This window comes from Massilia sp. ST3 (assembly GCF_018119405.1).
GTDB lineage: Bacteria > Pseudomonadota > Gammaproteobacteria > Burkholderiales > Burkholderiaceae_D > Telluria.
The window spans coordinates 1-47,052 of record NZ_JAGPWC010000037.1; the positions used below are offsets into that span (position 1 = coordinate 1).

The following is a 47,052-nucleotide window of genomic DNA, read 5'->3' on the forward strand; positions in this document are numbered from 1 at the left end:
GGCATCGGCAATCCGGGCCGCTTCTTCGCCATGCTGCGCGGCCATGGGCTGGACTTCGCCGAGCTGCCACTGCCCGACCACCACGACTTCCTCGACCGCCCCTTCGACGGCCTCGACGCCGATGTCATCCTGATCACGGAGAAGGATGCAGTAAAATGTCGGCAACTTGATAACCTGAAGGACGACCCGCGGCTGTGGGTCGTGCCGGTGACGGCGCAGCTCGATGCTGCGCTGGCCGAACAAATCGTGGAGAAATGTCGTGGACGCTCGACTGCTTGATATCCTGGTCTGCCCGCTGTGCAAGGGCCCGCTCGAATACGATAAGAAGGCGCAGGAACTGACCTGCCGCCCCGACCGCCTGGCTTACCCGATCCGCGACGGCATTCCCATCATGTGGGCCGACCAGGCCCGCCGGATTGAACCCACCTGAGCGGCGCGCCATGGGCTTCACCGTCATCATCCCGGCGCGCCTGGCCTCGACCCGCCTGCCGAACAAGCCGCTGGCCGACCTCGGCGGCAAGCCGATGGTGGTGCGCGTGGCCGAGCGCGCGCGCGAATCCGGCGCCACCCGCATCATCGTCGCCACCGACCACGAGGACATCGCCGCCGCCTGCGCGGCCCACGGCGTGCATGCGGTCCTGACCCGCGCCGACCATCCGTCCGGCACCGACCGCATCGCCGAAGTGGCGCAGGTGCTCGGCCTGCCCGACGATGAAGTGGTGGTCAACCTGCAGGGCGACGAGCCGCTGATCGACCCCAGCCTGCTGGCCGACTGCGCCGCGCGCATCCAGCCGGGCGTGCCGATGGCCACCTGCGCCCACCCGATCGACCGGGCCGACGACGCCTTCAACCCGAACGTGGTGAAGGTGGTGCTCGACAAGCAGGGCAGGGCGCTGTACTTCTCGCGCGCCACGATTCCCTGGCACCGCGACGCCTTCGCCCAGTCGCGCGACGGGCTGCCGGCCGGCTACACGCCGCTGCGCCACATCGGCCTTTATGCCTACAGCAACGCCTTCCTTCAGGCCTATCCCAAACTGGAGAGTTCGCCGCTCGAGCACATCGAGGCGCTGGAGCAGTTGCGCGTGCTGTGGCACGGCTATCCGATCGCGGTGCACGTGACCGCCAGCGCCCCGCACGCGGGTGTCGACACGCCTGAAGACCTGGCGCGCGTACGCCAGCATTTCGCGTCTTGATCCAGCCCGCAGAACGCCCTCGCGGCGTCTGCGCTGCGTCAACTTTTGTTGCCGGCGGAAGCTCCCCAAGGTGGCGTTAAGGCTGACTTTTGTGGTAACTTTCGTGTCAAGCTAGTCAGATATGCATCAAAGGCGGCATCAAAGGCGGCACCAAGCGCCATCGCTCGCCACCCACAAAATTCCAATCCATCCTTCGAACTCTAGGAAACACATGCGTCTCATTCTGTTAGGAGCACCCGGCGCCGGCAAAGGCACCCAGGCCAACTTCATCAAGGAGAAGTTCAACATCCCGCAAATCTCGACCGGCGACATGCTGCGCGCCGCGATCAAGGCGGGCACCGAACTGGGCCTGGCTGCCAAGAAGGTGATGGACGCGGGCCAGCTGGTCTCGGACGACATCATCATCGGCCTGGTCAAGGAGCGCCTGAAGGAAGCGGATTGCGCCAACGGCTACCTGTTCGACGGCTTCCCGCGCACCATCGCGCAGGCCGACGCCATGAAGGACAGCGGCGTGAACATCGACTACGTGCTGGAAATCGACGTGCCGGACGAGATGATCGTCGAGCGCATGTCGGGCCGCCGCTCGCACCCGGGCTCGGGCCGCGTCTACCACGTCAAGTTCAACCCGCCGAAGACCGAGGGCATCGACGACGTCAGCGGCGAGCCGCTGGTCCAGCGCGACGACGACAAGGAAGAAACCGTCAAGAAGCGCCTCGAGGTCTACCACAACCAGACCGAAGTGCTGCTGGGCTACTACAACAAGTGGGCGCAATCGGGCCTGCCGGGCGCGCCGAAGTACCGCAAGATCTCGGGCGTCGGCCCGGTCGAGCAGGTGCGCGAAGCGGCGTTTGCGGCGCTGGCGGAATAAGCGCGTTCGCATGACAACGGAAGCGGCCCTGCGGGGCCGCTTTTTGTTTGTAGGGTTGGCGGCTTTGCCGCCCACGCGTCGATTGTTGGCGGGTGCAGGTCGTAGCGGATGATGTGGTGCTGATCGACGAACTTGGCCGGAACAATGCCGGTGGCATTGTTCCGGCTTTCGCCGGAACGACGTACATGGGGTGCGGATTGGCGGAACCGGACGTGGCGCTCAACGCCCGCCTAACGCTGCCTCGATCGCCGCCGTCAACGACGCGCGGTCCGAATCCCCGTGATACCTGCGGCCGTTGAAGAAGAAGGTCGGCGTCCCCGTCGCCCCCACCCGCGCCGCATCGTCCGCATGCGCACGCACCTTGTCCCGGTAACGACGGCTCTCGAGCTCCTGCCGGAACCGACCCACATCCAGCCCCAGCGTCTGCGCCAGCAGCGGCAGGTTGGCGGCGTTCAGCTGCTTCTGGTGCTCGAACAGCGCGTCATGCATGCCCCAGAACTGCCCCTGCGCCGCCGCTGCCTCCGCCGCTTCCGCGGCCAGCCCGGCCAGCGGATGCAGGTGCTCCAGCGGCAGGTGCCGGTACACCAGCGCCAGGCGTGCACCGTGGCGTTCCTGCAGCGCCGCCAGGGTCGGCCGCGCGCGCCCGCAATAGGGACACTGGAAGTCGCCGTATTCGATCACCACCAGCTCCGCGTCGCGCGCCCCGCGCACATGGTCGTCTGCCGCCGCACCAATCGCCTGCTCGCCCATCGCCGCTCCCCGCGGCATGTCGCCGCGCAATCATGTGAGAATGTGTTTCGTGTGCGCCATGCCCGCCGGCGCAGGCCGATAATGGGTTCACGGTCATCAAGCCCACGAGGTGAACCATGAACCCATTTAGCCACATCCTGGCGCTGCTCGTCGCACTCTCGGCGGCAGGCGCCGTCCAGGCCCAGGCCACGGCCGCGCCGCCCAAGCCCCAGGAAAAAGCGCGCGAAGCCGGGCCGGTCTACGGCCCGGTACTGCACCCGCAAGCCGCGCAGGCCAGCCCGGCGGCCCCGGCGCCCGCCGCCGACGCCAGCCCGCAGGCCCAGGAAGAGCGCGCCGCCCCCGCCCAGCAGGCCCAGCAGCGCCAGGACGAGCCCGACCCCTCGGCCCGTCCCGCTCCCCAGCCGCCCCAGCCTGAGCCGGGCCAGAAGGCTCAGCCGCCGAAGAAGGATCCCAAGGCCAAGCCCGCGCCGCGCCGGGCCGGCGCCCAGCAGCGCATCGAGCCGACCCAGCGTATCGCCGCGCCCTCGGCCCAGCCCTACGGCCGCGTGACCGCGCCGCCCAGCGCCGCGCCCACGCCCACCGCGCCCAGCGGCGTGCAGATCGGCACCTGCCAGGGCAATGTCTGCACCGACAGCAGCGGCACGTCCTACGCGACCGGCGTCGGTAATGCCGCCGTCAACAGCGGCGGCCGGCTGTGCACGCGCAACGGAACCACGATGCAATGCTTTTGATGAAACATGGTTTTTTCCGGCAAAAGTTCGCTACAATGCCGCTGCTTGACGTTTACGTAAAGGTCAATCAAGTACCGACCTGGCGTCCATGCAGCGTCATATGAACTTCTACAAGGGAAAACCATGCAAATTCAGAACAATGTGTTCATCGTCACCGGTGGCGCGTCGGGCTTGGGAGCGGCCACTGCGCGCATGATCACGGAAGCCGGCGGCAAGGTCGTCATCGCCGACGTGCAGGCCGAAGCGGGCGCCGCCCTGGCGGCCGAACTCGGTGGCCAGTTCGTCAAGTGCGACGTCACTTCGGAAGCCGACGGCCTGGCCGTGGTCGCCGCGGCGACCGCGATGGGCACGCTGCGCGGCCTGGTCAACTGCGCGGGCGTCGCCCCGGCGGTCAAGACCGTGGGCAAGGATGGCCCGCACCCGCTGGACGCCTTCCAGCGCGCGGTGAACATCAACCTGGTGGGTACCTTCAACATGGCGCGCCTGGCCGCCGATGCGATGGGCAAGACCGAGGCGGGCGAATACGGCGAGCGCGGCATCATCATCAACACCGCCTCGGTCGCGGCCTTCGACGGCCAGATCGGCCAGGCCGCCTACGGCTCGTCCAAGGCCGCCGTTGCCGGCATGACCCTGCCGATGGCGCGCGACCTGGCGCGCAGCGGCATCCGCGTGATGACCATCGCCCCGGGCATCTTCGAGACCCCGATGCTGATGGGCATGCCGCAGGAAGTGCGCGACTCGCTGGGCAAGATGGTCCCGTTCCCGCCGCGCCTCGGCATGCCGAAGGAATACGCGCACCTGGCCAAGGCCATCATCGAAAACGTGATGCTCAACGGCGAAACGATCCGCCTGGACGGCGCGATCCGCATGCAGCCGAAATAAGCTCTTGTACTGAAAGCAACCCGCAGATGCTGTAGGATGCGGGGAAATGCGGGCGCGTCTCATGGTGTGTTCCATGCTGCGCGCCCGCCTTGCTTTTGGAGAGCCGATTTGAACCGATTCAAGCTTCTTGCCCTCGGCCTGGCGCTCGCCAGTGCCTTCCAGTTCCCCGTCCACGCCCAGGACACCCGCCAGGCCGCGCCCGAAGCGGCAACCGGCTACCGCGACAAGGCCGGCTGGCCCGCCAGGAAATACATGGTGGCGGCGGCCAATCCGCTGGCGGTCGATGCCGGCTACCAGATCCTCAGGAAGGGCGGCAGCGCCATCGACGCCGCCATCGCCACCCAGCTGGTCCTGACCCTGGTCGAGCCGCAATCCTCGGGCATCGGCGGCGGCGCCTTCCTGGTGCACTACGACGGCAAGCAGACCCAGGCCTTCGACGGCCGCGAAACCGCCCCCGCCAAGGCCGACGAGCGCCTGTTCCAGCGCCCCGACGGCAAGCCGCTCTCGCGCGTCGAGGGCATCGTCGGCGGACGCTCGGTGGGCGCGCCGGGCGTGCTGCGCATGCTGGAGCTGGCGCACCGCCAGCATGGCAAGCTGCCCTGGAAGACGCTGTTCGAGCCGGCCATCCGCATGGCGGAGCAGGGCTTCGCGGTCAGCCAGCGCCTGAACGCGCTGCTCGGCCACGACGCCCACCTGCGCAAGGACCCGGCGGCGGCGGCCTATTTCTACGATGCGGACGGCAAGCCCTGGCCGGTCGGCCACGTGCTGAAGAACCCGCAGCTGGCCAGGACCCTGCGCGAGATCGCCGAGGGCGGGGCGGACGTGTTCTACACCGGCCGCATCGCGCGCGAGATCGCCGCCAAGGTGGCCGCCCACCCGACCAACCCGGGCCTGCTGACGGCCGCCGACATCGCCAACTACCGGCCGAAGGTCCGTACCCCGGTCTGCAGCGATTACCGCGTATATACCGTGTGCGGCATGCCGCCCCCGTCCTCCGGCGGCATCGCCGTGGCCCAGATGCTGGGCATGTTCGAGACCATGGACATGAAATCGCTCGCACCAAGCGACGGCGTGCCGGGCCCGCAGGCCGTGCACGTGTTCTCGGAAGTGGGCCGCCTGGCCTACGCCGACCGCAACCGCTACGCCGCCGACACCGATTTCGTGCCGCTGCCGGGCCGCGGCGTGGCGAGCCTGATCGACAAGTCCTACCTGGCCAGGCGCGCCGCGCTGGTGGGCCAGCGCTCGATGGGCGAGGCGCCGGCCGGCACCCCGCCGGGTCTGGAAGCAGCCTGGCGCTGGGGCAAGGACAACGCCATCGAGACCCCGTCCACCTCGCACGTGTCGGTGGTCGACGGCTACGGCATGGGCCTGGCCATGACCACCACCATCGAGGACGCCTTCGGCTCGCGCCAGATGGTCGGCGGCTTCATCCTCAACAACCAGCTCACCGATTTCTCCTTCGATTCGGTTGATGCCAACGGCCCGGTGGCCAACCGCGTCGAGGCCGGCAAGCGTCCCCGCAGCGCGATGTCGCCGACCGTGGTGTTCGACAAGAAGACCGGCAAGCTGGTGCTGGCGGTCGGCTCGCCCGGCGGCCCGGCCATCATCAACTACGTGGCCAAGGTACTGGTCGGCACCCTCGACTGGGGCCTCAACGTGCAGCAGGCGATCTCGCTGCCGAACTTTGGCAGCCGCAACGGGCCGACCGAGCTGGAAGCAGGGCGCTTCCCGCTGTCCACGGTCGAGGCGCTGCAGGCGCGCGGCCACCGGGTGCGCCAGGGCGAGCAGACCTCGGGCCTGCACGGCATCCAGCGCATGGACATCCATGGGGTGCCGCTGTGGTTCGGTGGTGCGGATCCGCGACGCGAGGGCGTGGCAAAAGGTGATTAATGGTTAAGTAAACAGGACTTATTTCCCTAAAGCTAGTCCAGGTTTGCTAAGCTTGCACAGTGGATAGTAAAGAAAAAACCGGGCTGATCCTGACTGGAGGCGGCGCCCGGGCTGCCTACCAGGCGGGCGTGCTGCATGCGGTGCAGCAGATCCTGGTGGATGCCGGCCGCAGCGCACCCCAAACCCCGTTCGACATCATTTGCGGCACCTCGGCCGGCGCGCTCAACGCGACCGCCCTGGCGTGCCGCGCCGACGATTTCGCGAGCGGGGTGCGCGGCCTGCTGGCGGTGTGGGAAGACGTGGCCGCGCACCAGGTCTACCGGGCCGACTCGCTGGCCGTGCTGCGCTCGGGCGCGCGCTGGCTCTCGCTGCTGTCCTTCGGCTGGCTGCTGCGCAAGTGGCATGCCTCACCGCCCCAGTCCCTGCTCGACAACACGCCCCTGGCCGGCCTGCTGCACCATGCGCTAGACCTGCCGCGCCTGGACGCGGCCCTCGCCGACGGGGTGCTGCACGCGCTGGCGATCACCGCCTCGTCCTACAGCAGCGGCCACCACCTGACCTTCTACCAGAGCGCCGCGCCGATCGAGCCCTGGGTGCGCCACCAGCGCATGGCGCTGGCGACCCAGATCGGGGTCGAGCACCTGCTGGCCTCAAGCGCGATCCCCTTCATCTTCCCGGCCGTGCCCCTGTACCTGGCCGGCCGCCGCGAGTATTGCGGCGACGGCTCGATGCGCCAGCTGGCGCCGATCGCGCCCGCCATCCACCTGGGCGCCACCCGCGTGCTGGTGATCGGCGCCGGCCGCATGACCGAGCCGGCGCGCGACGACGTCAACAGCGGCGGCTATCCCAGCCTGGCCCAGGTGGCCGGCCATGCGCTGTCCTCGATCTTCCTCGACAGCCTGGCGGTGGACGTCGAGCGCCTGCAGCGCGTCAACCACACCCTCGGCCGCATTCCGCAGGACGTCCGCGCCGGGATGGCGCTCAGGCCGGTCAAGCTCCTGGTGATCGCGCCCAGCGAGCGCCTGGACGATATCGCCGCGCGCCACGTGCTCAGCCTGCCGCCGCCGGTGCGCACCCTGCTGGGCGGGATCGGCGCGCTCGAGTCGCGCGGTTCCGCGCTCGCCTCCTACCTGCTGTTCGAGGCCAGCTACACGCGCGAACTGATCCGCCTGGGCGAGCGCGACACGCTGGCGCGCCGCCAGGACGTCCTGTCCTTCTTCGCATCATGACGGCCTTCCTGCGCCTGCTCCTCCTGGCCCTGGTGATGGCCATGGCGCCCCTGGCGACGGCGGCGCCCGAGCCCACCCTGCGCTTCGACCACCTGTCGGTGCAGCACGGGCTGCCCCAGGAGTCGGTGCTGTCAATCGCCCAGGACCGCGACGGCTTCATGTGGTTCGGCACCCAGTCCGGCGTCTCGCGCTTCGACGGCTACCGCTTCATCACCTACCGCAACGAGCTGGGCAACCCGAAGAGCCTGGCCAACAACTGGGTGCGCGCGCTGCACGTCGACCGCCACGGCCAGCTGTGGCTGGGCACCGACGGCGGCCTGAACCGCTTCGACCCGGCCACGCGCAGCTTCACCCTGTTCCTGCCGAACGAGACCTCGCGGCGCGGCAACGGCAACCGCCACATCAAGACCATGATCAGCGACGGCCGCGACGGCCTGTGGATCGGCACCGGCGACGGCCTCCAGCACTTCGACATGGTGAGCAAGCGCTTCACCAGCTGGCACCGCGAACCCGGCGAACCTGGCACCCTGAGCGACGACGGCATCAATGCGCTGGCGCTGGACGCCGGCGGGCGCCTGTGGATCGGCACCGCGGCGGGCCTGGACAGCTTCGGTCCGGCGCGCCGCCGTTTCGACCACCATCCCGCCGGGCTGGCCAGGCGCGATACCCCGGTGCACGCGCTCCTGGTGGACGATGGGCAGCGCCTGTGGGTAGGGCGCTTCGGCGGCCTCGAACGCCACGCCCTGGAAGGCGCGGAGCGCGGCCGTGTGCGCCGCTACCGCACGCAGGACGGCATGGGTCCGTACTGGATCACCGCCCTCTACCAGGACCAGGACGGCACCCTGTGGGCCGGCTCGCACGACGACGGCCTGTACCGCTGGCGCGTGGGCGGCGACCGCTTCGACGCCTACCGCAACACCGTCACCGACCGCCGCAGCCTGGCCGACAACTACGTCTCCGCCCTGTACCGCGACAGCGTCGGCACCTTCTGGGTCGGCACCTGGTACAGCGGAGTGTCGCGCGCGGACCTGGACAGCGGCGGCTTCGCCCGCATCGTCGCCCGTCCCGGCGCGCCCGACTCGCTGGCCGACAGCAAGGTGCGCGTGCTGCTGGAAGAGGGCAACCGCCTGTGGGCCGGCAGCACGACCGGCCTGAGCCTGCTCGACCCGGCCACCGGCAAGGCCGTCGTGTACCGCCACGATCCGGCCAACCCGAACAGCCTGATCGACACGCCGGCGACCGCGCTGGCGCGCGACCGCGACGGCGTACTGTGGATCGGCAGCCGCAGCGGCATGACCGGCTTCGATCCGCGCAGCGGGCGCTTCCGCCGCAAGCAGCTGCCGGGCGACGCCGAAGCGAACAACGTGCGCGGCATGCTGGCCGCGCGCGACGGCTATGTGTGGATCACCTCGCTCGGCGGCCTGCACCGCTTCGACCCCGTGACCCAGGAAGTGGTCAGCTACCGCCACGACGCGGCCCGCATGGCCAGCCTGGCCGACGACATCACCCGTCCGCTGCTGGAGGATTCGCGTGGCCGCTTCTGGGTCGGCACCTTCGACGGCCTCGACCTGCTCGACCGCAAGAGTGGACGCTTCCGCCACTTCCGCCACGACCCCTACGAGAAGAACACGCTCAGCAACGACGAGATCCACTACCTGATGGAAGACAGCCGCGGCGACGTCTGGGTCGGCACCGCGGGCGGTTTGAACCGCATGATCACGGCGGCCGACGGCTCGGTGCGTTTCGTGCGCTACACCACCCGCGACGGCCTGGTGGACGACGCCGTCGCCGCCATGCTGGAAGACGCCGACGGGCGCATCTGGGTCTCGACCTCGAGCGGCCTGTCCTGCTTCGACCCGAAGTCCGGGCGCTGGCGCAGCTACACCTCGGCCGACGGCATCACCGACGGCGCCTTCTTCGACGCCTCGGCCCTGCGCGCTTCGGACGGCACCCTGTACTACGGCGGCTTCAACGGCATCACCGCCTTCGATCCGCGCGCCATCCGCGACAACCACACCGCGCCGCGCGCCGTGATCACCGGCCTGCAGGTGTTCAACCGTCCGATCGAGCAGGCCATGCCGGGCGTCCTGAGCGGACCGGTGGAGCATGCCGACCAGATCACTTTGCCGGTCGACGCGGCGGTGCTGACCCTGGAATTCGCGGCCCTGCACTTCGCAGCGCCGGAGCGTAACCGCTTCGCCTACCGGCTCGACGGCTTCGACCAGGGCTGGGTCCAGACCGGCGCCGACAAGCGCTTCGCCACCTACACCAACCTGGAGCCGGGCACCTATGTGTTCCGGGTACGCGCCGCCAACAAGGACGGGGTCTGGAGCGAGGATGTGGCGGCGCTGGCGATCACGATCGAGCCGCCGCCCTGGGGCACGCCCTGGTTCCGCATCGGCGCGGCGGCGCTGTTCTGCACTGTGGTCTACGTCGCCCTGCGCATGCGCCTGGCCGGCCTGCGCCACCAGAAGGAGCGCCTGGAGCGCCAGGTGGGGGCGCGCACCGAGCAGGTCGAGCACCAGAACCGCGTGCTGGAACGCCAGACCCAGGAGCTGCGCGAGCAGGAGCGGCGCGTGCGCGCCCAGACCAACGAACTGCAGAACGCCTACCGCGCGCTGCAGGAGAACGAGGAATTCCTGCGCCAGGCCAAGCAGCGCGCCGAGGACGCGACGCGCCAGAAATCCGAGTTCCTGGCCAACATGAGCCACGAGATGCGCACCCCGCTGGCCGGCGTGATCGGCATGCTCGGCTTCGCGCTGCGCGACGGCGCCATCAAGGAGGCCACGCGCGACCAGATCCTGCGCGGCCAGGCCAATGCCCAGGCCCTGCTGGCGATCATCAACGACCTGCTCGACTTCTCCAAGATCGAGGCCGGCAAGCTGAGTATCGAGAGCATCGACTTCGACCTGCACACGGCCATCACCAACGTGGCCAGCCTGTTCCAGGAACAGGCGGCGGCGCACAGCCTGGACTTCTCGGTGACCCTGGGCGAGGACCTGCCGCGCTTCGTGGTGGGCGACCCGACGCGCCTGCGCCAGGTGCTGGTCAACCTGGTCGGGAACGCCTTCAAGTTCACCCGCTCGGGCGGGGTGCGGGTCGAGGTCGAGCGCCGTCCCGATGACCAGCCCAAGGACGACGTGGCGGCGGAGGGCGAGCGCGGCCACATGATCCGCTTCACGGTGCGCGATACCGGCATCGGCATCCCGGCCGCGGCGCTGCCGCGCCTGTTCCAGAAATTCGAGCAGGCCGACACCACCACCACCCGCCGCTACGGCGGCACCGGCCTGGGACTGGCGATCTGCCGCCAGCTGGTGGAGCTGATGGGCGGCACCATCGGCGTCAACAGCACCGAGGGCAAGGGCAGCGTGTTCAGCGTGCTGCTGCCGCTGCGCGATGGCGTCGAGCCGCCCCAGGCCGAGCTGCTGGCGCGCGCGCCGCACAGCCACCGCCTGCGCATCCTGTGCGCCGAGGACTTCCCGACCAACCAGATCATCGCGCGCCTGATGATCGAGGAGATGGGCCACCAGGTCGACGTGGTCGCCAACGGCGCCGAGGCGGTCCAGGCCTGCTCGCGCACGCGCTACGACCTGGTCCTGATGGACGGCCGCATGCCCGAGATGGACGGCGCCACGGCGACCCGCCTGATCCGCGCCGGCGGCACCATGGAAGCGCCGGTCATCGACCAGCACGTGATGATCGTGGCGCTCACCGCCAACGCCACCGGCGAGGACCGCGCGCGCTACCTGGCCTGCGGCATGGACGCCTTCCTGACCAAGCCGATCGACGAAGAGGCGCTGCACTACCAGATCGGGCGCGCGATCGAGCGCCAGCAGCAGCGCGGCGTGACGCTGTCGCCGATGCCCGCGGGCGCCGTGGTGCGCGATGCCGCTGCTCCGGTGAATGCGCCGGTCGCGGCGCTGGCCGAGCTGGATGCGATGTTCGGCGTGACCGCGCCCGACGCCGCCCCGGCCCCGGCCGCCACCAACCCGGGCCGGCGCGCCAACGATCTCGCGCTTCGCCTGCGCGCGGCCTTCGCGGCCGACCTGCCGCGCCGGCGCGCCGAACTCGACGCCGCGGTGCAGGGCGGCGACTTCGATACCGCCGGGCGCGTGCTGCACGGCCTGCGCGGCAGCGCCAGCCACCTGGGCGAGGGCGCCATCGAGCAGCTGTGCGCGGAACTGGAGGCCGCGGCGGACGCCAGGGACGGCGCCCGCCTGCGCGCCGGCCTGGCGCACCTGGCCGTCCTGCTGGCCGCGGCCGCAGCCGCGACCGGACCAGGAACCGGAACCCGGCATTCCTGACGGCGTGGCTATAATGCTCGCTCTTGAGCCGAGGGAGAGGGAATGAAGGTGCTGGTGGTCGACGACGACGTCGTCTCGCGCATGATGCTGATGCACCTGGTGGACAGCTGCGGCAGCCACGAGATCTGCGAGGCCGAGGACGGCGAGGACGCCTGGCGCCAGCTGGAAGAAGGCCTGGCCCCCGCCATCGTCTTCTGCGACCTGCGCATGCCGCGCCTGTCCGGCCTGGAACTGCTGGCGCGCCTGCGCGCCGATCCCGGCCACGCCGGGCGGCGCTTCGTGCTGGTCTCGGCCTCCGCAGACGCGGCCACCATGGCCGAAGCGGACAGCCTGGGCGCCGACGGCTACATCGTCAAGCCCTTCCGCGCCGAGGACGTGCGCGCCCAGTTCGAGCGCCTGGCGGGCGGGCCGGCCGCGGCGGGCATGGAGCCGCCGGGGGAGGTGGCGCGCCGCCTCGGCATCGACGGCGCGCGCCTGCAGCTCTACCTGGACGGCCTGCGGCGCCAGCTGGACGCCGCCGGGCCCGAACTGGCGGCCCTGCTGGCCGCCGGCGACGCCGACACCGTGTTCGGGCGCCTCAAGCGCCTGCGCGAAGGCTGCGCCACCCTCGGCCTGCACGCGGCGGCGGATGCGTTGGCCGAACTCGAACGCATGGACGAGGGAACGCTCGACGCCGGCCGCCTGGGCCAGGCGCTGGGAAAGGCCGGGGCGGCCGTGTTGCGCCAGGCCGAGCGGACGCGCAACGCATAAGCCGCGCCTCGTCTAGACAAATCCGCTTGCTGATGGGTTACTTTAGATTTAAAGTACTTGCGGAGTGCCTGGTCAATCACAGAGGGCTGACATGAACGATGCCGCATCCGCAGGAATAGCAGCAACTGCAGCAGTCTCTTCCCCGGAACTGAGCCGTTCCGGCTATGCCGACGGCTTCGCCCGCGCCAACCTGCCGCCGCGCGAACTCTGGCCCGATTTCCTGTTCGACCTTCCCGAACTGCGCTACCCGGAGCGCCTCAATTGCGTGGCCGAGCTGCTGGACAAGAGCGTGCAGCGCGGCTGGGGCGAGCGCACCGCGCTGACCGGCGCGCGCGAGACCCTGAGCTACGCGGCGCTGCTGGCGCGGGTCGACCGCATCGCCCACGTGCTGCGCCAGGACCTGGGTCTGCCCACCGGCAGCCGCGTGCTGCTGCGCGGCGCCAATTGCCCGATGATGGCGGCCTGCATCCTGGCCGTGATCAAGGCCGGCTGCATCGCCGTTCCCACCATGCCGCTGCTGCGCGCCAGGGAGCTCGGCGCCATCGCCGCCAAGGCGCGCGTGAACGCCGTGCTGTGCGCGGCCTCGCTGTGCGGCGAGGTCGAGGCGATGGAACTGGGTGGCGCGCCGCTGGTCTGCTTCGACAGCGAACAGCCCGATGGACTGGAAGCGCGCATGGCGCGGCACGACGCGCCCTTCGAGGCCTGCGACAGCGCGGCCGACGACGTCTGCCTGATCAGCTTTACCTCGGGCACCACCGGCGTCCCCAAGGGCACCATGCACTTCCACCGCGACGTGCTGGCGATCTGCGACTGCTTCCCGCGCCATACCCTGGGCGCGACGATGAACGACGTGTTCATCGGCACGCCGCCGCTGGCCTTTACCTTCGGCCTGGGCGGCCTGCTGCTGTTCCCGCTGCGCGTGGGCGCGCGCGCCGTCCTGATCGAGAAGCTGACCCCCGAAACCCTGCTGGCCGCGATCGAGCAGCACCGCGCCACCGTGTGCTTCACCGCGCCCACCTTCTACCGCCAGATGGCGGCGCTGGCGGCGCAGTTCGACCTGTCCAGCCTGAGCCGCACGGTGTCGGCCGGCGAGGCGCTGCCGGTGGCCACGCGCGAGGCCTGGCAGGCCGCGACCGGCCTGGCCATGATCGACGGCATCGGCGCCACCGAGATGCTGCACATCTTCATCTCGGCCGCCGGCGAGGCCATCCGCGCCGGCGCCACCGGCAAGCCGGTGCCTGGCTATGTCGCCTGCATCCTCGACGAGGCGGGCAGGCAGGTGGGGCCGGGCGTGATCGGACGGCTGGCCGTGAAGGGACCGACCGGCTGCCGCTACCTGGACGACCCGCGCCAGCGCGATTACGTGCGCGACGGCTGGAACCTGACCGGCGACGCCTACGAGATGGATGCCGACGGCTATTTCCACTACCGCTCGCGCCTGGACGACATGATCATCTCGGCCGGCTACAACATCGCCGGGGCCGAGGTCGAGGAAGCGCTGCTGCGCCATCCGGCGGTGGCTGAATGCGGCGTGGTCGGGCGCGCGGACCCTGAACGCGGCCAGGTGGTCGAGGCCCATGTGGTGCTGCGGCCCGGCCATGCGGCCTCGAACGAGCTGGTGCAGGCGCTGCAGGAGTTCGTCAAGCAGCAGATCGCGCCCTACAAATATCCGCGCGCTGTGCGGTTTCGCGAACAGTTGCCGCGCACCGAAACCGGTAAGCTGCAACGGTTCAAACTACGCGCCGAGTCGGCTTGAGGAGCAGCATGCAGGATTTTGACGGGCGGGAAGGCCGGGATGGAGCGGATGAGCCGGAGAGCCTCGACCTGGAGAGCCGGCTGACCCAGGAGCATCACCAGTCGCTGCGGCTGTGGCTGCGCATGCTCTCGTGCACCTTGCGCATCGAGAACGAGATCCGCAGCCGCCTGCGCGCCAGTTTCGACATCACCTTGCCGCGCTTCGACCTGATGGCCCAGCTGGAACGCCATCCGGACGGCTTGCGCATGGGCGAGCTGTCCAAGCGCATGATGGTCACCGGCGGCAATATCACCGGCATCACCGACCAGCTCGAGCGCGAACAGCTGGTGGTGCGCGTGCCCGACACCAAGGACCGCCGCGCCTTCGCCGTCAAGCTCACCCCCGCCGGCCGCCGCGCCTTCGACGAAATGGCGGCGGTGCACGAGCGCTGGATCGACGAGCTGCTGGCCGACATCCCCGCCGAGGACAAGGACAGCCTGATCGCCCTGCTGTCGACCATGAAGCGCCGCCTGCGTATCGGCGACAGCCGCTGAACCTTCGCCTCCATCGCCGTAGGGTTGGCGGCTCCGCCGCCGACGCGTTCAACCGAGGCTCCCGTAGGGTGGACGGCTCTGCCGTCCACGCGGTGATAGGCAAAGCCAGCATTCGCGCGCACGATCCGGCGAACATTGCGACGAGCAATGCGAAACCGCCTCGCTGTTAGCGCCCACAATCAACAGTTCCGCAATCGTGCGACCCACCTATACAGGCAGCGGATAATTAACAGCCAGACTCGACAGGAGGCGCACCATGCTGATCCAGCCCGACGTGCCACCGGAATTCCGCACCTGCGGCCGCTGCCGGCGCACCCAGGGTCCTGGCTTCCAGCTCAGTTTCGCCTACCAGCCCATCGTCGACGTCGCGAGCCGCAGCGTCTATGCCTACGAAGCCCTGGTCCGCGGGCCGAAAGGGGAGAGCGCCTGGTCCGTCCTGTCCCGGGTCAACGAAGAAAACCGCTACGAATTCGACCAGGCCTGCCGCATCCAGGCCATCCGCACCGCGGCCGAGCTCGGCATCCACGAGCGCCTGTCGATCAACTTCCTGCCGAATGCCGTCTACCACCCGGCCACCTGCATCCAGCACACCTTCAACGCCGCGCGCGAAGTCGGCTACCCGCTCGAGAACCTGATCTTCGAAGTCCCGGAAGGCCAGCGCGTGCCGGACCGCCCGCACCTGGTGCATATCTTCCGCGAATACCGCCGCTACGGCTTCGGCACCGCCATCGACGACTTCGGCGCCGGCTTCGCGGGCCTGGAGCTGCTGTCGGAATTCCAGCCGAACTTCCTCAAGCTTGGCATGGGCCTGGTGCGCGGCATCGACCGCAACCCGGCGCGCCAGGCGATCGTGCACGGCGTGCTGACCATGTGCGCCGAATTGGGTGTGCAGGTGCTGGCGGAGGGCGTGGAGACGCGCGAGGAACGCGACTGGCTGGCGGCGGCGGGTGTCGGCCTGATGCAGGGCTACCTGTTTGGCAAGCCGCGCCTGCGCAGGGTCGAGGACGTCGAGCAGGCGGCCTGGCATTGAACGGACCGGGGCCGGAAATGCCGGTCAGTACCGTTGCAAAACGTTAACCAGCGAGGCGATCGGTATTTATTCGCTTTCTACCGGAATTGTTTGTCACTAGAATAACGGCATTCTGTTCGGGCGCCGCATGACAAAAAATATTCCCTACCTCGACGGTTGGCGAGGACTCGCCATCGTTTGCCTGTTGATCGGGCACTTTTTCCCGGTACCGGCCATCAATCTAGGCGTCGTCGGGGTCGCGTTGTTCTTCGTCCTCTCCGGTTTGCTGATGGCGCGCGTCCTGTTCGTGCAGCGGACCGATTTCGGCACCTTCTACCGGCGCCGCATCGCGCGCGTGTTTCCCTCGGTCGCGGTCTACCTGGCTGTGATGACCGCGATCTGGAGCTTGTCCGGGCAAGGCTTTTCGGAAGTCGAACTGCTTGCCGCGATGAGCTTCACGAACAACTATATCGGCGTCGAGCTGGGCGCCATGCCGTTTGGCCACATCTGGTCCCTGAGCGTCGAAGAACATTCCTACGTGATCCTTTCGCTGGCCGCCTACTGGTGCCGCGCGCGCGGGCATCGGGGCCTGTCCGCCCTGGCCATCATCCTGACGGTCATCCTCGCCGCCATCGCGATCTACTCCTTCGTGCCGGCCACGCACAATTCGCGCTTCTCCCTGCGCACCGAGGTGGCGTCCTTCGGCATCTTCGCCTCCGGCTTCGTGTTCCTGGCGCTGGCCGGCAAACCCGTCCGCTGGAACACCGCGTGGATCGCACCGGCCGCGCTGCTGGTCGGCGTCGCCGCCCACTGGTGGAGCGTGCCAACCGGCCTACGCATCATCGTGGGATGGGGCGCGTTCGCCCTGGCGGTGAATTTCATGGCGGCGGCGCCGCGCTGGTTCATCGCCCTGTTCGAATCGTCCTGGCTGCGCCAGCTGGGCGTCTATTCGTTCTCGCTCTACCTGTGGCAGCAGCCGTTCTATTTGCTGTCGCGGCATAGCGGGCTGCCGCCGGTGCTGGGACTCGCTGGCTCCTTGCTGGTGGGCTGGGCTGCCTTCCATTTAGTCGAAAACCCGGCGCGCGTCTACCTGAACAAGCGGTGGGGAGCACGGCCTCGGCCCGTGCTCGACAGCGAAGCCGAGTCGGAGTGCGTGCGTTCCTAGGGTGTCGATGGGCGAGTAGGGACAGGAAGCCACAGGAGTGGTTCCTCCGACAGGGATCGACGAAGCTCCGGAATTGCGCATGAGCGCCGGGTCAGGGCTGGGCATCGCCGCTCAGGTACCAACAACAGTACCAACAGTTTCAGCACGTGGCTGAGATGTTCCGATCTGTTGTTGATTGTTCGTTTGACTACGAGCGGCACCAGGCCTTAAGTGAAGCTCAAGCATGAGATTGTTCAGCATCAAGGATGTCGCCGTTTCAGGTACATATCATTAATTTTTGGAATGTGCCAGAAACAGATATCACAGGTGAACGCTCTGCTGAGGAAGTTCTAATGAACCTTAAGGATCTGCTCACGGGGGCGGCCGGCTTGACGGAGGCGAATCGCCCCATTCGTCTACGACTATTCCGAGAGAAGGATGTGCTCGACGACGCCGTGCTGGTCAAGCGAGTCACAGGCAGCGAAGCCTTGTGCGGCGGACTGGAATACCGGCTTCTGTGCGTATCGGGGCGCGCAGACCTCCCTTTGAAGGAGCTCATCGCCTTACCCGTTGAGCTGCAGTTCGTAACGGATTGCGGCAACATGCGCGCGGTGCGCGGCATCGTCGCGCAAGCGGCTGCCGGCCAGAGCGATGGTGGCCTGGCGACCTATGAACTGGTGCTCCGCGATGCACTGGCACTGATGGAGCAGCGTACCAGTACGCGGATCTTCCGCAACATGAACGAACTGGACATTACTCAGGTCATTGTGGACGAGTGGCGCCGGAACAATCCGGTGCTGGCCAGGGCATTCGACATGGACTGGTCGCATGTGAAAGGCAGCTTCCCGGCTCGTGAATTCAACATGCAGCACAATGAGTCCGACGCCGACTTCTTGCGCCGCTTGTGGAAACGACGCGGCATCGCGTGGTTCATGCGCGCAGGGCTTGCCAGCGCATCGCAGGGCAAGGATATGCCGGCACACACCTTGGTGCTTTTCAATGACGGACTCACGCTGCCGCAAAATGCCGCAGGCGTGGTGCGCTACCACAGGGATGACGGTACCGAGCAAAGCGATACCATCTTCGCGTGGAGTCCGGTACGCAAGCTCGTCCCAGGCAATCTCAACCGTCTCAGCTGGGACTACCTGAAGGGCCGGCCGATGACAGCCAATTCGCCGTCATGTATCGACCAGGGCGCGACCGGTAACCGTTTTGCACTCGGTCTCGATGACTACCTGATCGACGTGCCGCATGCCGGGGAGGACGGCGAAGATTACCGTAAGCTTGGCGAACTGCGCATGAAGCGCCATGAGTACGAATCCAAGTGCTTTCATGGCGAAGGAAGTGTGCGCGCGCTCTGTATCGGGGAATGGTTCGCCTTAAGTGGCCACCCGGATATCGACACCCACTCGCCGCAGGAACGGGAATTTGTCATCACGCGCCTGGAGGTCGATGCGGAGAACAACCTGCCGAAGACGTTCGACGATCGGATCCAGCGCCTGTTTGCGCTCAACCGGTGGCATGAAGCCCATGTCTACAGCGGTCTGCGCCAGGCCAGCGCTGAACGCGGCATGCGCTACACGAACCGCTTTGCCTGCGTTCGCCGCAGCATTCCGATCGTGCCGGCATTCGATCCGCGTACCGATCTGCCGCGTCCGCAGCTGCAAAGTGCAATCGTCGTCGGCCCGCCTGGTGAAGAAGTGCATTGCGACGAACACGGGCGGGTCAAGGTACGCTTTCCCGGCACCAGGGCCGAAGACCATGAGCACGCGCAAGGCGCCGGTGCCAGCGGCAGCGACCGGGACTCCGCCTGGATACGGGTCGCCAGCACCTGGGCCAGCAATCAGTGGGGAACGATCACGCTGCCGCGCGTCGGTGACGAGGTGCTGGTTGACTTCCTCGGTGGCGATCCGGATAAGCCGATCATCGTCGGCCAAGTTTATGGGCGCATGGCGCCGCCGCCTGCGTTCACTCATGCCGGAGCGCTGCCCGGAAACAGATATGTGGCCGGCATCAAGAGCAAGGAGGTTGGTGGCAACCGCTACAACCAGTTGCGGCTGGATGACACGTCTGGCCAGATCAATGCACAGCTGGCGTCCCAGCACGGTCACAGCGAGTTGAACCTGGGGTGGCTGACTCACCCGCGCAAGGACGGCAAGGGCGAAGCGCGCGGCGAAGGCGCTGAGCTGCGCAGCGACCATGCCGTCGCGCTCCGGGGCGCGCAAGGCGTCTTGATCAGCGCCGCTGCGCGCCAGAATGCAAGCGGAAAACAACTGGATCGAAGCGAGCTTCTTGACCTGGCCGAGGCCTTGCAGGGGCTGCAGAAGCAACTGGCTGAACTGGCGTCGACGCATCACGCGGACAGTACCGACGACAGGGAACTCGAACAACTGGTCGGCTACCTGAAGCAGTGGGAAGGCGGCAGCAATACTGACAAGGACGGCGCCGGCGGCCAGCCCGTGGTGGCGTTGTCCGCGCCGGCCGGCGTCGCCATGGCCAGCCAGGACAACGTTGCGATTGGCGCCCAGACGCATATCGATGTGCTCAGCATCGGCAATACCCAGCTGTCGGTTGGCAGGAAACTGCTGGCGCGCGTGTCGGAAAGCATCAGCCTGTTTGCACACCGACTCGGTATCAAGCTGATTGCCGCCAGCGGCAAGCTCGAATTGCAGACGCACGGCGACGATATCGAGCTCACTTCCTCCAAACGCATCGTCCTGACTGCCACCGACGAGATCGTGCTGCAGGCGCCCAAGGTCCGCATCGTGGCGCAGGGGGCGCAGGTGGATATCGGCGGCGGCGCCATCACTCAGCAGAGCAGCGGCGACCACACCATCAAATCCTCGAAATTCGCCCATGTTGGGCCGGGAGGAGGCAGCCCGGCCGCCGTGACCTTGCCGAAGAGCGAAGCGCAGCACGACCAGCAGACCGTGTTGCGCTGGATTGGGACCGATGAGCCAATGAAGAACCAGCGCTATCGCATCACCACCGAAGACGGCCGCAGCTTCGAGGGACGAACAGATGCGAACGGGCTGACCGAGCGTTTCAGCAGCGCCATTTCGTTTGGACGCTACAGCATCGAGGCGCTGGACGACTGAGACATCATAGGGAGCATGTGATGACGACTGCCGAACATCCTTTGCCCGCGCAACATCATGCCGGCGCGGCCCGCAAAGCCGAAGGGTTTGCAACACCGAAACAGGACAAGAAGCCGCAGTGTGCGCGGATGCTGCCGAAGCGGGTATTGCCCGTTATTTTTCTGCCGGGCATCATGGGGTCGAACTTGCGGATGAGTGCGGAGCGGCAGAAAGAGTTGAAGCAGGAGGACAATATCGCATGGCGGCCCGACGCGCTTGGGGCGTCGAACATCAGCAAGAACGCGAACAGCCCGCCACGTGAACGGCAACTGCGGCTGGATCCGCTGCACACCACGGTCGATATCTACGATCCTTCCGGGCCGTCTGACGTCACGGGCGATGGACGGCATGGCAATGTCACCTTGGGGGAGAACTTCCATTCTCCCCTGCTGACGAGCGACCCGGCGACCATGCCCAACGGGCGTACCGCGGTCGAAAAGGCGCGGGCGCGCGGCTGGGGCGAAGTATTCTTCAAGAGTTATGGCGTTTTGCTGCAGCACCTGGAATCTCGCCTGAACAACACGTTTGCCAACGGCAAACTGCGGCCGGAGTGGCGCGACGTCGTTGGCGTTGATCCACAGGTATGGAGCGCGGACCCGAAGCTACCCCAGCAAGCCGTCACCGAGCAGGATCTCAAGAAGGCGGTCACCGGCTGCTGGTTTCCTGTGTACGCGTTCGGCTATAACTGGCTGCAATCGAACGGTGACAGCGCGCAAATTGTCGCCGAGCGAATTAATCAGGTTATCAATGATCTGAACGGATCCGGCTATGAATGCAACCAGGTGATTGTCGTGACCCATTCCATGGGCGGACTGGTCGGCCGGGCGCTGGTTCATCCCAAGATTGGTAACCTTCAGGACAAGGTGCTGGGCATTGTCCATGGCGTCATGCCGGCTATCGGGGCCCCGGCCGCCTACAAGCGCATGCGGGCGGGATTCGAGGACCCCGGGTTGATGCACGCCAGTCTCAGCCTTATCGAAGCTGGCGTTGTTGCGAAGGTGCTTGGCAATTTTGGCGATGAGGTGACCGCAGTGCTGGCGAATGCGCCCGGCGGGTTGGAATTGCTGCCAACCGAATCCTACGGTAATGGTTGGCTGCGTGTGCGGCACAATGGGCGCGACCTGGAGTCGTGGCCGAAACAGGGAGACCCCTACAATGAAATCTACAAGGTGAGCGGGAAATGGTTCGCACTGTTCCGGGAAAACTGGATCAATCCTTCCAACTATCCTGAGAAGAAGGGCGGGGGTACATTCAAACGGACATGTGAATATCTCGACATGGTCCAAGGTTTTCATCGACAGATCTCCGGCACTTATCACCCCAGCAGTTATGCGCACTACGGTGCCGATCCTCGGCGTCAGAGCTTTGGTGAAGTTGTCTGGGAAATCGACAAGAACTGTGCCGATCCTAGCGGATGGCAGGACTGGCCCATTATCAGCGATACCAAACAAGGCAAGCTCGAACTGGTCCGTTGGGATGTGAACTGTCGTGGCAAGACATTTGCAAAAAGCCCTCCCGTTTCCAGTCCAAATCTCAGCAAGGCTTTTGCTACACCGATTTCAAACCCCAATAGCAATAAATCAATTCACGCGACGATTCTGCCAGCAAGCGCACCTGGCGATCAGACGGTGCCTATGGCCTCAGCCGACCATCAACTTCAAAGCGGCATGTTTAGGGGAATTTTCCGTCAAACTGGTTATGAACATCAGTCCAGTTATAAGGACCCCCTGGCCATCGCTTCAGCCTTGTACAGCATCGTGCGCATCGCCCAGCAAGCAAGCTGGAAATGCTGAAAGGATTATTCATGCATGTAACCGCTTTCAAGCGCATGTACTTTGTCGCTCTTATAACCACGCTGGTGCTGATTACAGCCTGTGGCCGTCATCCCAGCCAATGGAAGACCCCAAACATGACCACACTCACGCCCCGTCTGCAACCGATGTTCGAGAAAACCAAGCCGGTCTGCTTTGGCCGCTTTATCGTCGATGTGCCGGCATCGGCCACCGTCGCATGGGGCGGTACCGATGTTCCGCTAGGCGTGACCATTTACCGTGACGGTGTGGATGAGGTAAAGGCCTTGGCGCAGAAGTTCATCAACGAACTCAACAGCAAAAAGGCTATCAACCATGATGATGTCCCATTGCTGTTATCAGTAGAAGAGATGATCGAGCCTGAAGGTAAGATCGTGACCGGTTATGAGAGTTTCCAATCCATCAACGGGCTAAAGATTAATGGTTACTTCAAGCTGAACAGCGACGGCGCTATTGTCGATGCACGGCCTTTGCGAGACGATAGGGATGAAACGGTAGCAGACATAAAAAGTATTGTACGCCGCCTACGCCAGCGTTCCGAAAACGAAATCCCCACCGAGCCTGGAAACTGTATCGCACACTTTTTTTTGCCAGATAAGCAGAGTCCGACACAGGATGATCTGATGGAGCACATCCGTATTGGGTTTCGTTTGAAAGAGTTCCCCGACGCCCATTTCTCAATTTATGTAGCACCATCGAATCCACACGACCCCGAGGGCGACTCACTCCAGACCCAGTGGAAGCGGATCAAGGAAGACCCAGCCACGCTTGAGGAGAAGGCAGCGCTCGCCAAAATTGAATTCCTCCGCGAAAGCCCGCGCCAGATACATGATTGGACAACCGGCTACGAGGTCCTCGTGCGTAATCCCGACGAAGAACACGTCCATTCTTATCACGATTTCCAGGCTAAATTCACGGGCGTTCCCCATGACCAATTCCGACCGTACGCCGACATCCAGTTCCAAACCGGCGTCGGCGGCAACGCAGCCGGCTCCGCGAAGGCCAGCCTGACCGACGAAGAAGCCATCGCAGTCTGGGACAAAATCACCAGCACCATCCGCGTGCGCCCGACCAGCGCCAAGCCCATGCAATCCGCCGGCACCGGCCCGCGCCTGCCGCTGGGCGAGCTCGCCGCAACCGGGCGCATCTGCCCGCAGACTGGTTGGTGGGAGCACGATGCGCCGGGGCCAGCGGGTGACAGCCGCCGTCAACACATCCGGGCCGGCGACCATATGCCGCATGCGGTCGCGACTGGTGAGCCGTCGATCTGGCAAAAACTCAAGGGGGAACGGCCTTCCTACCGAACGGCGACGGTCTGGAAGCTGGTGAGCTACGACGATGCGCCTTCTCGTGTAGACGGGGTGGCGCAGTCAAGCTCAATCGCGCAAATCTCTCTCCCTGATGATCTTTCAAACGACGCTACCGATACCAGGCACGAAGGTGGCCGTGGCGAAGGGGCCGCGCCCAATAAGAAAGGCTGAGCGATGCCGAATGTGATTCGATTAGGCGACGCAACGTCTCATGGCGGCAAGGTCGAAAGTGCGAGCGCCACGTATTTCACGGTCGACGGAATAGCGGTCGCCTGCGTCGGTGACGCATGCAGTTGCCCCATCAAGGGACACGACAAATGCACGATTGCCGAAGGCGATCCGAGTCACATTATCAATGGCGTTGCCGTTGCCTACGATGGGCACAAGACGACTTGTGGCGCAAGCCTGATTGCGTCGATCGGAAACTTTAGCGGGCAATAGGCCGTCGTTCTGATATCCCAGGCGGTTGTGCTGAAGCATATCGGGGGTTTAGGTGGTCCCTCCGACTGGAATCGAACCAGTATCCCACGCTTAGGAGGCATGTGCACTATCCATTGTGCTACGGAGAGGACGCTAGCACCGCCATGAAGCCGAGGCGGGCGCAGTGGCAGGGCAGGGCCTGCAGTCCGGCGGGCGGGCCCCGCGAACGGGCCGGTACCGTGAACCGAGCGCAATTATAGCCGAGGATGGCGGGATTGTTGGAAGACCATGGCCCCAAGTCGGTACAATGTGGGCCTCATTCAATCAATTCATGCTTTTCCACCGCGAGCCCCCTTTCGCACAGGGCGCGGCGCGGCGGACGGAACCCCACTATGGCTGTCATCTCCCTTTCTTCCGCCCAACTGGCCTTCGGCCACGTGGCGCTGCTCGACCATGCCGACTTTTCGCTGGAGGCGGGCGAGCGTGTCGGCCTGATCGGCCGCAACGGCACCGGCAAGTCCTCGTTGCTCAAGATTATCTCGGGCCGCTTCAAGCTCGACGACGGCCTGCTCGTCATGCAGCAGGGCCTGAATATCGCCTATGTCGAGCAGGAACCGGTGTTCGATCCCGAGCTCACCGTGTTCGAGGCCGTCGCCGCCGGCATGGGCGAGCAGCAGGCCATGCTGACCGAGTACGAGGACATCACCGGCAAGTTCGGCCAGGGCGACGACGAGGCGCTGATGGACCGCATGCACGAGCTGCAGTCGAAACTCGACGCCGTCGACGGCTGGAACTTGGCCAACAAAGTCGACACCACCCTCGACCGCCTGAACCTCGCGCGCGACGCCCGCATGGGCAGCCTGTCGGGCGGGATGCAAAAGCGCGTGGCCCTGGCGGTGGCGCTGGTTTCCAGCCCGGACGTGCTGCTGCTCGATGAACCGACCAACCACCTCGACTTTACCTCCATCAAGTGGCTGGAAAGTCTGCTGCGCGAGTTCCGCGGCTCGGTGCTGTTCATCACCCACGATCGCAGCTTCCTCGACAACGTCGCCACCCGCATCGTCGAACTCGACCGCGGCCGCCTGTTGTCCTTCCCTGGCAATTTCTCGACCTACCAGGAACGCAAGCGCGAGCTGCTGGCCAACGAGGAAGTCGAGAACGCCAAGTTCGACAAGTTCCTGGCCCAGGAAGAAGTGTGGATCCGCAAGGGCGTGCAGGCGCGCCGAACCCGCGACGAAGGCCGCGTGCGGCGCCTGGAAGCGCTGCGCTTGCAGCGCGCCGCGCGCCGCGAGCAACAGGGCCAGATCAGGCTCGACGTAGGCACCGGCGAGCGCTCCGGCAAGATCGTGGCGGAACTCGAGAACGTGTCCAAGCGCTATGGCGACAAGCAGGTCATCCAGGGGTTCAGCGCCACCATCCTGCGCGGAGACAAGGTCGGCCTGATCGGCCCCAACGGGGCCGGCAAGACCACGCTGCTGAAGATCATCCTGGGCGAGGAAACCGCCGACAGCGGCAGCGTCAAGCTGGGCACGCGCCTGAACGTGGCCTACTTCGACCAGATGCGCGCCCAGCTCAACGAGGAGGCGAGCCTGGCCGACACGATTTCGCCGGGCAGCGACTGGGTCGAGGTGAACGGCCAGCGCAAGCACGTGATGACCTACCTGGGCGACTTCCTGTTCGCGCCGGAACGCGCGCGCTCGCCCGTCAAGTCGCTCTCGGGCGGCGAACGCAACCGCCTGCTGCTGGCGCGCCTGTTCGCCAAGCCGGCCAACTGCCTGGTGCTGGACGAACCGACCAACGATCTCGACATCGATACCCTCGAGCTGCTCGAGGAATTGCTCGAAGACTATAACGGCACCGTGTTTCTCGTCAGCCACGACCGTACCTTTCTGGACAATGTCGTGACCCAGGTGATCGTGGCCGAAGGCGAAGGCCTGTGGCGCGAATACGTCGGCGGCTATACCGATTGGGAGCGCGTGAAGGCGGCCGGCCCGGTAGCCCAGCCGGTCAAGGCGCCGGAGGCGCCGAAGCCCGGCTCGACAAAAAATGATGGTATGTCATCTACCGCACAGAGCTCTTCCGGCAAGAAGGTAAAGTTGAGCTACAAGGAACAGCGCGAACTGGAGGAGCTTCCTCAGCTGATCGCGACTCTTGAAGATGAGCAGTCGGCGATTACGGCACAGCTGAATTCGCCGGACTTCTACAAGCAGAATCCCGGCGACGCGAAACGCATCAACGCGCGCTACGCCGAGATCGACGAACTGCTGCTCGACGCCTTGGAGCGCTGGGAGCGCATCGAAGCTCGCGCCAGGGGAGAGCAGCAATAACGAACCAGGCAAGCAGGCCAGGCGCCTGCCATTGAATACATGACCGAGAACAACGAACCCCATGTCGTTTCACAGCCGCCCGCGGCGCTCTCGGTCGATGCTCCCGCAGTGGACGTTCCATTCCTCAGCCGCGCCGCCTGGGCGCGGATCCTGCCTTTCGGCACCTATATCTTCTTCATCGTCCTCGGCGACATGCTCGAGCGCGCCGGCTTCGCCCGCGCCGAGCTGCGCTGGCTGTATCCGGTCCAGATCGGGGCCGTCGCCATCCTGCTGGCCGTGTTCTGGAAGCAGTACACGGAGCTGCGCCGCCCCTTCGTTCCCTTGGCGCAAGCGCTGCTTGCGGTCGCCGTCGGCGTGCTCGTGCTGGTGCTCTGGATTAATCTCGACAAGCCCTGGATGGTGGTCGGCTCCAGCCCCGGCTACGACCCGCGCACGGCGGGCGAGATCGACTGGCTCTTGGTGACGATCCGCATCGCCGGCGCCGCCCTGGTGGTGCCGGTCATGGAAGAACTGTTCTGGCGCGCCTTCCTGATGCGCTGGGTCGAAGCCGCCGATTTCGAGCGCGTCGATCCCGCCCGCGTCGGCCTCAAGGCGTTTCTAGTTCCCGTCGTGCTGTTCGGCTTCGAACACAACCTCTGGCTGGCCGGCATCGTCGCCGGCGTCGCCTACAGCCTGCTCTACATGCGGCACCGCAACCTGTGGTCGCCCGTGCTGGCCCACGCCGTCACCAATGGATTGCTGGGGATCTGGGTGGTGGCCACCGGCAGCTGGGCGTTCTGGTAATCCGACTGGCGTCACTTTCGAGAAGACAAACAATATGCTGAGTATCCGCTACCGTCCCCTGGCCGTCATGATCGGCGCCCTGTTCACCCTGCCCGCGGCGAGCGCGCTGGCGGCCCCGCCGGAAGAAGGCATGCGCCTCTACGGCGGCATCGGCTGGGCCTACGACGACAACCTGCTGCGCATCCCCGACAACGCGCGCCCGTTCCAGGGCAAGCGCGGCGATTCCTACCGCACCGCCGAGGCGGGCGTGGTCTACAACAAGCGCATCAGCCGCCAGCGCATCGCCGCCGTGGCCAAGGTGTCGAAGGTCAAGTTCGACCACTTCGACCAGCTCGACTACGACGGACGCGACCTCAGCGCCACATGGAACTGGGAGATCGGCAACAAGCTCGAGGGCAAGGCGGAGGCCAGCTACGCCCAGGTGCTGGCGCCCTATACCGATTTCTTCAGCAACGAGCGCAACCTGCGCCAGCAGCGCCGCCAGTTCTTCGATGCCGGCTACAAAATGCACCCGAGCTGGAAGCTGCGCGCCGGCGTGGCCCGCGACAAGTTCACCTACGAACTGCAGGCCCAGCGCTTCAACAACCGCACCGAAAAGGCGGCCGAGGTCGAACTGATCTACCAGCCCAAGAGCGGCAGCTCGGTCGGCCTGGTGGCGCGCCGCGTGGAAGGCGACTACCCCTTCCGCCGTCCCAACCGCATCAACCCGCTGCTGACCGACGACTTCACCCAGGACGAGCTGAAGGCGCGCGTGAACTGGCTCGCCACCGGCTCGACCACCCTGCAGGCCCTGGTCGGCTATGTCCGGCGCGAGCAGCCGTCCTTCGGCGAAGGCAAGACCAGCGGCGTCAACGGCCGCGTCACGGCCTTGTACCAGCCGCGTGGCAAGGTCACCTACAGCGCCTCGGTGTGGCGCGAGTTCGCCCCGATCGAGAGCACCATCGTCAGCTACACCCTGAACAAGGGCGCGATGCTGGGCGCGACCTGGGCGGCCACCGGCAAGATCAAGGTCGACGCCAGCGCCATCTACGAAAAGCGCGACTACGCCGCGCGCCGCGAATTCCTCGGTTCGAACGACCTGAGCGATGCGATCCGCTCGGCCAACCTGCGCGCCACCTGGCAGGTCAAGCGCAAGATCCAGGTCCAGGCCGGCTACTCGCACCAGGCGCGCAGCGGCTCGGCCGTGCTCGGCACCAGCCGCTTCGACGCCAACGTGGTGCAGGTCAGCGCCAACGTGCTGTTCTAACAGGTACTTGTGGATACCAAGAGAAAAGACGTGAAACATGACGGTCAACGACATTCCGATTATCTCGTTCTTCCAGCGCGTGCTCGATCCCCTGATCGTCATGGGAACCCTGTATCTCGCCACGCTGGTCTACGGCGAGCCGTTCTCGGGATATTCGCTGGTGCTGATGATCCTCGCGTTCTTCATCTCGTCCTCGGTCTACCAGCACATCGACCCCTACCGCACCTGGCGCAGCGGACGCATGCTGGCCTATGCGCGCGACACCGTGTTCGGCTGGTGCGTGACGATCGCGGTGCTGTACTTCCTCGGCTCGGCGAGCGGCCTCAAGTACTACTATGACGAGCGCGTGCTGCTGGCCTGGTTCATCGCCACGCCGGTCACGATCCTGGTCAGCCACATCGCGGTGCGCCGCGCCACCGGCAGCCGCGACCGCGCCGACGAGGTGCGCTCGATCGTGGTGGTGGGCGCCAACGACGTCGGCATCAAGTTCGCCGGCGTGTGCGACCGCCACCCGAACCTGTTCATGCAGGTGCGCGGCTTCTTCGACGACCGCGCCGACGAACGCCACCCCAGCACCCTGGTGCATCCGATGCTGGGCAAGATGGCCGACGTGGCCGCCTACGTGCGCCAGCACAACATCAAGATGATCTTCATCAGCCAGCCGATCTCGGCCCAGCCGCGCATCCGCAAGCTGATCGACGAACTGAAGGACACCACGGCCTCGGTCTACTTCCTGCCCGACGTGTATGTGTTCGACCTGATGCAGGCGCGCTTCGATACCGTCGGCGGCATGCCGGTGATCGCCATCAGCGAGACGCCCTTCATGGGCTTTAACAGCGTGCTCAAGCGCGGCAGCGACATCGTGGTGTCCCTGGTTGCCCTGGTCCTGCTGGCGCCCCTGATGCTGGTGATCGCGCTTGCCGTCAAGCTCAGTTCTCCCGGCCCCGTGATCTTCAAGCAGCGCCGCTACGGCTTGTATGGCGAAGAGATCTATGTCTACAAGTTCCGCTCCATGACCGTGACCGACGACGGTCCGGTGGTGGTGCAGGCCAAGAAGGACGACCAGCGCGTGACCCGGGTCGGCGGCTTCCTGCGCCGCACCTCGCTCGACGAGCTGCCCCAGTTCATCAACGCCCTGCAGGGCCGCATGAGCATCGTCGGCCCGCGGCCGCACGCAGTGGCCCACAACGAGCAGTACCGCAAGCTGATCAAGGGCTACATGCTGCGCCACAAGGTGCGGCCCGGCATCACTGGCTGGGCCCAGGTGAACGGCTTGCGCGGCGAGACCGCCACTCTCGACAAGATGGAAGCGCGCATCCAGTACGACCTGGACTACCTGCGCAACTGGTCGCTGTGGCTGGACCTGTGGATCATCCTGAAGACGGTGAAGGTGGTGTTTACCCGGGAAAACGCGCATTGAGCGGGTCTTGATGCGGAGCGCATCGGTTCATTGGTCAATTGCTAAAAGTAATTAATTTGCGCTAAAGCACGCGCATTTTCATGTGAACACACGCGAAAGTACGGAGGGGCAACGTTTTACTTAAATCCTACTTAAATGAGGTGCGCACGATTGGCCGCTTGCTTGCATGACCATGCGTGCTGCGTAAAATCGTTGATGAGTTTGCAAGTTTCCGGCGGGCCGCCTGCCTCTCGGTACAACAAGAACGAGGACACAAGAACATGAAGAAGGCACTGATCACCGGTGTGACGGGGCAGGATGGCTCCTATCTTGCGGAACTGCTGCTTGCGAAAGGTTACGAGGTCCACGGCATCAAGCGGCGCGCCTCGCTGTTCAATACCGATCGCATCGACCACATCTACCAGGACCCGCATGCGGACAACCCGCGCCTGCTCCTGCACTACGGCGACCTGACCGACACCTCGAACCTGACGCGCATCATCGCCCAGGTCCAGCCGGACGAGGTGTACAACCTGGGCGCCATGAGCCATGTGGCGGTGTCCTTCGAGTCGCCCGAGTACACGGCCGACGTCGACGCCATCGGCACCCTGCGCCTGCTGGAGGCGATCCGTTTCCTGGGCCTGGAAAAGAAGACCCGCTTCTACCAGGCCTCCACCTCCGAACTCTACGGCCTGGTGCAGGAAACCCCGCAGCGCGAGAGCACGCCTTTCTATCCGCGCAGCCCCTATGCGGTGGCCAAGCTCTACGCCTACTGGATCACTGTCAATTACCGCGAAGCCTATGGGATGTATGCCTGCAACGGCATCCTGTTCAACCACGAATCCCCGCGCCGCGGCGAGACTTTCGTCACCCGCAAGATCACGCGCGCGCTGGCCAATATCGCCCAGGGCCTGGAGCGCGAGCTCTACCTGGGCAACCTGGACGCGCTGCGCGACTGGGGCCATGCGCGCGACTACGTCCACATGCAGTGGCTGATGCTGCAGCAGGACAAGCCCGAGGACTTCGTGATCGCCACCGGCCGCCAGTATTCGGTGCGCCATTTCGTCGAGGCGGCCGCCGGCGAGCTCGGCATCGAGATCGCCTGGCAAGGCGAGGGCCTGCACGAGCGCGGCCTGGTAGCGCGCGTGCATGGCGACAAGGCGCCGGGCGTGGCGCCCGGCCAGCCGATCGTGGCGATCGATCCGCAATATTTCCGTCCCACCGAGGTGGACACCCTGCTGGGCGACCCCAGCCGGGCGCGCGAGCGCCTGGGCTGGGAGCCGACGACCAGTTTCGAAGCGATGGTGCAGGAGATGGTGGCGCACGACCTGGAAACGGCGCGCCGCCACAAGCTGCTCGCATCGCATGGCTACAACGTTGCACTTTCACTGGAGTAAACGTGTCGAATTCTTCGCAGCCCCGTATCTACGTCGCCGGCCATCGCGGCCTGGTCGGCTCGGCCATCGTGCGCGTCCTGCGCGCCCAGGGCCATACCAACATCGTCACCCGCACCCACGCCGAACTGGAACTCACCGACCAGGCCCAGGTGCGCGAGTTCTTCCGTACCGAAGGCATCGACCAGGTCTACCTGGCGGCGGCCAAGGTGGGCGGCATCCACGCCAACAACACCTATCCGGCCGAGTTCATCTACGACAACATGATGGTGCAGGCCAATGTCGTGCACGAGGCATGGCGCGCCGGCGTGCGGAAGCTGCTCTTCCTCGGCTCCTCGTGCATCTATCCGCGCCTGGCGGCCCAGCCGATCCGCGAGGAATACCTGATGAACGGCATCCTCGAGCCGACCAACGAACCCTATGCGATGGCCAAGATCGCCGGCATCAAGCTGTGCGAGAGCTACAACCGCCAGTACGGCACCGACTACCGCAGCGTGATGCCGACCAACCTGTATGGCCCGGGCGACAACTACCACCCGGAAAACAGCCACGTGATTCCGGCCCTGCTGCGCCGCTTCCACGAAGCCAAGACGGGCGGGGCGCAGGAAGTCGTGATCTGGGGCAGCGGCAAGCCGATGCGCGAATTCCTCTACGTCGACGACATGGCCGCCGCCAGCGTCTACGTGATGAACCTGCCGCACGAGGTGTACGCGGCGAATACCGACCCGATGCACTCGCACATCAATGTCGGCACCGGCCAGGACGTCACCATCGCCGAGCTGGCGCGCCTGGTGGGCGAGACCGTCGGCTACCACGGCCGCATCGTGTTCGACGCCGGCAAGCCGGACGGTACGCCGCGCAAGCTGCTCGACGTGTCCAAGCTCGAGGCGCTGGGCTGGCGCGCCAGCACGCCGCTGGCGGAGGGCCTGCGCCGCGCCTACGACGCCTACCTGGCCCAGCAGGAGGAAAACGCGCCGGAGCCGGCGATGGCCGCGGCCTGACTGTTCGGCAGAGTGTTAATTGACGTACAGAGGGCCAATCGTGCGCTCCCCAGAATGGATGAGTCCAGCGCGCTCAGGCTCAATGAGGGACCAACGAGGGGCAAAACGGGGTTCTTGAACCACGGATACGAATAAAAACAGGGCGGCGAGGCCGCCCATTACGCGAGGAGTCATCTTGAAAACCTTCCACTTGGCAGCCATGCACACCACCATCCCATCCACTCCCAAGCGCGCGCTGTGTGCGGCGCTGATCCTGGCCACCGCCGCGCTGGCCGGTTGCGGCGACAAGGAAAAGGCGGCGAAACCGGGCCAGGCCCTGGCCAGCGTCAACGGCGAGGAAATCACGGTGCTGCAGCTGAACGAGGAAATGCAGCGCGCCGGCGTGCCCGCCGCCCAGCAGCAGGTCGCCAGCAAGCAGCTGCTGCAGGCCCTGATCGACCGCCAGCTGCTCGAGAGCGAAGCCGCCAAGGAAAAGCTGGACCGCGATCCCAAGGTGATGCAGGCGATCGAGCGCGCACGTTCCCTGATCATCGCCCAGGCCTACATGCAGAAGCGCCTCGGCGAGCCGGCCCGTCCGACCCCGGCCGAGGTCGAGGCCTACTTCAACAAGAACCCGCAGTTCTTCGCCAACCGCAAGCAGTTCGCCATGAACCAGCTGGTGGTCCCGGCCGCCGCCCTCACGCCCGAGCTGCGCAGCGCCGTCGACAGCGCCAAGTCGCTGGAGGAAGTGGCCGTACTGCTGGATGCGCGCAAGGTCCAGTACGGCCGCGCCCAGGTCACCCGCAGCACCGCCGACCTGAATCCGCAAGTCGCTTCCAAGCTGCTGTCGATGCCGAAAGGCCAGATCTTCGTCGTCAAGGAAGGCGAGCGCGCCCTGATGATCTCGATCGCCGACGTGCGCGACGCGCCCGTCACCCTGGCCATCGCCGCGCCCCAGATCACCAAGTACCTGACGAACCAGAAGAACAAGGAACTGGCCCAGGCCGAGATCCAGCGCCTGCGTTCGACCGCCAAGATCGAGTACCTGAACAAGGACATGGCCCCGACCGGCAAGGAGCCGGGCCTGCCCACCACCGCGCCTGGCGTAGGTGGTCCGGCGGCCGCGCCGGAACCGGCCGCGCTGGCCCACGACGCCGCACCGGCGCCGGCAGCCGACGCTGCGGCAGCGGGTGCAGCCAACACGACCGACGAAGCCGCGGTGAGCCGCGGCGTGGCCGGTCTCAAGTAAATCAACGATCCGGACGACACAAACTGAACAACAAGGAGCAATCATGAAACGACTCGTGAAGTGGATGATGGCCGCCGCACTCGTGCTGAGCTTTGGCATGGCGGGCGCCCAGGAAGTCAAGCTGGGCGCAGGCGACGTGGTCAAGATGTCGGTCTACGGCAGCCCCGACCTGTCGGTCGAGACCCGCGTCAGCGAAACCGGCAACATCACCTTCCCGCTGCTGGGCCAGGTGGCGGTGGGCGGCCTGTCGGTCGCCGAAGCGGAGAAGAAGATCGGCAACCTGCTCGAGAAGGGCGGCTACCTCAAGAAGGCCCAGGTCAACATGCTGGTGACCACCCTGGCCAGCCAGCAGGTCTCGGTGCTGGGCTATGTCAACCGCCCGGGCCGCTATCCGGTCGAAGGCCGGCGCAAGGTGCTCGACCTGCTGGCCATGGCCGGCGGCATGCACGGCGAGGGTGGCGACCAGATCAGCCTGGTGCGTACCCGCGACGGCAAGACCACCCGCGAGACCATCGACGTGGTCGAGATGGTGCGCAAGGGCGAACTCGACAAGGACTACGAGGTGGCCGGCGGCGACATCATCTACGTCGAGCGCGCCCCGCGCGCCTACGTCACCGGGGAAGTCCAGCGTCCGGGTCCGTTCCGCCTCGAGCGCGGCATGACCGTCCAGCAGGCCGTCTCGGCCGGCGGCGGCCTGAGCCCGCGCGGCAGCAACAACGGCATGAAGATCACCCGCCGCGACGCCAGCGGCAACCCGGTGACCATCAATGTCAAGGCCAGCGATCCGGTCCAGGTGGACGACGTGATCACCGTGCGCGAGAGCTGGTTCTAAGGTTCCGGCTCGTCGGTTTGTCCATCTCTGTCGTAAAGGTTTAAGCCATGAACGTACAACAATTCCTCCTGATTCTTCTTGCCAGGAAGAAGATTATTCTGTCGACCCTGTTGGTCACGGTGCTGCTCGCGCTGGGCTGGAGCCTGGTGCAGCAAAAGACCTATAAGGCGACCGCGTCCGTTCTGCTGAACTACAAGGGGGTGGACCCGCTGACCGGCCTGACCATGCCGGGCCAGCTGCTGCCGGGCTACATGGCCACGCAGATCGACATCATCAGCAGCAAGAACGTGGCGCTGCGCGTGGTCGACACCCTGCGCCTGGCTTCCAGCCCGGCGGTGCAGAAGCAGTGGCAGGAATCCAGCGAAGGCAAGGGCAGCGTGCGCGACTGGCTGGCCGACCTGCTGCTCAAGAAGCTCGAGATCATGCCCTCGCGCGAGTCGAGCGTGGTCGAGATCAGCTTCAAGGGCGCCGACCCGGCCTTCGCGGCCGCGGTCGCCAACGCCTTCGCGGAGGAATACCAGAAGATCAGCGTGCAGCTCAAGACCGAGCCGGCGAAGAAGGCCTCGTCCTACTTCAACGAACAGACCAAGCAGCTGCGCGACAACCTCGAGGCGGCCCAGGCGCGCCTCTCGAAATACCAGCAGGAGAAGGGCATCGTCAGCCTCGACAACAACCGCGTCGACGTCGAGCTGTCGCGCCTGAACGACTTGTCGGCCCAGCTGGTCGTGGCCCAGACCGCCGCCATGGAAGCCAACTCGCGCGAGCGCATGGCCGGCGGCGGCGTGAACTCGGCCGACGTCGCCAACAACGCCCTGATCCAGAACCTGCGCGTGCAGATGTCGGGCGCCGAGGCCAAGCTGGCCGAGGCCGGTTCGCGCTACGGCCGCAACCACCCCCAATACCAGGCCGCGGCGGCCGAGGTCGGCAAGCTGCGCGCCGAACTCAACGGCGCCCTCGGCACCGTCTCGCGCAGCGTGGGCGCCAACGCCCAGGTGCTGCGCCAGCGCGAGGCCGAACTGCGTTCCGAGCTCGCCTCGCAGAAAGCGCGCGTGCTCGAACTGAACCGCGCCCGCGACGAGCTGGGCGTGCTGCTCAAGGACCTCGACAGCGCCCAGCGCGCCTTCGACTCGGCCAGCCAGCGCTTCTCGCAGACCCGCATCGAGGCCCAGTCCGAACAGTCGGACATCTCGATCCTGAACCCGGCGGTGGCGCCAACCGAGCCGTCCGGCCCGCGCATCCTGCTCAACACCCTGGCCTCGATCCTGCTGGGCACCATCCTGGGTGTCGGCCTGGCCCTGCTGCTGGAACTGCTGAACCGCCCGGTGCGCTCGACCGGCGACGTCAAGGACATGCTGGGCATCCCGGTGCTCGGCACCATCGAATGGCGCCCGGCGCGCCCGCGCAGCACCGGCATCCGGTCGCTGATGACGCCGCGCCGCCTGCTGCGCCTGAACTAAGGAGTGGACACGACCATGAACCCATCTGTGCTATCCGCGCTGCCCACGGGCCACGCCGCCGACTCGAGCATGGGCGCGCTGCTGCTCGACTCGGGCAAGCTCACCCCCGAAAGCGCCGAACGCGTGCTGCGCATGCAGAAGGATCTCGGGATCCGCTTCGGCGAGGCCGCGGTGCGCCTCGGCCTGGTGAGCGAGGACGACATCCAGCAAGTGCTGGCGCGCCAGTTCTCCTATCCCTACCTGCAGAAGGGCCAGGCCAACCTGTCGCCCAAGCTGGTGGCCGCCTACGAACCCTTCTCGCCGCAGGTGGAGGCGCTGCGCGCCATCCGCAGCCAGCTGATGCTGCGCTGGTTCGCCCGCGGCCGCCGCGCGCTGGCCATCGCCGGGGTCAACCCGGACGACGGCTCCAGCCTGTTCGCGGCCAACCTGGCGGTGGTGTTCTCGCAGCTGGGTGAACAGACCCTGCTGGTGGACGCCAACCTGCGCAACCCGCGCCAGCAGGAGATGTTCGGGATCAAGCCGCGCCAGGGCCTGTCCGACCTGCTGGCCGGGCGCGCCGACCTGGACGTGATCTCGCGCGTGCCGGCCTTCGTCGACTTGTCGGTGATGCCGGCCGGGACCCTGCCGCCGAATCCGCAGGAACTGCTGGCGCGCGAAGGCTTCCGCAACCTGAACACCCAGCTCGAATCGCGCTACGACGTGGTGCTGTACGACCTGCCGCCCTTCGCGGCGGGCGCCGATGCGCTGGCGGTGGCCGGACGCGCCGGCGGCGTGCTGCTGGTGGCCTGCAAGCACCGTACCCGCATCGCCAACATCAGCCGCATGGCGGAACAGATGACCGAGGCCGGCGCCGAAGTGATCGGCTCGGTGGTGGTGGAGTTCTGAGATGGCGACCCAGGTGCATGCGAACGCCCCGCTGGACGCGGGAGCTCGGAAGGGCAACCTGCAAGCCGATCTTCGTGGCGCGCTCCCCGAATGGTGGCCCGTGATCGCCGGCCTGGCGATCCTGTTCGGACCCACTTTCTACAGCCTGTTCACCGGCGCCTGGATCGGCGAGGAACAGGGACATGGCCCCATCATCTTCTTCCTGGCCATGTGGCTGGTCTGGCGCAAGTGGCCCGAGGTGCTGGCGGCCACCACGCCGCCCGTGTCGAGCTGGCTCGGCTGGCCGCTGCTGGCCTTCGGCCTGGCAATCCACCTGCTGGGGCGCTCGCAGAACATCCTGATGTTCGAGGTCGGCTCGATCCTGGCGGTGCTGGCCGCGGTCCTGCTGCTCAAGCGGGGAGGGCGCGCCTTGCGCATCCTGTGGTTCCCCTTCTTCTTCATGCTGTTCATGGTGCCGCTGCCGAGCGAATTCGTGGCCGCCGTGACCATGCCCATGAAGATGGCCGTGTCCTGGGCCACCGAGCACATCCTGTTCGGCCTGGGCTACCCGATCTCGCGTTCGGGCGTGGTGCTGCAGATCGGCCAGTACCAGCTGCTGGTGGCCGACGCCTGCGCAGGCCTGCAGACCCTGCTCACCCTGGAAGCCCTGGGCCTGTTCTACCTGAACCTGATGCGCCACCCCTCGGCCGTGCGCAACATCGGCCTGGCGATCCTGATCGTGCCGATTTCCTTCGCGGCCAACGTGATCCGCGTGATCACGCTGACCCTGATCACCTATTACTTCGGCGACGCCGCCGGCCAGGGCTTCCTGCACGGCTTCGCGGGCATGGTGCTGTTCGTCACGGCGCTGGTGCTGATCCTGGCGGTCGACTCCGGCCTGCAGTGGTGGATCAAGCGCAGGGAAGACAGCCATGGGAGCGGCCGCGGCAAGGGCCCGGGCGCGCCCACCGTCATGAAGGAGGCCACATGAACCGCCGTTTCGCCATCAGCCTGATCCTGGGCGCGGCCATGGCCGGCACCTCGGCCCTGACCGGGGCCCTGACGCCCAAGGCGCGCGCGCCCCAGGCCCACGAGCAGTTCAGCCTGGAGCAGATGATCCCGGCCCGCTTCGGCGACTGGGTGCTGGACCCGACCGTGGTCCCGCTGACCCCCGATCCGGAGCAGCAGAGCGTGCTCGAGAAGATCTACGACCAGACCCTGTCGCGCACCTACATCAACCCGCAGGGCCAGCGCGTGATGCTCTCGATCGCCTACGGCGGCGACCAGAGCGAATCGCTGCAGCTGCACCTGCCCGAGGTCTGCTACGTGGCCCAGGGCTTCGAGATGCTCAAGGAAGGCGACGCCGTGCTGCCGACCCGCTTCGGCGAGGTGCCGGTCAAGCGCCTGGTGGCGCGCCTGCACGAGCGCAATGAGCCGATCACCTACTGGATCACGATCGGCGACCAGACCACCCGGGCCGGCATCCAGCAGAAGCTGCGCCGCCTGGCCTATGGCCTGTCGGGCAAGATCCCGGACGGCATGCTGGTGCGGGTCTCGACCATCGGCGCCAACGACGCCGCCGCCTATACCGTCCAGGACCGCTTCGTGGGCGACATGCTGGCGGTGCTGGCGCCGCGCGACCGCGCGCGCCTGCTGGGCGCGGGCGCAGGCCAGGCCCAGGCGGCGGCTCCGGCCCCGGCGCGCGGCTGACGAGTAAGGAAGGACCGCCACCTTGAACGAGATCCTGCCCTATATCTATTATTCGCTGCCCTGGCTGTTCGTGATCGGCCTCTCGATCGCGATCGTGGTCGGCTTCGGGGTGGGGATGGTGTGGCCGCGCTTCCTGGTCTACCCCTACCTGTGCGTCTTCTTCTGGGTCAATTCGACCAGCTACGGCAACCTCGCCGTGTTCGCCTCGCGCAGCATCTACAGCCGCGGCTCGGGCATGCTGTATTTCGGCGTCATCCTCTGGTATGTGCTGGGCGCCTGGTGCTGCGCGCGCGTGTCCGCCACCTTCCAGCGCTATCCGACCCCGGCCTGCAACCTGCGGCCCTGGTTCCTGGGCTGGTTCGTGCTGCTGGCCGGCCACGTGGGCGTGGCGGTGGTGTCCGGCGTCAAGCTGTCCGAGGCCCTGGCGCCTTCCGGCTTTTCCAACATCGTCTGGATGGCGCCCCTGGTCTCGCTGATCCTGCTGTCCTTCCGTACCCGCGAGCAGGTGATCGAGCTGTCCCACTTCATCATGCTGGCGGGCCTGGGGCGCGCCCTATTCGGGCTGGGACGCTGGGCGGCCTTTGGCGGCGACCCGAACAATGTCTACGCCAACATGAACGCGATCAAGATCCGGCTGACTTTCTTCGACATCAACGATAGCCTGCTGTGCACGGTCGCCTTCGCCATCGCCGCGGTCCACCTGTTCCAGGTGCACAAGACCGACCGGCCCAAGTTCTGGCGCAACATCGAGTGGATGACCCTGGTGTGCACGGCCCTGTGCGTGGTGCTGTCCTACCGCCGTTCGGCCTGGATCGGCTTCATGCTGGCCTTCGTGGTGGTGATGTTCCGCTTCCCGGTCAAGCGCCGCCTGCACGTGACCATGGCCGCCTTGCCGCTGATGGGCGCTGCCCTGGCCTACGTGGCCGTGCGCCGCCTGACCCAGACCAAGGGGGCGGGGGAGGGCTTGTCCGGCCTGATCTACGACATGCAGTCGAACCGCTTCGGCCCGGAAAGCTACCGGGTGCTCGAGCTCAAGCTGGCCCTGGCCGATTTCCTCTCCAGGCCGCTGACCGGCATCGGCTCCTGGGGCCGCTACAACGGCTACCAGGTCATCCCCTGGCAAAACAATCCGGACGGCGGCTTGTTCCTGCACAGCGGCGTGCTGCACATCGCCCTCAAGAGCGGGCTGCTGGGCACCGTCCTGCTGGTCGGCACCATCGCGGCCTTCGTGCTGTTCGCGCGGCGCGCCCTGCGCAAGCTGCCGCCGGAACTGCTCGGGGTCGGCACGGCGGGCGTGGCCGGGATCGCCTTCATGATTCCCGACTTCCTGATCGGCACGCCCTTCCCGCAAGTGCGCACCACCCAGATGCTGGCCTTCTGCCTGGCGTTGCCCTACCTGGCGATGGCGGTGGCCAAGCTCGCGCCCGCTCCGGTGCGGGCCGCCCCCAAGTCCTTCGTGCCGCGACCTCACCTGGTGCCCGCCTGATGAACCTGCGTCTTGCCAGCAACGCCTGGGCCAACCTGCTCGGGGCCGCGATCCCCGCGCTGGTGATGCTGGGCACCGTGCCGCTGGTGGTGCGCGGCCTGGGCGAGGCCAACTACGGCGTCTATTCCCTGGTCACCGCCATCGTCGGCTATTTCGCGGTGATCGACATCAACGTCACGGCCGGCTCGGTCAAGTACATCGCCGAGCACAATGCGCGCCGCGACGATGGCAAGATCGCCGAGACCTTCAGCTTCGGCCTGGCCACCTACGCCTGCATTGGCCTGCTGGGCGCCTGCGGCCTGTACCTGGGCGCGCGCTGGTTCGTCACCGGCGTGTTCTCGGTGCCGCCGCGCCTTGTCCAGGAGGCGGTGGCGACCCTGGAACTGGCCGCCCTCGGCTTCCTGCTGGGCCAGCTGCAGAACTATTTGAACAGCGTGCCGCAATCGCTGATGCGCTACGACATCTCAAGCCGGGTCGAGATGGCCTTCGGCACCCTGGTGCCGCTGGCCACGGTCGGCATCCTGATGCTGGGCTACGGCCTGTTCGAGGTGATCCTGCTGCGCGTCGTGGCCAGCAGCCTGCATTGCGCGATCCTGTGGCGCGCCATCCGCGGCCTGCTGCCCGGCCTGGCCTGGCGCTGGCCGGGCGCGCGCATCCGAAGCGAACTGCTGGGCTTTTCGGCCTATTCCTTCCTGGCCCGCTTCGCCTCGCTGTCCTACGCCTATGCCGACAAGCTGATCATCGGCGCCCTGGTCGGGGTCACGGGCCTGGCCTATTTCACGGTGGCGGCCACGCTCGCCAACCGCGTGCTGAGCCTGACCTTCCGCCTGTCAGGCGTGTTCTTCCCGGCCGCCAGCGCCCTGGCCGCGCGCGGCGAGCTGGCGCGCCTGGACCAGGTGTATGTGAAAGCCACGCGCTACGTGGTCTACCTGAACGCGGCGATCCTGGTGCTGGTGGCGGTGTTCGCCCACCAGATCCTGGGCTACTGGATGAACGAAGACTTCGCCCGTCATGGCGCCGTGGTGCTGGCCGTGATGGCGCTCTCGCAATTCATCGATTCGCTCACCAGCCTGCCGTCCCTGGTCAACGACGGCATGGGCCATCCGCGCGTGTCGGGCATGTTCGCACTGGCGCGCGCCGGCGCCGGCCTGGCCATCGTCTGGGCCGGGGTGGCGGGCTGGGGCATCGATGGCGCGGCCTGGGGCCACCTGGCCGGCTCGCTGCTGTTCACCACCGCCTTCGTGCTCTACGTGCACGGCCGCACGGTGCCGACCGGCCTGGGACGCCTGCTGGCCCAGGGCTATGCGCCGGGCCTGGCTGGCGTGGCCCTGGTGGCGATCGCCGCCACCGCCGCCGAACAATTGTTCGACAACGGTCCGCTCGATTTCGTGTTCATCCTGGGTGTCACGGTGATGCTGCTGGCGGCCCACGGATTCCTGTTTGTGGTCGAGCGCGACGACCGCATGCTGGCCTGGTCGCGCGCGAAGGCCATCGTCAAGGCGCGCTGGCAGCCCGCGGGAAGTTGAAAGGTATTGAATGAGGGAGTGGCAATGCGGATTTTGATGGTGTCGGAGGATTTGCCGGGCGAACAAATCGGCGGACTGGGCAAGCACGTGGTGACGCTCGCCAACCGCATGCTGGCGGACGGCCACGAGGTCGAGATCCTCGGACGCGACGACCGCGGGCGCGACGACTGCGCCGGGCAGATCGGCTTCAAGGGACGCTTCCGTCCCGGCTTCGACCAGGCACGGCCGGGCTGGAAGGAATTGCAGCTGGGCGTGTTCAACCCGCTCAAGCGGCCTTACTTCGCGCGCAAGATCGGGCGCGCCATCAACGAGCATGCGCACGGCTTCGACGTGGTGCATTACCACGGCCACCTGCCCATGGTCGGCCTGCACGTCGAGCCGGACATCAACTACGTCCAGACCCGCCACGACCAGGGCAGCGAGTGCCTGACCCATTTGCGCTTCCGCGACGGAGAAGTGTGCGACAACCTGGTGCCGGGCGACTGCTCGGCCTGCATCGCGCGCCAGGCCGGCCCGATGCGCAAGACCGTCACGGCGATCGCCGTCAACGGCTACCGCGAGCAGACCGCGCGCGCCTTCGCCCGTCACAAGACGGTGTTCGTGTCGGACTTCCTGCGCCGCCAGTTCCTGCGCGCGGTGCCTGGCGCCGACCTGTCGCGCTGCCGCGTGATCCACAACTTCGTCGATTACCCGCGCCTGAAGGCGGTGGCCGAGGCCGCGCCGGCGCCACGGCCAGGCGACGTGGTACTGGTGGGGCGGGTCGACAAGGGCAAGGGCTTCGCCGAATTCCTGGCCGCGGCCGAGGGCCGGCTGCCGCCGCATGCGCGCCTGCACATCGTCGGCGACGGCCCGCAGCGGGCCGAGCTCGAGGCGCGCCATGGGGGAGAGCGGGTGCGCTTCCTCGGCTGGCAGGACTATCCCGCCACCCTGGCCCTGAGCGCGCGCGCCCACCTGTGCGTGGTGCCTTCGCTGTGCGAGGAAGCCTGCAGCACCACGGTGCTGGAAGCGCTGGCCCTGGGCCGCCAGTGCGTGGCCCTGGCGCGCGGCGGCACGCCGGAACTGGCGCAATACCAGCTGTACGAGGGCCAGCTGCAGCTGGCCGATTCCATGGACGAGCTGGTCGGGCGCCTGTGCGCCGAGCTCGCCGAACCACCGCGCCGCGCGGAGCCGGCCCCCTTGTTCGGGGCCGACGCCGGGCGGCTGCTACCGCGACTACTGGAGCTGTATGCCGAACAAACCAACCTTCTCGATCGTTACGTGCACCTGGAACAGCGCCGCCACGCTGGCTGACACCCTGGCCTCGGTCCAGTCCCAGACCTGCCAGGACATCGAGCACATCTTCGTGGACGGCGGCTCGACCGACGGCACCCTGGACATGATCGCCGCCTATCCCGGCAACAAGCGGGTGCTGCGCGACGTCGGCGGCGGCATCAGCCGCGCCATGAACCAGGGCATCGAAGCGGCCCAGGGCGAGTACGTCGCCCACCTGCACTCGGACGACTACTACACCGGTCCCGACGTGCTGGCGACCGTCGCGCGCCGCTTCGACGAGGCGCGCGCGGCCGGCCATCCGGTCGACTGGCTGTACGGGAACATCCAGGTGCTGAAGGACGGCCAGCTGGTACCGCCTTACGCCATGCCGCCGTTCTCCTACCGCTCCTTCGTGGCCGGGCGGGCCTCGATCCCGCATCCGGCGGTGTTCGTTCGCCGCGCCGCCTTCGAACGGGTCGGCATGTTCGACGAGAAACTGAAATACGCAATGGACATCGACCTCTGGCTGCGCCTGGGTGCGGTGGCCCGCCCGGCCATGGTCGACCGGCCGCTGACCGTATTCCGCGACCACGCAGGCAGCGTGTCCTCGGCGAACAAGATCAAGGCCAGGCGCGAAGAGTTTGCGGTGCGCAAGCGTTACATGAACAAGGCGCCGCTGGCTTTTGGCATCTATTGTCTGAGATACATGAAACGCATGCGCGCGCTGGAGGCCGAAGCGCGTCAATAGCAAAATCGACAGCATTGCCGTTTCGTCTTTTCAGCCATGCTACGAGGATTATCAGGCAGTTCAGCATCGTTAGAAGACTGAAAATATTATTCGGCAAAACTTGAAATTTTTGCGTGGTATTTCTGCGAGGCAAGCAAAAAAACTGTGATTTCATCGGGAAATTTCCCGTGTCCAACAAAAGATTGCGGTACCATTCTTTTCGTTGACGGGGCGCATGAAGCGTCCGGCACGGTAAGTCACACACGCGCCCGGTCTGCGGCGCCCCTCAGGAAATCTCAAGTTTTATTCGGAGCTTCAGCATGAAATTTCACCGGAATGGTCTCGTCCGCGCGGCGGCAATGGCATCGCTGTTTGTGTGCATGAGCGCACGCGCCGACTGGGTCGAGTCCACCGATCCCCTGATCGTTAAGCCGAGCCCGGCAATGAACCAGGTGCAGGCGCAGAATCCGCCGGGTTTCACCTGGGCGCGCCACGGCACCGGCCCGGCCACCTACGAACTCGAAATCACCCCGGTCGGCGGCTCGCCGACCAAGGTCACCGTCGACCGCAACTGGTACCTGCCGTCCAAGGCACTGGCGCTTGGCAACTACACCTGGCGCGTGCGCCCGGCCGGTTCGAGCGAGTGGTCGTCGCCGCGCACCTTCTCGATCACCAGCAAGTCGAACCTGTTCGAAGTGCCGGACAACGCCACCCTGCGCAACCGCATCCTGTCCAAGGCCCGCCCGCGTTCGCTCCCAAGCTCGTTCACCCCGGCCTCGACCTGGAACACCGCCAAGAAGACCGAGCTGGAAGGCTATACCAGCCGCCTCGGCAATGAAGTCAAGGCCCAGATCAGCGCCGTCCCGGCCCTGTCCGATGCACGCTGGTCGATCACGATCAGCGCGCCGCTGACCGCCGCCATGGCCGCCCAGCAGACCGACGTGCGCCAGCGCATCAACGAAGCCAGCCGCCAGCTCGAAGCCGCGGCCATCATGTACCGCCTGAAGGGCGAAGCCGTCTACCTGAACGAAGCGCTGAAGCGCGGCGACGAGCTGGCTTCGCTCGACCCGAACGGCCCGACCAGCTACGCCAACCAGGACCAGGCCACGCGCCAGATCGCCTGGGGCCTGATCAAGGCGGTCGATATCCTGGCCGGCAACCTGGACGCGACCCGCAAGACCCGCTGGCTGGCGTCGGTCAAGGCGCGCGCGACCGAGATGTTCAACAACCTGGCCGGCGACAACGGCCGCCTGGACCAGTACCCGTTCGACTCGCACGGCAATACCAGCCTGGTCTTCATGGTGCTGATCTCGACCCTGTCGCTGGGCGACATCCCTGAAGCGCAGAAGTGGTTCGACTTCTCGTTCCGCGCCTACGCCAACAGCCCGTCGCCGTGGAGCGGCGCGGAAGGCGGCTACGCAAACGGCACCGCCTACGCCGAATACGCGGCCGGCTACCTGCTGGCCCTGTGGGATCCGCTCACCCATGCCACCGGCGTGAACTTCTTCTCCAAGCCGTGGACCCTGGGCTTCCTCGACTTCGCGATGGAATTCATCCCGCCGGGCGCACGCACCCACGCCTTCGGCGACGCCTCGGAAACCAAGCCGGACGGCCGCGTGTTCCGCGCCTTCGCCTCGCGCATGTGGTCGCCGCGCGCCGCCTGGTACGTCCGTAACCTGGGCGGCATGGAAGATTCGCTGTCGCTGCTGCAGGCCCAGTATCCGCTGCCGGTGAGCAGCACCAAGGTCTACCAGGCCCCGTCGAACTCGGCCTACTATCCGAGCACCGGCTGGGTGGCGATGCACAGCGACCTGGCGTCGACCTCGCGCAGCTCGCTGTTCTTCAAGTCCAGCCCGTACGGCTCGTTCAACCACAGCCACGGCGACCAGAACGGCCTGCTGCTGTCGGTTGCCGGCCAGCCGCTGCTGGTCAAGGCCGGCTGGTACGACTGGTACGGTTCGCCGTACTGGACCGACTGGTACCACCAGACCCGTTCGCAGAACGCGATCACCTTCGACGGCGGCAAGGGCCAGCTGGTGAATGGCTACCGCGAGCAGCTGCAGCGCAACGGCAAGATCACCGCCTTCACCGCCCAGCCGTCCTACGACTACACCGAAGGCGACGCGACCCCGTCCTACGGTGGCCAGCTGACCATGGCCAAGCGCCAGGTCTGGCACCTGCGTGACGCCGGCAATGCGATCCTGGTGCGCGACCGCCTGGCGAGCACCGTGGCCCGTACCTACGAGTGGAACATGCACACCCCGGTCATCATGACGGTGGAAAACAGCCTGAACGTCAAGGTGGCGGCCGGCAACCAGATGGTCTGCGTGCGCTCGCTGAACACCGCGGCGACCTTCGCCAAGTGGATCGGCCCGGGCGCCAAGACCAACGTGGTCGAGGACCATGGCGCCTTCTACCTGAAGAACGACGGCAAGTCGACCGCCGAGTTCCTGGTGCTGCTCGACGTCGGCTGCAAGCGTCCGGAAGTCAAGATCGCCACCTCGGGCTCGACCCGTACGGTGACCGTCGGCGGCCAGTCCGTGACGATCAACTGAGCGCGGCCAGCCTGCGCGCCGTGCTAGACTCGGCGCGCACCGGCAACAAGTCCCCCTGCGGCTTCGCGGCTGCCGGGGGATTTTTATTTGGCCCGTCCACCCGACGCGAGCGAGGTTTTCCCGAATCCATGAAACAGGCATTCCTGATCCAGGCGCACAAGGACATGGACCAGCTCAACGCGCTGGTCGCCCAGCTGGCCGACCCCGATTTCCTGGTCTATGTCCACCTCGACCGCAAGTGCGATCTCGACCCGGCCCGGCTGCACCCGGCCGCGCGCCTGGTGAGGCAGCGGGTCGAGGTGCGCTGGGGCTCGTTTTCGCAGGTCGAGGCGACCCTGGTGTCGCTGCGCCAGATCCTGGCCGAGGCGCCGGACTTCGACAAGCTGGTCTTCCTCTCGGCCCAGGACTTCCCGCTGCTGCCCAACAGCCTGCTCAAGCGCGAGCTGGAGCGGGTGCGCGAGCGCGAGCTGATCGAGACCGCGCCGATCGGCCCGGACGGCTGGAAGGTGGCGCACCGCTACCAGTACTTTCATCGCGAAGGCGGCAGCCGTCTCGAGCGCCTGGCCTGCGGCCTGGCCAACCGGACCCTGCGCCTCTTCAGGCGCACGCGGCGCCTGCCTGACGGCCTGGCGCCGCATGGCGGCTCGTCCTGGTGGGCGCTGTCGCGGCCCTGCCTGGTGGAAGTGCTGCGCCTGGCGGACAGCCATCCGGCACTGGCCCGCTTCTGCCGCACGGTCCAGTGCCCGGACGAGCTGTTCTTCCAGACCCTGGTCATGCATTCCTCCTTCGCCGGACGGGTGCTGCCGGAAAACTTCCGCTACATCCAGTGGCCGGAGCAGGGCGCGCGCAATCCCAAGATCCTCGACGAAGCTGATTTCGAGCGCATCCGCGCTTCGCGCGCCCACTTTTGCCGCAAGCTCGACAGCCAGGCAAGCGCCGCACTGCTGGCGCGCCTGGGGCCGTGGAAGGAGAGCAGGGCGGCATAGCGGTAGGGCGCACGGTGAGGATTCGCGTATTTTAGGCAGGCATCTGCATGTTAAGGTGGACGTCATCGAAACATTGCCTTTCTTGCCATGTTGAACCAGAACGTCCTGTGGACACTCATTAAGGTTTCGCTCGTGCTCACCGCAGTCTGTCATTTGTTCCTGGCCGGCTACGGCATCGGCGACAAGCTCGGCCCCTTGCTGTACCGCCTGAGCACCGGATAGCCACACGTACGGCCGCCATGCCGGCAAGGGCCGTGCGAATGGGGCCTGGCGCACGGTAGCCCGGCGGCGGGCGCGCCATACTGGCGGCTCCACCGCCTCCCGACCGTGACCATGGCCAGCGACGACATGCCCTTCCTCATCCTGACGCGCGCAGGTTTCGACGACATCGTCGCGCGCATCGAACAGCCCGGCGCCGTGCTGCTGCTGAATCCCGGCATCGCCTCCGACACCGAACTGGCGCGCCTGCGCGAGGCCGGCGCCACCGTCCACCTGCTTCCCGCCGCTATCGCCGCGGGCCCGGCCCCGGGACTGGACGGCGTGTTGCACGCCGCCCGCGCCCG

38 protein-coding genes and 1 tRNA gene are annotated in these 47,052 nt (G+C 66.4%); 37 read left to right on the top strand and 2 right to left on the bottom strand.

Annotation, left to right across the window (positions count from 1 at the left end; translation table 11 throughout):
• From KBW98_RS14000 to adk, 4 genes are all read left to right on the top strand, one after another.
• Positions 1 to 279 (top strand): tetraacyldisaccharide 4'-kinase (locus KBW98_RS14000; RefSeq protein ID WP_211520763.1); only part of this gene is annotated, 279 nt, incomplete at its 5' end.
• A complete protein-coding gene (locus tag KBW98_RS14005) occupies positions 260 to 430 on the top strand; it encodes a Trm112 family protein (protein ID WP_211520764.1) in 171 nt (56 codons plus the stop codon). The genes KBW98_RS14000 and KBW98_RS14005, both read left to right, overlap by 20 nt.
• A 10-nt stretch (positions 431 to 440) precedes the next feature.
• Positions 441 to 1,193 (top strand): 3-deoxy-manno-octulosonate cytidylyltransferase, encoded by a 753-nt coding sequence (gene kdsB / locus KBW98_RS14010; protein WP_211520796.1) that lies wholly within the window; start codon positions 441 to 443, stop codon positions 1,191 to 1,193.
• A 211-nt stretch (positions 1,194 to 1,404) separates the two neighbouring features.
• Entirely contained in the window at positions 1,405 to 2,061 is a 657-nt protein-coding gene (gene adk, locus KBW98_RS14015; protein ID WP_211520765.1) for an adenylate kinase, read from the top strand.
• A gap of 219 nt (positions 2,062 to 2,280) precedes the next feature.
• Here the strand turns inward: adk and KBW98_RS14020 are convergent, their stop codons facing one another.
• Positions 2,281 to 2,811 carry a DsbA family protein gene (locus tag KBW98_RS14020; RefSeq protein WP_211520766.1) on the bottom strand — a complete coding sequence of 177 codons (531 nt, stop codon included), beginning with the start codon at positions 2,809 to 2,811 and terminating at the stop codon, positions 2,281 to 2,283.
• A gap of 116 nt (positions 2,812 to 2,927) precedes the next feature.
• Between KBW98_RS14020 and KBW98_RS14025 the strand changes: the two genes are divergently transcribed.
• The 14 genes from KBW98_RS14025 to KBW98_RS14090 all read left to right on the top strand — a co-directional run bounded on the left by KBW98_RS14025 (position 2,928) and on the right by KBW98_RS14090 (position 23,738).
• Positions 2,928 to 3,542, top strand: coding sequence for a hypothetical protein (locus KBW98_RS14025; protein ID WP_211520767.1), 615 nt, complete (start codon positions 2,928 to 2,930; stop codon positions 3,540 to 3,542).
• A gap of 123 nt (positions 3,543 to 3,665) precedes the next feature.
• Positions 3,666 to 4,424: a 3-hydroxyacyl-CoA dehydrogenase gene (locus tag KBW98_RS14030; protein ID WP_211520768.1), complete on the top strand. Its 759-nt coding sequence runs from the start codon at positions 3,666 to 3,668 to the stop codon at positions 4,422 to 4,424.
• Between the two features lie 108 nt (positions 4,425 to 4,532).
• On the top strand, positions 4,533 to 6,314 hold the full coding sequence (gene ggt / locus KBW98_RS14035; RefSeq protein ID WP_229429186.1) for a gamma-glutamyltransferase: 1,782 nt from the start codon (positions 4,533 to 4,535) through the stop codon (positions 6,312 to 6,314).
• Between the two features lie 59 nt (positions 6,315 to 6,373).
• Positions 6,374 to 7,543, top strand: coding sequence for a patatin-like phospholipase family protein (locus tag KBW98_RS14040; protein WP_211520770.1), 1,170 nt, complete (start codon positions 6,374 to 6,376; stop codon positions 7,541 to 7,543).
• Entirely contained in the window at positions 7,540 to 11,847 is a 4,308-nt protein-coding gene (locus KBW98_RS14045; RefSeq protein WP_229429187.1) for a two-component regulator propeller domain-containing protein, read from the top strand. Before KBW98_RS14040 ends, KBW98_RS14045 begins: the two co-directional genes overlap by 4 nt.
• Positions 11,848 to 11,889: 42 nt before the next feature.
• Positions 11,890 to 12,597: a response regulator gene (locus KBW98_RS14050; RefSeq protein ID WP_211520771.1), complete on the top strand. Its 708-nt coding sequence runs from the start codon at positions 11,890 to 11,892 to the stop codon at positions 12,595 to 12,597.
• 91 nt (positions 12,598 to 12,688) lie between these two features.
• Entirely contained in the window at positions 12,689 to 14,353 is a 1,665-nt protein-coding gene (locus KBW98_RS14055; protein WP_211520772.1) for an AMP-binding protein, read from the top strand.
• Positions 14,354 to 14,361: 8 nt separating this feature from the next.
• Positions 14,362 to 14,886 (top strand): MarR family winged helix-turn-helix transcriptional regulator, encoded by a 525-nt coding sequence (locus KBW98_RS14060; RefSeq protein WP_211520773.1) that lies wholly within the window; start codon positions 14,362 to 14,364, stop codon positions 14,884 to 14,886.
• Between the two features lie 256 nt (positions 14,887 to 15,142).
• Positions 15,143 to 15,916, top strand: coding sequence for an EAL domain-containing protein (locus tag KBW98_RS14065; RefSeq protein WP_211520774.1), 774 nt, complete (start codon positions 15,143 to 15,145; stop codon positions 15,914 to 15,916).
• 127 nt (positions 15,917 to 16,043) lie between these two features.
• Positions 16,044 to 17,060 carry an acyltransferase gene (locus KBW98_RS14070; RefSeq protein WP_211520775.1) on the top strand — a complete coding sequence of 339 codons (1,017 nt, stop codon included), beginning with the start codon at positions 16,044 to 16,046 and terminating at the stop codon, positions 17,058 to 17,060.
• Between the two features lie 332 nt (positions 17,061 to 17,392).
• Positions 17,393 to 20,137 (top strand): type VI secretion system Vgr family protein, encoded by a 2,745-nt coding sequence (locus KBW98_RS14075; RefSeq protein WP_211520776.1) that lies wholly within the window; start codon positions 17,393 to 17,395, stop codon positions 20,135 to 20,137.
• A gap of 20 nt (positions 20,138 to 20,157) precedes the next feature.
• Positions 20,158 to 21,969, top strand: a complete 1,812-nt coding sequence (locus tag KBW98_RS14080) for a triacylglycerol lipase (RefSeq protein WP_211520777.1) — start codon at positions 20,158 to 20,160, stop codon at positions 21,967 to 21,969.
• Between the two features lie 11 nt (positions 21,970 to 21,980).
• Positions 21,981 to 23,468 (top strand): T6SS immunity protein Tli4 family protein, encoded by a 1,488-nt coding sequence (locus KBW98_RS14085; protein WP_211520778.1) that lies wholly within the window; start codon positions 21,981 to 21,983, stop codon positions 23,466 to 23,468.
• Positions 23,469 to 23,471: 3 nt separating this feature from the next.
• On the top strand, positions 23,472 to 23,738 hold the full coding sequence (locus KBW98_RS14090) for a PAAR domain-containing protein (protein WP_211520779.1): 267 nt from the start codon (positions 23,472 to 23,474) through the stop codon (positions 23,736 to 23,738).
• A gap of 53 nt (positions 23,739 to 23,791) precedes the next feature.
• On the opposite strand, the gene KBW98_RS14095 is transcribed toward KBW98_RS14090, so the two are convergent.
• Positions 23,792 to 23,866: transfer RNA gene (locus KBW98_RS14095), tRNA-Arg, on the bottom strand.
• A gap of 243 nt (positions 23,867 to 24,109) precedes the next feature.
• On the opposite strand from KBW98_RS14095, the gene abc-f reads away from it, so the two are divergent.
• The 19 genes from abc-f to KBW98_RS14190 form a co-directional block, all read left to right on the top strand.
• The gene (abc-f, locus tag KBW98_RS14100; protein ID WP_211520780.1) at positions 24,110 to 26,044 is read left to right on the top strand and encodes a ribosomal protection-like ABC-F family protein; all 1,935 of its coding nucleotides are present in this window, start codon (positions 24,110 to 24,112) and stop codon (positions 26,042 to 26,044) included.
• 39 nt (positions 26,045 to 26,083) lie between these two features.
• A complete protein-coding gene (locus tag KBW98_RS14105) occupies positions 26,084 to 26,827 on the top strand; it encodes a CAAX prenyl protease-related protein (RefSeq protein WP_211520781.1) in 744 nt (247 codons plus the stop codon).
• Between the two features lie 34 nt (positions 26,828 to 26,861).
• Positions 26,862 to 28,073 carry an XrtB/PEP-CTERM-associated polysaccharide biosynthesis outer membrane protein EpsL gene (gene epsL / locus KBW98_RS14110; protein WP_229429188.1) on the top strand — a complete coding sequence of 404 codons (1,212 nt, stop codon included), beginning with the start codon at positions 26,862 to 26,864 and terminating at the stop codon, positions 28,071 to 28,073.
• 37 nt (positions 28,074 to 28,110) lie between these two features.
• Positions 28,111 to 29,493, top strand: coding sequence for an undecaprenyl-phosphate glucose phosphotransferase (locus KBW98_RS14115; protein ID WP_211520782.1), 1,383 nt, complete (start codon positions 28,111 to 28,113; stop codon positions 29,491 to 29,493).
• Positions 29,494 to 29,753: 260 nt separating this feature from the next.
• Positions 29,754 to 30,869, top strand: coding sequence for a GDP-mannose 4,6-dehydratase (gmd, locus tag KBW98_RS14120; RefSeq protein WP_211520783.1), 1,116 nt, complete (start codon positions 29,754 to 29,756; stop codon positions 30,867 to 30,869).
• A 2-nt stretch (positions 30,870 to 30,871) separates the two neighbouring features.
• Positions 30,872 to 31,867, top strand: a complete 996-nt coding sequence (locus tag KBW98_RS14125; protein WP_211520784.1) for a GDP-L-fucose synthase — start codon at positions 30,872 to 30,874, stop codon at positions 31,865 to 31,867.
• A 175-nt stretch (positions 31,868 to 32,042) separates the two neighbouring features.
• Positions 32,043 to 33,095, top strand: a complete 1,053-nt coding sequence (locus KBW98_RS14130) for an EpsD family peptidyl-prolyl cis-trans isomerase (RefSeq protein WP_229429189.1) — start codon at positions 32,043 to 32,045, stop codon at positions 33,093 to 33,095.
• 43 nt (positions 33,096 to 33,138) lie between these two features.
• Positions 33,139 to 33,927, top strand: a complete 789-nt coding sequence (gene epsE / locus KBW98_RS14135) for a polysaccharide export protein EpsE (protein ID WP_211520785.1) — start codon at positions 33,139 to 33,141, stop codon at positions 33,925 to 33,927.
• A gap of 47 nt (positions 33,928 to 33,974) precedes the next feature.
• Positions 33,975 to 35,384: a chain length determinant protein EpsF gene (epsF, locus tag KBW98_RS14140; RefSeq protein WP_211520786.1), complete on the top strand. Its 1,410-nt coding sequence runs from the start codon at positions 33,975 to 33,977 to the stop codon at positions 35,382 to 35,384.
• 15 nt (positions 35,385 to 35,399) lie between these two features.
• Complete coding sequence (gene epsG / locus KBW98_RS14145) at positions 35,400 to 36,269, top strand: chain length determinant protein tyrosine kinase EpsG (protein WP_211520787.1); 870 nt, start codon at positions 35,400 to 35,402, stop codon at positions 36,267 to 36,269.
• A gap of 1 nt (position 36,270) precedes the next feature.
• Positions 36,271 to 37,239: an exosortase B gene (xrtB, locus tag KBW98_RS14150; RefSeq protein ID WP_211520788.1), complete on the top strand. Its 969-nt coding sequence runs from the start codon at positions 36,271 to 36,273 to the stop codon at positions 37,237 to 37,239.
• A complete protein-coding gene (gene epsI, locus KBW98_RS14155) occupies positions 37,236 to 37,958 on the top strand; it encodes an exosortase-associated protein EpsI, B-type (RefSeq protein ID WP_211520789.1) in 723 nt (240 codons plus the stop codon). The genes xrtB and epsI overlap by 4 nt, the downstream gene beginning before the upstream one ends.
• Before the next feature lie 22 nt (positions 37,959 to 37,980).
• Positions 37,981 to 39,444, top strand: a complete 1,464-nt coding sequence (locus tag KBW98_RS14160) for an O-antigen ligase (RefSeq protein ID WP_211520790.1) — start codon at positions 37,981 to 37,983, stop codon at positions 39,442 to 39,444.
• On the top strand, positions 39,444 to 40,970 hold the full coding sequence (locus tag KBW98_RS14165; protein WP_211520791.1) for a lipopolysaccharide biosynthesis protein: 1,527 nt from the start codon (positions 39,444 to 39,446) through the stop codon (positions 40,968 to 40,970). Before KBW98_RS14160 ends, KBW98_RS14165 begins: the two co-directional genes overlap by 1 nt.
• Positions 40,971 to 40,994: 24 nt before the next feature.
• Positions 40,995 to 42,260 carry a glycosyltransferase family 4 protein gene (locus KBW98_RS14170; protein WP_211520792.1) on the top strand — a complete coding sequence of 422 codons (1,266 nt, stop codon included), beginning with the start codon at positions 40,995 to 40,997 and terminating at the stop codon, positions 42,258 to 42,260.
• Entirely contained in the window at positions 42,196 to 42,969 is a 774-nt protein-coding gene (locus tag KBW98_RS14175) for a glycosyltransferase family 2 protein (RefSeq protein ID WP_229429190.1), read from the top strand. The genes KBW98_RS14170 and KBW98_RS14175 overlap by 65 nt, the downstream gene beginning before the upstream one ends.
• A gap of 338 nt (positions 42,970 to 43,307) precedes the next feature.
• Positions 43,308 to 45,503, top strand: coding sequence for a DUF4962 domain-containing protein (locus KBW98_RS14180; RefSeq protein ID WP_211520793.1), 2,196 nt, complete (start codon positions 43,308 to 43,310; stop codon positions 45,501 to 45,503).
• 128 nt (positions 45,504 to 45,631) lie between these two features.
• Positions 45,632 to 46,489: a beta-1,6-N-acetylglucosaminyltransferase gene (locus KBW98_RS14185; protein WP_211520794.1), complete on the top strand. Its 858-nt coding sequence runs from the start codon at positions 45,632 to 45,634 to the stop codon at positions 46,487 to 46,489.
• Between the two features lie 333 nt (positions 46,490 to 46,822).
• Positions 46,823 to 47,052, top strand: a 230-nt coding sequence (locus KBW98_RS14190) for a hypothetical protein (RefSeq protein ID WP_211520795.1), incomplete at its 3' end; no start/stop codon positions are given.

What these genes read in the sequence shown, in the direction of transcription:
- epsF (WP_211520786.1), top strand. Translation starts at nt 33,975, where the DNA reads ATGAACGTACAACAATTCCTCCTGATTCTTCTTGCCAGGAAGAAGATT.
- KBW98_RS14020 (WP_211520766.1), bottom strand. Translation starts at nt 2,811, where the DNA reads ATGGGCGAGCAGGCGATTGGTGCGGCGGCAGACGACCATGTGCGCGGG.
- abc-f (WP_211520780.1), top strand. Translation starts at nt 24,110, where the DNA reads ATGGCTGTCATCTCCCTTTCTTCCGCCCAACTGGCCTTCGGCCACGTG.
- epsE (WP_211520785.1), top strand. Translation starts at nt 33,139, where the DNA reads ATGAAACGACTCGTGAAGTGGATGATGGCCGCCGCACTCGTGCTGAGC.
- KBW98_RS14180 (WP_211520793.1), top strand. Translation starts at nt 43,308, where the DNA reads ATGGCATCGCTGTTTGTGTGCATGAGCGCACGCGCCGACTGGGTCGAG.
- KBW98_RS14070 (WP_211520775.1), top strand. Translation starts at nt 16,044, where the DNA reads ATGACAAAAAATATTCCCTACCTCGACGGTTGGCGAGGACTCGCCATC.
- KBW98_RS14170 (WP_211520792.1), top strand. Translation starts at nt 40,995, where the DNA reads ATGCGGATTTTGATGGTGTCGGAGGATTTGCCGGGCGAACAAATCGGC.
- KBW98_RS14085 (WP_211520778.1), top strand. Translation starts at nt 21,981, where the DNA reads ATGCATGTAACCGCTTTCAAGCGCATGTACTTTGTCGCTCTTATAACC.
- KBW98_RS14115 (WP_211520782.1), top strand. Translation starts at nt 28,111, where the DNA reads ATGACGGTCAACGACATTCCGATTATCTCGTTCTTCCAGCGCGTGCTC.
- KBW98_RS14165 (WP_211520791.1), top strand. Translation starts at nt 39,444, where the DNA reads ATGAACCTGCGTCTTGCCAGCAACGCCTGGGCCAACCTGCTCGGGGCC.
- epsL (WP_229429188.1), top strand. Translation starts at nt 26,862, where the DNA reads ATGCTGAGTATCCGCTACCGTCCCCTGGCCGTCATGATCGGCGCCCTG.
- KBW98_RS14080 (WP_211520777.1), top strand. Translation starts at nt 20,158, where the DNA reads ATGACGACTGCCGAACATCCTTTGCCCGCGCAACATCATGCCGGCGCG.
- KBW98_RS14045 (WP_229429187.1), top strand. Translation starts at nt 7,540, where the DNA reads ATGACGGCCTTCCTGCGCCTGCTCCTCCTGGCCCTGGTGATGGCCATG.
- KBW98_RS14105 (WP_211520781.1), top strand. Translation starts at nt 26,084, where the DNA reads ATGACCGAGAACAACGAACCCCATGTCGTTTCACAGCCGCCCGCGGCG.
- KBW98_RS14050 (WP_211520771.1), top strand. Translation starts at nt 11,890, where the DNA reads ATGAAGGTGCTGGTGGTCGACGACGACGTCGTCTCGCGCATGATGCTG.
- gmd (WP_211520783.1), top strand. Translation starts at nt 29,754, where the DNA reads ATGAAGAAGGCACTGATCACCGGTGTGACGGGGCAGGATGGCTCCTAT.
- epsG (WP_211520787.1), top strand. Translation starts at nt 35,400, where the DNA reads ATGAACCCATCTGTGCTATCCGCGCTGCCCACGGGCCACGCCGCCGAC.
- KBW98_RS14055 (WP_211520772.1), top strand. Translation starts at nt 12,689, where the DNA reads ATGAACGATGCCGCATCCGCAGGAATAGCAGCAACTGCAGCAGTCTCT.
- KBW98_RS14060 (WP_211520773.1), top strand. Translation starts at nt 14,362, where the DNA reads ATGCAGGATTTTGACGGGCGGGAAGGCCGGGATGGAGCGGATGAGCCG.
- epsI (WP_211520789.1), top strand. Translation starts at nt 37,236, where the DNA reads ATGAACCGCCGTTTCGCCATCAGCCTGATCCTGGGCGCGGCCATGGCC.
- KBW98_RS14175 (WP_229429190.1), top strand. Translation starts at nt 42,196, where the DNA reads ATGCCGAACAAACCAACCTTCTCGATCGTTACGTGCACCTGGAACAGC.
- KBW98_RS14065 (WP_211520774.1), top strand. Translation starts at nt 15,143, where the DNA reads ATGCTGATCCAGCCCGACGTGCCACCGGAATTCCGCACCTGCGGCCGC.
- xrtB (WP_211520788.1), top strand. Translation starts at nt 36,271, where the DNA reads ATGGCGACCCAGGTGCATGCGAACGCCCCGCTGGACGCGGGAGCTCGG.
- KBW98_RS14090 (WP_211520779.1), top strand. Translation starts at nt 23,472, where the DNA reads ATGCCGAATGTGATTCGATTAGGCGACGCAACGTCTCATGGCGGCAAG.
- KBW98_RS14185 (WP_211520794.1), top strand. Translation starts at nt 45,632, where the DNA reads ATGAAACAGGCATTCCTGATCCAGGCGCACAAGGACATGGACCAGCTC.
- KBW98_RS14030 (WP_211520768.1), top strand. Translation starts at nt 3,666, where the DNA reads ATGCAAATTCAGAACAATGTGTTCATCGTCACCGGTGGCGCGTCGGGC.
- kdsB (WP_211520796.1), top strand. Translation starts at nt 441, where the DNA reads ATGGGCTTCACCGTCATCATCCCGGCGCGCCTGGCCTCGACCCGCCTG.
- KBW98_RS14075 (WP_211520776.1), top strand. Translation starts at nt 17,393, where the DNA reads ATGAACCTTAAGGATCTGCTCACGGGGGCGGCCGGCTTGACGGAGGCG.
- KBW98_RS14025 (WP_211520767.1), top strand. Translation starts at nt 2,928, where the DNA reads ATGAACCCATTTAGCCACATCCTGGCGCTGCTCGTCGCACTCTCGGCG.
- adk (WP_211520765.1), top strand. Translation starts at nt 1,405, where the DNA reads ATGCGTCTCATTCTGTTAGGAGCACCCGGCGCCGGCAAAGGCACCCAG.